This window comes from Zhouia amylolytica, assembly GCF_900116365.1.
In the GTDB taxonomy this organism is placed as follows: Bacteria; Bacteroidota; Bacteroidia; order Flavobacteriales; family Flavobacteriaceae; genus Zhouia; species Zhouia amylolytica.
This window is the reverse complement of sequence record NZ_FPAG01000005.1, coordinates 115,344-173,014: the sequence shown is the minus strand read 5'-3', so window position 1 is coordinate 173,014 and position 57,671 is coordinate 115,344. Positions and strand designations below refer to the sequence as shown.

Sequence of the window (57,671 nt, the reverse complement as noted above, 5' to 3'; positions counted from 1 at the left end):
AGGTGACCATGTATTATTATAAAAAAGTCTTGGCGGGTGATACCATGGTTGGTTAAACGGAATTCTAGCTTCATTTTCTCTAAAAACTGTTCTCTTACCAACACCTTGGAAAAATGCGCTAAAATCGAAACCTTTATACTTAGCATTTAAATTTACACCAAATGAATATTGAGGATCCATTGTACCTAAAATAACTAAATCTCCATTTTGTCTCTCATCACTATAAGCATCTATCCTACCATTTCCATCAACATCTCTATACATCGCATCTCCAATACCTATATTAGAAGGAACACCATCAAGTTGCCTATAGGCATCCAATGTCTCTTGATCTTGAATTATTCCATCAAAATCAAAACCGTAGTATAAATTAGATCTATACCCTTGTCGATATGAATTAAAGCCTGGTCCATAATTATCAAATCCCCCAAGGTTTGTTACTTTATTATCACTATTGCTCAACACTAGGTTCATTCCATATTGAAAATCATGGCTTTGATCATTCCAGCCGACATTGAGTTCCCAACCCCAAGAATCTAATTCTCCATTATTTGTATATGGAGGTGAAGCACCCAAGACTGATGGCAGGGTTACCCCTACTAACATATTTTTGTTTGTTTTCTTATAGTAATCAAAAGATAGGTTCAATCTACTATCGAATATACTGGCATCAATACCAATGTTTCTAGAGATAAGGGTTTCCCAGGTTCTATTAGTAGAGACCATTCCTGCTAAGGTTGCCGATTGTGCTCTCTGCGTATCACCAAATGGATATTGCCCACCAATATTAATATTTTGCACATAATCATAAAGCCCTATCCCAGATTGGTTTCCTAATTCTCCATATGATGCTCTTAGTTTTAAGTTGTCGAAGAAATTCAAAGACTTAATAAACCCTTCCTCAGAAATACGCCAAGCAGCTTGTAAGGAACTAAATAACTTCCAGCGCTGTGACTTTTCAAATCTAGAAGTTCCATCATATCGGAAATTAGCCTCCAACATATATTTACCTTTATAACTATAATTCAATCGAGAAATTAAAGACTGTAACGCCCAGTGGTATCCTCCACCACTATTTGACATATTTTCTTTATCTCCTAGATTTAGGGTAAATAATTCATCTGTAATAAACCTGTCACGATATGCACTGAACCAATCATTATCATATTCATCATGGGTTGCCCCCACCATCACACCAACGGTATGAACTTCGTTAAATGAATTATCATATTGTAATCGAGCTGAATAATTTCGTTGATTTGTTTTACTAAAGCCGTAGTTGGCATTATTTGGATAGGTTGCATACTCATTATACGCGAATTTATCATCCCAAAAGTAATAAGGAACAGGCGTGGTAATTCTTCTAGAGTCATAGCTCTCAAAAGTTAACCCTGCTTGACCTATAAATTGAATGTTTTTTGCAAATTCCCAATTAACTTTTAAATTAGGAATGAATCTATTTGTCCAACGTTCTAAGGGAGCTCCTTCTCTAGCCATAGCTACAGGGTTTGAATACCCCCATTGAGAAAAATAATTCTCTCCACTTTGAGTTTTAACAGGGAAAAATATTGGTGTTATTCGGACCGAGTTTATTACACGATCAAGCCAATATAATTCCTCTGTTTTTAATCTCTCAAACGCTAATTTTGTATCGATTCTGAATTTATCAGATAATTTGAATGAATAATTTGATCTAATATTAAATCGCTCAGCATTATCCGGTGCGCTCTCTAGCAATCCATCTGTCTTATTATAGCCTATTGAATAATAATAATTGGAATTATCTCCACCTCCGCTAACACTTAGGTTATAGTCTTGTTGTGTTCCAGTACCATACATTTCATCCACCCAATCTGTACTTTGAAAAAACTGGAATTCCGGGTATCCTTCAAATCGCACTGGTGGCGAACCTTGTTCAATTAAGTTAATTCTTTCATCATTCCAAAATGGTGCAACGCCGTTATTAATATCGGCTTCTCTATGCATTAAAGCATACTCCATCATATTGGGATATTCAATTTTATTTAGAACTGAGGACATACCTGTAAACGCAGTTAACCTAATTGAGGGTTTACCTTTTGCTCCTGATTTTGTTGTTATCAAAACAACTCCACCTGCAGCCCTAGATCCATAAATTGCGGCTGATGCATCTTTCAGGAAAGAGATATTCTCTATATCCTTTGGGTTAATGGTATTAAAATCATCAACTGGATTTCCATCAACAAGAATTAAAGGAGTGTTCCCTCCATTGACTGAAGATATACCTCTTAAATTTATATTGAAACCTTCTCTACCAGGTTGACCACTTGATCTAGTTATGGTAACACCGGGAACCAACCCCTGTAAAGTCGCTAAGATATTAGTTGCTGGTCTACTTTCAATATCCTTTGCAGTTACAACCTCTACCGCTCCTGTTAGAGATGCTTTAGTTTTAGATCCATATCCAACAACCACAACTTCATCGAGTTGACTTGTATCAGCCTCCAAAACTATATTAATGGTAGCCTGTCTCTCAATCTTTACTTCAGTGGACTTCATACCCACGTAAGAGAATACTAAAACATCGCCTGGTTTAGCCTTGAGGCTATATTCACCATCAAAATTAGTATTGGTACCTACAGAGGTTCCTTTTATCATAATATTCACACCTGATAAAGGGATATTATTAACATCGGTTACTTTTCCGGTAATAGTTTGTTGATCAATACTTTCAAGTAAAGTATTATCGTCTCCATGAAAATTAAATTCATTAGCAGCATTAAGCTGTATAAAACTTAATACTGTAAACAATAAGACCATGGTGTTATACGGTCTTTTGAATATTTGAGTTAAGCAAAGTTTTTTAATCATAATTTGATATTTAATGGTTGATTAAACATTAATTAATAACAAAAGTGAGTGGTGTATCACTTAGTGGTGGTGCATAAAAAATTTTAAAGTTTGTTTTTCATAAGCAATTGATATTCATGTTATTAAATTTGCTAATTCGATTTAGCAAAAAATGTAAAAAAATTTAGCTATTGAAATTCCGGCCTTACAAGGTTACTAAATCGATTTAGCTAATGTATTTATTTTTTTGTATTATACAAACTTAAAATGCTAAAAAATTAAAATCTGTTTTAAATTTTAGTATAATACTTGATGAATTCCTTAGTCTCACTCCTTATAGAGTTCCGAAAATATATCTTCTTAAAAAACTCATTTCATCTACTTTAAAATATTAGGAAAAATATCTAAAATGAACTTATCGGACTTTGTGGATAAAACATTTAGATTTTATCCACAAAGATCAAAGTATAATTAATTAACCATTGGAGTTCTATTCCCAATCCAGTTTGGCGAGAAACAATCCTTTTTTGTTCCATCCGGTAGTAGATATATACCATTCATCCTCATTGACTTTAATTATTTCTGAAGCATGAGTAGGAAGTTCGCAAACTAAATTTTCCTTTGGAAAGTTGGTAGGATCCTTAGAGTAGTACACGTGCGTTTGATCATATTCTGTCATTGCACGACAAACAAAAAGGTAGAAGATGCCATTTTTCTCTACTACGAAAGGACTCTCAGCATCACCTCCCCAGTCTACTTCAAAGGGCTGAATATGTACAATTTTAGGTCCACTCCAATGTTTCAAATCCGGACTGGTACGCACAGCTACACAAGAACGTAGATCGACTTCACTATAAGTTCGAGTATAGTAAAAATAATACACTCCATTACTTTTCAATATATAAGAATCCCTAGCATGACCTGGATCACTAAACAATGGATTAAGTTCATGACGTTTCCATTCAAACATATCTTTTGATTTTGCCATACAGAGTTGTCCCCAGCTTGCGTAATTTGGTGCATTCTCTTGAAGGTTACCAATATTATAAAACATATAGTTTTCACCATTCTCTTGATACACATGAGGAGCCCATAAGACGCGTTCGACTCCTTCCTTGGCAGTTAAAGCATAGTCATGATCTTCCCACTTCAATTGAGAAATACTATCGGCAGAAATATGAAAAAGTTTGTTTTCCCCTGTCCAAGGGTTTACTGGTTTATGACCAATAATACCATAGGCATGCCATTTACCATCATTACCTTTTGCAAAACAATGATCGTTGGTATACCAAGTGGTGTCAATTTCTGAGCGGGTATCATTAGGGTTAAAAATATGTTGCCATTCACTTATTATTACTGGCTTTTCAACATTATTCCTCTTGTTAACCTGCTTTATTTCTTTCTCATTTTTACAAGCTACCAATAATATAATAGCTATAAAAAAATACGATATATTAACTATTTTTAATTTCATAATTTATTTTTTGTTTAAATACTCTACATCTATATTTTGAGTTTACACTTGGAAACCTCAAGTTCAAAACCTTTCATTACAACATAAGATCAATATCTTGATATCATATTATTTCCAAGATTAACATTTAACTTAGATCTGATTTTTATTTATCATTGAAAAGTTGAGAAGGTAGCTTTCTAACACCTAGATTTCTATATATCTTATTAAACAATTAAGATTTGTATTGAATAACTAACTTCAGCTCATCGCCTTGTTTAAGGTTTTGTGGTTGAAACTTTATTGATAAAAACTCGTTTTGAACTTTTTTTGAAATTACATCTGTATTTTTTTTATCCAATGACAATTGAACTCTCTCTATTTTTTTCCCTTTAGGGACAGGAACTTTAAATTCATTTAATTTCAATTTCCCATAATTCAATTTAAGCTCAATTAGTTTTTCGGAATCATTTACTTTTTGAGAAAAACTTCCCCAGCCCTCTGCAGTAATAAATCCTGACTTGAAGTTATTTGTGTTGAATTTAGGGTTAAAACCAATAATACCTTTCGGGCCGTTATAGATAAATCCAGAAATAGAAATAAACGGAGCATAACCACTCATAGCCCTTGTATAGTGATTTCCATATTCAATTTCATTAAATGGGTTTCTCTTTATTGGGTCATATCGGTCATGTATTGCTCTTTCTATTTTCAACCCTTCCTCAAGGAGTCCTTCTGAAATCATTGTTGCTGCCAATTGATGCTCTTGTCCAGTCCAGATCTCACTAAAATAACCAACTACCAGTTTTTCCCATTCATTCTCTATAAGCCCCGGAGCTTTTGTGGCTCCTCCCTTAGGAAAAGTGCACATAATAATACCTTTCTCATCATCATCAGCATAATAACGACTAACCGGAATTTCAGCGCTTTGAAGATAACGCCCATAGTTATTAACAAAATTATACTCCATTATAGACTGAAGAGCCTTTTTAATTTCATTCTTTGGCAGTATATCACCCAATCCTGTTTGTGTAGTCCAGTATTGTCCTAATAATTGATCGGCATGACATCCTATATTTGAGTTGGGAGCTTCAGGGTGTTTAGGATCTGTTTTTTGGATAAAATATTCTCCATTAAATAGCTCTTTAGAAATATTTTTAAAAGATTTTTGAGATATTCTTTCACACTGTTTAGAGAACTTAATATCCCCCATTTCTCCAGCCATTTCAGCACCAGCTCTTAAACAAGCACCATACAATCCACTTATCCAAGATATTTTACCATACCAGGTTCTATCCAAAGTATTGTACTGCTTGCCCTCTATAATTCCATCTGCAATTCCGTTTACACCCTTATCTTGATTAATTAAAATCAGTATAGCCTTTTTTATTTTACTCCAATTGTCTGCCAAAAAAGATTTATCTGTAGACATCAAATACTCTCTGTAAATACGCATTATTGTCCCGGCATGACCATCTATGGCAAATCCCCGACCATCATGACGTCCTAAATTACTAAATTCACCCCTGTATTTAATGATTCCAGATTGATCAAAAGATAAACCTAAATCAGTTTGTTGACGGAGTTGTCGAGCCAAATTAGGAAAAACTCTTCCCATTGCCTGTTCATAATGAAAAACATGAGTGCAAGTTCCTTCACCAAGATAAACCCCTTCATAGGTGTAAAAACGTCCTTCACTATCAGGCCTATCCATTAAGTCATTAAATCGAACAGAAGCTGTTGTAGCAAGTGTGCTCACATTTATAAAAGTTCTATCCAAGAACCATTTAGGTAAGGTAGAATCATACCAGGTTTTGTTCCATTTTTTAGTAGTTTTAATAATCCATGGGTTATCTAACAAATAATCTGAAACTTCTAAAGAATTAGAGAACTTACTGGTATAGTAATGCCTTAAATTTTCTTTATTTTTCCAATGATGCGCTCCATCCCATAGATGAATATTTGGAAAGTACCAACTCAAGTGAAATTTAAAGGTTTTACTCTCACCTGGCTTTAAAATTGTTTTTCCTGACACGCTCCCCACTAATTTTTGTCCAAGTTCAATGGAAGCTTTACGGGCATTGTTCTCAGAATTATATACCGGAAGTCCTTTTAAATCTGGGGCCTTTGCTGTTCCCGTTCCCTTACCAACTAGTGTTAAACTCATAGAGCCCCAATCCGGCAATTGATCCTTTAATACATCGTCACTTTTACAAATTAAACGTGTATAATTATCAGTTGAAATTATTTCATTGGTATGGGCACCTTCCACTTTATTGGAGCTCCAATAACTTGACATGTTTTGTAACCAGCCACTTAATTCTACTTCTAGTTTTTTTGTATCATTATTTTTAACGGTGTATTCAAGAACTGTTACTGGCAGCCCTGAGTTTTCAGCATCTGTTGGGATAAATGGCGAAAAAGCATTAAGCTCTACACTGACAGGCAATCTATCATCATTATAAAAAACTTTCCCTATGGGATATTCACCTACAAAATTAATATTTGAGAATCCCTTGCTATTCAACGATCTTGAAATTACTTTTTTGCCTTGACGGATGGTTAATCCAAAACCATTTTCAAATTTTTTATCTTGAGTCAAAGGATTATTATAATATCGATGTCCCCCACCATTACCTGGATCTAACATGGAAACATTAAAAATATCCCAATACCACAATTGTCCATCGCCTCCTAGATAAACTTGGCCTGTACAAATGCCTCCAACTGGCATTCCAATATATTTTAATTCTTCGGTAGTTTTATAATTGGTTACATCTTGGGAAATACTCAAGCTAGTGTATAAACCTATTAAAAAATTTACCGATATTTTAAATACATTTCTATAAAATGAATTATTAATCATAATGTTTTCTTTTCAAAATCAATTATTTTAAACATTTTTTTCACTGATTTAACCAACCTAATTCAGCTATTGTTACACCATGAGAATTTAAGTAATGAGCATCCTCCGGACCACAAGAAGTGATATATTCCTTCCCTTTATACCTAAAAATTTCGGCTGCATGACCAAACATGGTTGTTAGCACATTTTCTTTATAATTAAAATGATCAGGATTATCTGAAACAACCACAATTGTTTCGGCATATCTTCGATGAGCGTAGGTAAAAAACAGATACCACATTCCATTTCTTTCAACAAGATAAGGTGACTCTATAAGAGTGGCCCAATTATTATCATCAATACCTAAGATTGTTTCAGGTTCATCAAAATTCACAAAATCCTTTGTACGAATTCTAAGAACTTGTGATTGATTCACTCCTTTATTACCGGTAGCAACCACATGAATCCAATACTTTCCATCTGAGCCTTTCATTATGTGAGGGTCTCTAGTTCCGATCCATAGTTTATTTGGCAGGATTGGATTTTTGGTTTCTTCCCAATTATATAAATCATCTGACCAATACACCTCCAACTGCCTATTCTCTCTCCATTGTTCGACGACCATAACCCATCTTCCTGACTCTTCATGTTTTACAATATATGGAGCCCCAATATATTCGGTTCCATTAATCTCATTTACCGCAAAATCTTCTCGCTTCCAGTTATCCTCTGGTGCATCCGTAGTGAGATGTCCAAGGTAAGGGTGATATCTATACAGTTGTTTTCCCTCAGGAGGAAAGGGATTGTTTATTCCAAACCAATGCAATATTCCTGATTCGTCCTCCACAAAACAATGATCATTTGTGAACCATTTATTATCATCAAAATCAGTGGATGGTTTAGGATTAAAGGCAAGCTTGCTCTCTCCTTTAATATATGGGATTTCAGCTTTCTCTAATAGGCTTCGGTTTGAGATATCTTGCTTAGAAACCTTACATGAGCATATACCTATAAAAATTAAAAAAAATATTTTTTTCATAAAAAATTAAAGTTATAACTATAAAGAATAGTGTTAAAACACTTTTTTAATAGCATTGATTGAAACATTTAACACTTTTCGACTTATTGAATCCAAAGCACCCTCACCTCCCTTGAAATGATATATGCGTTGTATGTGATTATAATCTTCACCAGGGTTTAGAGATAGTGCTGGTGAAGAACTCTCCAATTCATAAAAAGGTCCCATTTGGGATCCATCATCGAGAGGTCCATCATTATAAGAGTTCAAGGCGTCTCCCTCAAAAGGTTCCTTTTGATATTCCCAAGCTGAATTCACATAGGGATCATTTGAATTAGGCGGCTTAATTTGAAGTATCGTAAGTGTTTCATTAATTGCATCATAACTCCCCATAACCCCGGTTGCATTATCTGGAGACACGCCAATTTTACCACGATTGCTTCCATCAGCTTTAAAAAATATTGTATTTCCTATTACTTTAAGTCGAGCATCTTCAACTTTACCAAAGTAATTGTCATTTACTACATCTTCTTTTTTATTGGCATGATTATCTTTAACTGGGATAACTACCGTAACTTCAGGAGAGGGTGTCATCATGCTCAATAACCAAACTGATGGCATTCCTGTTTCTCTAGTCCACGGCTGATCACCAATATTTGTCAGTTGATTTTCAGTCTCATACCCCACTGCTTGGACATCAAGCCCCGGAAGGTCAATTCGCTGTAAAATTTCAGGGGTTTCTAATAATCCTATAGTCCTTTTAACCCCTATTTTAAATACATAGTCGGAAAAATTCACTAAGGTAAAATCCTTTTGAAATACAACTCTATCTGAAGTTTTGCCTGTCACTTCAAAAGGCTCGGTATCAATAGGACTAGGCACTTTCCAGTTTTCAAATGTGAAACTTTTTCCTTGTGGAAAATAATAGGCAAACTGACCACCTTCAGGTCCCAACCAAAAGCGTTCTTCCCCTCCAACGGGATTGAATTGCTCATTTAGTTTACCTGAGGAAATCAAATCATAATTTATCCATCCAAAGCTATAGCCTTTATTACCATTCAATGTACTTGTCATCACTCTACCCTGCAGTTCAGGTGAGATAATTATTTTTGCTTTTTCATCTTTTGTATTCAATACAATTAAGTCTTGGTAATATTTTTCCAAAAACTTTTCATCGTGTCCAAATGTTCCCTTTTCAAATTCCATTACACTATTTTTAGCTTTTTGATTTTGGTTAAATAGATTACATCCCGTGTTAAAAAGAAATACTACGATGATTGATAAATAGAAACTCCTCTGTCTTTTCATAGATCAATTTTTTTAATTATTTATCATTCTTGGTATAGTTAATCGCCTTATATCCATAAATCGCTACCACTATAAAACACACAAGTGGTAACACGAAAGAAAAATTAACCTCAGGAACACCTAGAATCCTAACATCATCATATCCGGGACCACCTATATCCATAATCATTCCCTGTAAAGAAGGTAAAATAGCTCCCCCTACAATAGCCATTACCAAAAAGGCTGATCCATATTTGGTGTCTTCTCCTAACCCTTCTAATGCAATACCATAAATGGTAGGAAACATTAAAGACATACAAAATGAAATCGCAATGAGACTATACAAACCAGTTATTCCTTGAATAAATATTGCACCTAGTGTACACCCCATCGCAGCCAAAGACAACCCTGATAATAAAAACCCCGAATTAAAAAAACGTAATAGAAATGTGCACAGCCATCTACCTAATAAAAATACCGCCAAAGCCAACATAGCGTAATAAACAGTGGTTTGATTATCTATCCCTAGTAGTTCAGCATATTGATATATATAAGTCCAACACATGATTTGTGCTCCTACATAAAAGGTTTGTGCTATGACCCCACCAACAAATCTCTTTTTTTGAAATAAGCGTTTAATCGAACTCCAAATATTGGTTTGTTTTTGCTCCACACTTTCTGGCATTTTCACCATTGAAATAACTCCGAACATTAAAAGCACAAAAACCCCTAAAGCAACATAAGGGTCTCTAATAACCATAAGATCTGTGGCTCTAATAGATTCTTTGGCAGTGATTGATAAGGATCCATAGTCAACATCATCAGATTGTAGGGCACCAAGTATAAAGGTCTGAGCTACAAAAAGGCCTGATAAAGCACCTATAGGGTTGAAGGCTTGTGCTAGGTTAAGACGTTGGGTCGCTGTACGTGTATCACCCATCGAAAGAATATATGGGTTGGCGGTTGTCTCCAAAAAAGCAAGCCCGAAGGTTAAAACATAAAGAGCTATTAAAAAATAGATGTATTCTTGATATACTGCAGCTGGATAAAACATCAATGCACCTATCGCATATAAGAGTAAACCTAGTAGGATTCCTTTTTTATAAGAATATTTTTTGATGTAAATAGCCGCAGGTAATGCCATAGTACCATAACCTCCATAAAATGCTAATTGAACCAGTGAAGCTTGGAAATTATCCAGTTCCAATATTTTCTTGAATGCAGAAACCATTGGATTTGTTATATCATTTGCAAAACCCCAAAGGGCAAATAGAGATGTAACTAATATAAAAGGTAATAAATGTTCTTTTGAAACAACTGGAATGGCATTGTTCAAATTCGTTTTGGTGGTATTTAAAGTTTTGGTGGTTTTCAAGTTCATAATTTTTAAGTATCAAAGTTATCTACATCCTACGGTATTTACCAGACATCCTATTGGATCAATAGTAATTAAAACTCGATCTTTTCGAATTAGGCCAAATTCCTGATCAGGTATGATACCTGTCCCAGTCATTAAAAAACATCCAAATGGAAACTCGCAAGAATTGAATAAATAAGAAATTAATTCTTCTGAGTTACGACACATATCTGAGGAACTAATAGTATTTTCAAAAATGACTTGATTATCCCTTTCTATTGTCATATTTATATTAAAGTCTAGTAAAGATGTACTTTCCGGAACATATAGACACGGGCCAATACTTGCACAACCTTCGTATGTTTTGGCTTGCGGAATATAAAGGGGATTGTCCCCCTCTATATCTCTTGCAGTCATATCATTGCCAATGGTATACCCTTCAATAGTACCATGAGAACTCAAAAAATAAGTAAGCTCAGGTTCAGCTACACTATTATTGGAATCTCTTCTTATATTAACCTGAGCATTATGTCCTACTGTCCTATTCTTACCCGATTTAAAAAATAGTTCAGGTCTTTGAGCCTTATAGATCAATTGATATAATTCAGCCCCTTTTGAAGTTTTTGACTCCTTCATTCTTGCCTTTTTACTTGGACTGTAGGTCACACCTGCACACCAAATTTCTTGTTTATCCATCGGAGGATCCCAGGAAACCAAACTCAATTCATCAATAGACATATGCGACGGAAAAAAACTTCCATTTTTTAAATCAATTAAAATCTCATTATACAGGTCAATTCTATTTATAAATGAGTTCCAATCACTCGAATATTTCTTATAAATCTGCCCCTTATATAGTATACATATAAGCGAGCCTTTTTTAAACACTTTCATTTTGACTAAATCGTTTTAGCAATTATTTATTATTCTTCACCTCATTAAATATCAACTTCAATTAATTCTTTATAGGCAATGTAATTATTTTGGGAGTGGTATGCTTATTTTCAATTTTATCCACTATCAAATCAACTGCAACTTTCCCAATTTCTTTGATAGGTTGCTCTCCATAGGATATAGGAAGGTCCAATAAATCCATAAATTCGTAACAATCAAAACTGGTAACCTTCACTTTGGATAAGAATTCTTTATCAGTCCTTAATAGATACTTCACTCCTAGCAACATTAACTGATTATTCGAAAAATAAATAGTATCTATGGTAGGAGAAATTGACAACAACTCCTTCATTGCTGTTTCTATTTCTTTATCCATATTACTAAAGTTTAAATTCTTCACCAACTTTTCTTCATACGGAATTCCTGCATCTTTTAAGGCTTGTTGATACCCTTTAAAACGATCTTGCATATTTACCAATTCCGCATTAAAGTTTAAAAAGGCAATCTTTTTACTTCCCTGTTCAATGGCTCTATTAATAATATCATAAGACCCTTGAAAATTATTCACTACTACAACATCAGATTGAATTTCAGGAAAATACCTATCCACAAGAACATAAGGTATCTTTTCTTTATTCAATTGTTTTATAATCTTTTGATCCCCGATACTGGGGCTAATTATAAGGCCATCAACATTTTTCTTCTTCAGCACCTCTATCAATTTAACTGAATTTCGAGTATCTTCATCAGTGCTACCATAAATTACATTGTATTTATGCTTTTGAGCATTATTTTCAATGCTTCTGGCCAACTTTGCAAAAAAGGTGTTCGAAATATCAGCTATAATTAATCCAATTGTATCAGATTTACCCGTCCTTAAAACTTTAGCGGCATAATTGGCCTCATAGCCCATTTCTTTGGCCTTTTTCAAAACTTTTTCAGCCATTTCATCACTGATTCTTTGTTCTTTGGCACGACCATTCATTACGAATGAGACTAAAGTTTTGGAAACTCCCAATTCTTTTGAAATATCTTCGAGGCTTACCTTTTTCATACTAATGTTTATTTGATCTGATGGTCTATTATTTCATACTAAAATAGTAGGTATGCAATATTATACATTTTTTTTATTTCAAAAATCACTCATGACATTCTTTAATTCCATTTTTCCCATATCCAATTAAAATTTTATTAAAAGATCTAAACTTTTAATGCTCCTAATTTTCTATACTTTTCATATAGAACATTATAGATTTCTATTTTCTCATCCTCTGGTTCAAAAGTGACATAATCGTGAACCGCTAGTTGATTTCTCGCCTGATCAACAGTATTATATTTACCGGAAACAACTGTTGCTAAAATTGCTGAGCCCAATGCACAAGATTCATCGGCTAAATACACTTTAATCGGCAAACCTAAAACGTTAGCCAATGTTTGAATTACATAAGGAGATTTTTTGGCCACTCCTCCAACAGCAATAATTTCCTCGATATATACTCCATAAGACTTTATTCTATCAATAATAGCTCTTGAACCATAAGCAGCTGCTTCGACCAAGGATTTAAAAACCATTGGAGGTGTTATCCCCAAATCAAGTCCGGTAATGGTTGCTTTTAATTCATGATTGGCATCTGGTGTTCGTCTTCCATTTAACCAATCTGTAGCTACCAAATCTCTCTCGGTTACATTAATAGACTGGGCCTCTCGTGATAACTCTAATAGCAAAGAATCTGAATCAAACTGCTCCATATTAATTACACCTTTACTTTTCTTAATTGGCCATAACAAAAGATCTTTGAACCATGCGAAAATATCTCCATAGGCACTTTGTCCGGCTTCAATACCTATGTAATCCGGTAAAACGGCTCCATCTACTTGACCACATACGCCTTGAATTAATTTATCGTTTAACTCTTCTTTAGAACTAATCAGGATATCACAAGTAGAGGTTCCCATCACCTTAACAAGTGTACCTTGTCTTATTCCACCGCCAATAGCTCCTGCATGGGCATCTAAAATCCCAACTCCAATTTTCACATGGGTTCCCAATCCCAATTTGTCGCTCCATTCTCTTGAGAGCTCCCCCATCTGACAATCACTTGTATAGGTATGTGGTAATAAGTTATTAGCTATTTCACCCAATACAGGATCCAGTTGTGAAAAGAATGCTGCTGGAGGAAAACCTCCCCACTCTTCATGCCACATTGCTTTATGACCGGCAGCACATCTACTTCTTTTAATCAATGAAGGATGCTGCTTTCCAGTTAATAATGCAGGCATCCAATCACAATGTTCTACAAAACTATATGCCCTTGACCTTACTTTCGAGTCTTTTCTCAATACATGAAGAAGCTTCGACCACACCCACTCAGTAGAATAAATACCACCTGAATATTTTAAATAGTCAACGGATGATTTTTCTGCTAGGTTATTTATGTCATTTGCCTCTTTTTTGGCGGTATGATCCTTCCATAAAATGAACATGGCATTAGGGTTATTTTCAAACTCAGGATGCATGGCTAGGGGTATACCATTTTCATCTACTACGGCTAAAGTACTTCCAGTGGTATCAAAAGAAATTGCTGAAATATTCTCTATTACCTCTTCATTACATGAACTTTTAATTTGACTTACCACATTGATTAAACTATCGATATAATCCTGAGGGTGTTGTCTATATTGGTTTATTTTAGGTACACAGTAGTCACCATTTGCCCATTTTTCATACCTGCTTTCCTTAATCCTTAAAACTTCACCGCTACTATCATCAACTAAAACGGCTCTAACTGCATCAGTTCCAAAATCAACTCCTAGAACATACTTGACTAAACTTTTCACAATCGATTAACTATATAATGGTTTATAATTTATACAGGCTCTATAATCTGCTCCCTCTGGATCCATACCAAAAGAGGCCCAAGCACTTGGTCTAAATATCATGTCTTCGGGCACATTGTGCATATTCACTGGGATTCTAAGCATTGAAGCTAGGGTTATCAAGTCCGCTCCGATATGACCGTATGCAAAAGCACCATGATTAGCTCCCCAGTTAGCCATTACGCTATAAACATCTTTAAAAGGACCTTTACCGGTAAGCCTTGGAACAAACCATGTTGTTGGCCAGGTTGGATTTGTTCTCTCATTTAATTGATTATGAACGTGATCGGGTAGATCAATTGTTTTCCCTTCCGCGATTTGAAGTACAGGACCGACACCCTTAACAATATTAATTCTTGATAAGGTAATTGGCATTTCTCCTTTAGTTTTAAAAGTTGATGAATAACCTCCACCCCTAAAATACTCTAACATTCCAGGTCCCCAAGTTGTTTTCTCAAGACATTTTTGGGCCTCGATCTCTGTGATTTCCCACCATGGTTTCATGGCTGGTTTATTATCAATACATTGCTCACCTGTACCATCCAAAGCCGATGCTCCAGAATTGATCAGATGTATGAATCCATCTGAGCTATCGCCTTCGAGTTGGTAACCCGTCACTCTTTTAACAGCCTTAGGGCTCCAATAAGTCCTAACATCACTAAAAATCTGCGCTGCTCCTGTTAAAAGATGTCCGAAAAGCATAGAAACACCATTGAGACTATCATTTTCAGTCGCCACCATAAAAGGCTGTCTTACACCATTCCAATCAAAGGAAGACGACAAAATAGCTTCCATAAAGTCTCCGTTCGGGTAATGATCTGTCCATTGTCTTTGCCCTTGAAAGCCTGAAATAATAGCATTTCTACCCAAAGCCTCTTCTCCATATCCTTTATCTTTTAATTTGGGATTACCTATCATTAAATCTTTACCTATCAATGCCATTTTAACAACAAAATTCCAATCTTCATCAAGTTCGGCACGAGATTTTTTAATGTTATCTGGGTTATAATCTTTACCCTCCTTACAATATTTCTGAACCCATTTAGATGCCTTTTCAAATTCCTCAACATCATATATTTCCTTCTCTATACGACGAGCAAATTCAGACATATCTATATATTCACATCGCATGCCTAAATATTCTTCAAAAAAATCATCTTTCACAATTGATCCAGCTATTCCCATGGAAACAGAGCCCATTGATAAATATGACTTTCCTTTCATTGTTGCTACGGCCAATCCAGCTTTTGCAAATTGTAATATTTTACCCTTTACATCATCGGGAATAGATTCATCTCCAATATCCTGAACATCTTTTCCATATATTCCGAATGCAGGAATTCCTTTTTGGTTGTGACCCGCCAAGGCAGCGGCCAAATAAACAGCACCAGGTCTTTCTGTCCCATTAAATCCCCAAATAGCCTTTGGCCAGGTTGGGTGCATGTCTATGGTTTCACTTCCATAACACCAACAGGGAGTAACTGTAAGGGAAACTCCAACTCCCTGCTTTTCGAATTTATCAGCTGCTTGTGCTGCTTCTGCAACTCCTCCAATACAAGTATCTGCTATTACACATTCTACATTACTTCCATCAGCATGCCTTAGGTTAGTTTCTATTAATTTTGCGGCGTTTACTGCCATTTTCATAGTTGTTTCTTCCAACGATTCTCTTACTCCTCCCAATCGTCCATCAATCACAGGTCTAATACCAATTTTAGGCATGGCTCCTATTAATCTATTATTGTTTTCCATTTTATATTAAATTTTTCCTTACTTAATTTAAATACTATAAGCATCAATTAATCTCACAATCACAATTTGAAGGTTTGCTAAATTGATTTAGCTAATTTATAAAAATTATTTAATCAAGCAATAAAAACATTATTTATATCATATATAATTATGATTAAATGTTCATATTCATCTCTTAAAATCAATTCCTTAACCATACCATAAAAAATTAATCATTGAAATAACCCCCTTATCTCCCTATGAATTTTTTCGAAAATTTCCTCCATTTCATCTTGAAGTTGATTCTTGGTATCAGGTAAAAACCTATCTATTAAAGGATTTTTAAATCTTACCTTTCTATCCTTCCCATCGGCAAAGACCACAAACTCCCCTTGCCTTAATTTATAAAACACCTCTGCTCTTCTTTTGGCTACTTCCCTTTCCCCTTTAGTTATTCGGGTTTGAAAGCTCATCCCGCTACTTTTACTAACGCTACGGGTCGGGGCTTTAACTCGTTCAAAAAAGCCTTCATAGTATTTAGCGGTATCCGGATCATTGGCTTTCCCGAAAAATTGATACGATAGATTTGAAAGAATAGCCCTGCTAGCCTTTTCTCCATACATCATGTCGTTTTGAATTTTATCCTGCAGGACATAAATCGTGGCGATGTCATAGCTTCTGAGCGTTGCCGGAATCCGATGCATATTTAATAGTTTTAAGGTAGAAGCCTCCTCCAAAAGCAAAAAAGAAGGCATCCGGTGCCGCTGACTCATCTGTTTGGTAATCGTATGAATGATCGTGGCTATAACTGGAGACAGCGAACTATCTTTTTTTGGATTGTTCACCACGCAGATTACTGCCGGGTTCTTAGGACTGTTAATATCCAATGGAACCTCATCTGCCGATAGGGTTATAAAAATCCTTTTGGTGGTAATTTTTTTAAAGGCATTGGCCAGCGTACTCTTAACACCTGCGGTCTGCTTATCAGAACCGATTCCGCTTATAAAAGCATCAGCCATCGCCCGAGAGGTCATATCAGCTCTTAAAAATTTTATAAGTCCTTTGGTACTTAGTTGTTGGTATAGTGCAATCAAATGAGGAATGGTACAATAATCCGGATAATCGGATTTTAATCGCCAGATCAGCCCGCTGACCAGACCTTCTACGGCATCTTTAAAAAACCGGGTGGTACTGTTATTATCGGCATCTTTAGATTCCATCAGGTTTTCCAAAAGCACCCTGGATACTTCATAGACACTTTCTTCATCAGGCAGGTATCTAGGTGCTATGGGATTCACCTTGTGGTGGATGGGATCAAATGAAATAATATAAAAAGGGATCTCACTTTCTTTAAACAGTGGATAGGCCATTTCGGTGATCTCAAAATCTTTGTAGTCATGAATGACCCCACATAATTGCTGCTGGTAAAAATTCTTTAAAAAACCGTAGATAATACTCTGGGTTTTACCACTACCGGCTGCAGCTATGATGGACACGCCTCGTCGGATATTCTCCAGGACCAATTTCCTTCCCATGGTCTTAAAGGTAACCCGGTAGGCCTTATTGAATTTCGAAGGTTTGGTTGAGGAATTCTCCAAACCATAACATACCGTTGCACAAAGAACCCATGGTATTATGAAAGTATAAAGACAAGAATAAAAAGCCTCCAGAGGCATTCGGTAAAATGATATCAAAGCGATCACCCCCAGACTTATCATCATCATCCCCAATCCATTTTTAAAATATTTTATAACCAAGAATGATATCAACCCACCAATGGCCAATACGATTAAAACCCCATATATTGAATTATAAATTTCCATAACTATTATATTCCAATGGATCCTGAGTCGATGGCCTTTCCAATGCTGCGCTTTAGTTTCATAAGGGTTTTATAGGCCAGTTGGGCCTGACTAACAGGAATCACAGGCAGCTTCACTCCAGTTGCGCGCAATAGTTTAAAAGCCGCTTGCCGCTCAGTAGTGGGCAACCCGGAAAGCGCCGTAAAAAACTGTTTCGGGTTTTTATCCAGCAGGTTTCTGGCATGGTAGCTCTCTACAAAGTTACGTCGATATCCAAAGGTGGTATCAAAGGTCTTCTCTGCAGCTTTATAGAACTGATTTCTGTTGAATCCCTGTTTTTGTTTTCTGCCATTGAGAATGGTCTGTGATGCCTTGTATTTAGAACCTGGTGAGAGGCTATGGGTGTTGGTGATGTCCTTTCGGCTTACGATGATATGCACATGGCTTTGATGGCCTTGTTTTTGCATCCCATGAACTATCATCTTACCATTTTGGTGGTGGGGTGCCTGGTGCTGTATTTTTGAGATTTGTCTACTTAGCTTTTGAATATTCCCTTTGGCCTCTCCCCTTTCAATCTCTCTGATCTTATTTTTAAGCTCCAGTATTTTATTCAAGTAGGGTTGGTTTTCTTTGATCTGTTTGTCTTTTTCCGAGTAGCTGCGCTCGTGCTCTATTTTAGCATAGTACTTTATATCATCCACTGTTACGGTTCGATCCCTATAAAAGGAAGCGGCGTAGGCTTTCATCAGCTCCCGGGTATACTGCCGTAGTTTTTCTGGGTTGTCTCCAATGTGTTTAAGTTCACGCTTCGAAGGACTCACTACAATGGAATAAAACTTAGGCTCTTTCTTTTTGAGTTTGGCGGTATTGTTATCGATTTGGGTGATCACGGTTTGTGGGTTGATGTCGTCCTTATGTTGATTGAAATAAAGCTCCTGCTCCTGGGGGGCCTTCTTCTGGTTTTCTTTTTCCAGATACTTTACAAAATCACCGACACTGCCTTTAAAGTTCCCTCCTTGGTATTGTGCGCTTATGGTAACATACATGGTTTATAGATTTTTAAGGGTTCGTTTATATGTTTCGATTTTTTCTTGGGTAAGGTTGACTTTGAGATAGGATTTGCCCAATGGTGGATGTACCTGCTGAATATTGGTAAGCACAAATTCAAAATCTCTTTGCAGGCTTAGAAGTTTTTCTTCCAATCGATCATATCGAATTTTAGGTATGGTCAGCTCCCCTATCTCAAAATCGGTGTCACTACCGCCTCCCGGTTCAGGTTCTAAAAAATCAAAATCCTCTTCTGACAAGGTAGCACCTTTTGGATCCTGCAGGTGCTGTTCAAACAGGGCCTGTAACATGGCTAGGGTGGGTTTGGTTTGTCCTTTTTCGATATCACGGATAATGGCAATAATGGCATTAAAGCGACGGGACATTTGACCTTTTAGACTGGTAATGGTTTGTCCCAATCGATCTTTGGGTGTCACTCCATTGCGATCAAAGAATTCCATCATATGGTCTAATGTGAGGGACTGAGAGGTTTTGTATTTTTTACAAAACCTTCGAAACCTTACAGCTACAGAGCGCTTAATTTTTAAGGTTATAAACCTTTCTTTTTTGTATCCTTTATCCATTTTTTAGTAAAAAATCTGTTGTATTTACTGGGCTCAGCGGCTTTTTTAGTAAAAAACCAGTTCGCTGATATTACCATACTTGCCTCTAAACCATTATAAACAGGGGCTTTGCAGGGAAAAGCTGGCAGAACGCGTCGCTTTAGCGCGCTACCCTCTTGCTTATCTTTTGGTGCGCAGAGCGGACCAAAACATCAGCCATGGATCACACAGATCCAGTATATTTTATATATGGAATTGGCAACTGGGAAAGTCAAATCAATTCCTGAAAAATCAGGATGAAGGGTTGCCAATTATTCGAGTCAAATCACCCATTCAAGGTACAAATAATAGGGGATGTAACATAAAAAAAGCCCATCATAATAGATGGGCGCTTTTGGTTGTATTTAGTGATTTATAAAATAAAGGCATCGGAGAAACTAAAGTAGTTTCCATTGGGCGCTAGTATCAGGTGATCTAATACAGCTACATCAAAAAACCCGGCGGCCTGTTTAATTTTATGGGTCAGCTCTTTGTCGGCTTGGCTGGCACAGAGATTCCCTGAGGGGTGATTATGCACCAATACAATGGCCACGGTCAGTGATTTAAGTATAATGGCGAACAAGATCCTTAAATCCACCAAGGTTCCTGTTATGCTTCCTTTTGATATCTCATACACCCCTTTAACCCTATTGGCGTTATTAAGTAGTACTACTTTAAAACACTCCTGGCATCCAATGGTTTTTTTATCCCAATGGTTATAAAGTAATTCTGCGGCGGCTTTTGATCCTGTGATCTTCGGCATCTGATGAACATCTAATTGCTCTTTATAGCTGATCTGTATTTCATTTACGATAAATTTCATAGCTTTACATTTAGCGGTTAAAGAATAAAAAGAGGACACACTATAGGGATATAAAATGCCCTCTTTTTTGTTTTACTTACTACCTAGCAAAAGAATTTCACTGGCTGTAATTTCGGTTACATAGCGTTTCACGCCATCTTTATCCTCATAGGATCTTGAGGTAAGTTTTCCGGTTATGGCCAGTTCTTTGCTTTTAGCCACGTACTTTTCAATAATTTCTGCGGCCTTCCCCCAAGCCACCACGTTGTGCCACGTTGTTGACCATTTTGCCCTAATTCCAAAGAAGATAGCGGAGCTATCTGTTTTAGCCTAAAACTAATGGTTTGCCCATCAAATATAATTTCGTTGGTAATGGATTCTACTACGTATCGCTTTTCTCCTCGGTCTAGATTCTCCCAATTGTTATAAAAATCTAAAGACTTGTTAGCAATAATATCAAAAGAAGATTTAGCTTCTTCTAATTTTTTAAGTTCAAGTTTTAAGTTATTGATATTAGCTTCTAGATTTTCTTTTCTTACATAAACTGGCTCGTAATGTTTTTTAAATCCTTTGGTTGGAATTTCTCCATTTAAATTTAAATCAATAAGTTTTTCTAATTTCTTTTCTAGCTTCTCTAATTGTGTTTCGGAAAATTCTATCTCATCAATTTTTAACTGTAATTCTTGTTGGTTAGATTGATTGTAATTCGCTAGTTCTTCATCAGAAATTAAAAACTTTTTTAATCGTGATAAAAACACCTCTTCTAAATCATCTTTGTTAATACTTAACTTACACGCTTTACATCGGTAATTAGAACTCTTTGTTATCACACTTAATTTATGTCCTTTATCACACTTGAGATAACCTGTAAACAAATGAACACGTTTATTAAGTGGTTGCTTGTTTTTGCTATTTTTTTCTTGGTCTTTAATAATTGCATTTACCTCATCCCATTTTTCTTGAGATATTAACGCAGGACAGGGAAGATATTGCCATTCAGATTGTGGCTTTAGTCCAGTAGGATTATCATCAGTTAATTGACCTCTATAATTACATCGTCTTACCCCTTTTGCATCTGTATTTTTTAAAAGTCTTCGTATGGTTGTGTCAGACCATGGTTTTCCTTTTCGTGTAACATATCCTCTATTGTTTAATTCGCGTGCAACGGATGACATTCTTTGATGTTCTAAAAACAAATCATATATCAATCTTCTTACAGGAGCTTCTTCTTCATTAATTACTACTTCTGCATCAACAATTTTGTACCCATAACTTACCATCCCACCAGTAAATTTACCTTGCTTTCTACGGTAATTTAAACTGGCTATCTGTCGTTCGTAGGTTATCTCTCGTTCATACGTGGAGAGGGCAGATAAAAGCGTATAAAAGAATTTTCCACCACTTGTTGAAGTATCCAAAGATTCATTAATAGAAATTAGAGAAGCATTATGTTCCTCAAAAAATTTACTATACTCCAATAATTCTGAAGTATTTCTAGCAAGTCTACTCAAGGAACTTATGATTACGGCTTCAATTTTTCCAGAAATGATATCATCAAACATTTTACTTGTTTGTTGGTGATTAATTGTACTCTTTCCAGAAACACCAGCGAGGTTATAAATTTCAACTACATTCCACTCTCTAGATTGTGCGTATAATTTACCACGTTCAATGTGTGTCTCAACAGAATCCGTATTGTTCGCTTGGTCTAAAGTACTTACTCGAATAAAAAGTCCAACATTCATATTTACAGTGTTTTGTATCTAAAATAATTGCTTTAAAAAAGAGTTCAAAAACAATACAGAACTTTATTTTTTTCGCTTAAATACTCTTGCAATTCGTGATTTAAGATTCTTAATTTTAGTACTCTCTACGTCATCAAATTCAGTTACTATTCTGTACCCTTTAACTACTTCTTCTTTTCTACTAGGTTCAAGAATAAATTGGTCAAGGAAGTTTGGTATTTCATCAGGCTGTAAATACTGTATTAACTCCTTGTCCTTATCACTTAACTCTTTATCTGCCAGTTTCTTAACACTCATTAAGTGATGTTTACTTTTTGAAACCATTACAACTGGAATACACCCTGCTTTTAAACATTTTTTAATGTTCTTAACTTCGTAAGCAGGTTTATTGGTTTCCGATATCTCAAATGCTATTTTCAAACCATTTTTTTCTAATACCATATCGATACGCCCACCATCTTTTGTAGGATATTCTTTGGTGGCTTTATAGTTTCGATCTTGTCCCAGTTTTTTAATGATTGATTGTAGATAGGTATGGGCTCTAACTTCTAAAGATTCGTTTTCTTCCTTTACCAGTTGTTCTCTTTGAGTGTCAGAAATATGATTATTTTCTATAGTTTCTTCTGTATCTTCAATAACCTCTACTTCTTCTTTTGAGTCAATAATCTCAATAACTTCCTCCTGTTTTTTAAGAATTACTTTCTCTTTAGGTTCTTTTTTAAATTGAGTTCGCTTCGGTAATAATGATATTAAGAGTTTATCAAGTTCTACTTTGGGTTTTGCATAACTATTTCTCGTATTGGTAAGAATAATTTTCCGATTTATTTCTGCATCAATTTCAGCTTTAGGTAATGGAAATGTTGAAATATTAAAATCATCATTTGAAGAACCAACTCGCATAATGGCTTGTCCAATTCCTAAACTTTGTAAATCTGATTGTTCAAAATAGGAAAACCCAGACTCCAGTCGTTTTGCATCAGAATCTCCCAACCTAAAACATATTCGTGTGTACGGATTTGAAATAACAGAATTCAGAATTTTAGCATCATCAATTTGTCCTAATTCTTGATGTGCCAACACTAATCCTAGACCATATTTTCTTGCGCCAGAAAGTATCCTAGTAATACTTGGCGTTATAAAATTCTGAAATTCATCAAGATATATGTAATAAGGATGACGCTGATGCTTTGGTAATGATTGTCGTCCTTGTGCTACTTGGTTAAATTTTGAAAGGAAAATTGAACCTAATAAAAAGCTATTCTCTTCACCTATTAAACCTTGTGAAAGCTTGATTAAAACAATCTTTTTTTCTTCAATACATTTTTTGAAATCAACACCTCCAGTTTGAGCCAACATATATCGGATAACTTTAGGACGTAAAAAGGTATCTATTCTCGTTAGTAATGGAGCAATTCTTTTACTTACCATCGCATATTCATTATTCCAGTAATAATGAATAGATGGGTCTTGAACCGAAGTTAAAAACTCTTTTCTAAATGAATCTTCTAATAAAAAACGTTTTAACTCAATGAGTGTTCCATCTCTACTGCTTTCTAAAAAAGTATTAATAGCGTTGGAGAGAACTGCGGACATATTATCGCCCCATGCTGTTGCGTGACGTTTGAAGGATGACACTAAATCTGAACTCAAAACTATTTTTTCTGAATCAGTTGTTGCCCCCAATAAATTAAACCCGATAGAGTAGTTCGTATCAGATGGATCAATTACAATAACATCATTTTTACGATGTTGTGGAATACGAAGTAAAACATCTTCTACAATATCTCCATGTGGGTCAAACAAAGCACAGCCATTTCCTGTATTCATATCTTCAATCATCATGTTAGTAATCAATGTACTTTTACCAACTCCTGTTGCTCCGATTATGTGTTTATGACGTAAGCGCATTTCGTCATTCAACATTACTTTACTTTCTACTCCATTATGTTCGTTTATACCAAGTAGATATTTTTGATTGGTAATAGTTGTCGGAACTTGTTTTGTTTTCCCACCTTGTAATCCAAGTTTTTTGGAGACTATTGTTTTGTTTGGATAATGAAGAAAAGTATTAAGCTCTTTGGAATTCAATACAAATCCCAACCTATTACTTAATCGATGGTGCAGATTATATTTGTGAAAATTATAATCATATCCTTCATTAGATAATGGAATTAGCTTGTTATATTCCGAAGTTGAAATAGCTGAAATACTTCGTGCCAATTCTTGTGCTAGATACTGACTTCTAATATTATTTTCTCCTTGGGTAGCAATTCGCATAACCACCGAAAACAATGGGTTTGTAATTTTATCTTTCGCACAATTTGGCATTTCAGGAGCATCGGCAAAGAATGAACCGCCAACACCATCAGAAACCGAATAGGTTATATCTTTTGCGAGCGGAGAGGCAATTCCTTTAAACAGTATTTGAAATACTACAATATCATTTTGTTGTAGTGATTCCATTATTGCAACAACAGAAGTTAATGGGTCTATGATAAATGAATTAGTAGTTGCAATACTTCTCATGTATTCATCATTCAAACCAAAATCTGCAATTGCAATATCATTTTCAGAATCAAAACCAAAATCATCTATTTCTATTGCACGAATAATTGCGGTTGGAAAATAGGCTTGTAAATGCGATGTTACTCTTCCTTTATCATATTCACTACAAACAAACTGGATAGTAATACTCTCTGAAGTTCCAATTATTTCAAATGAAAGTAGGTTCTCCGTAAACGACAGCATATTAAGAAATTCAATATTTCTATTAGACGGTATTTCGGTTCCTTTTGGAAATGAGAATGAAACTCCGACAAGATTCGGCTTACTATCGAAAGCTAAAAATCGAGGTTCTATTTCTGCTACTTCTTCGGTTGATTCTTCTTTTTCTTTAGATGGAGTAAGTAATTTAGTTATTTGTTTAAAGAGTGATGGAGCACGTCCATCATCTTCTATGGATTCATGCTGATACGTTTTATGACGAAAGGGAATATATGGAACCTCTATATCAACAGGGGTGTCAAAATGGTAGTAACCACGATGACGATACTCCCATTGATAGAAGTTAAGTGTTGCTTGTTCGCTAGCATTCATCCAAACTAACGAATAAATATGTTATTCAATACTGGCTTCTTTTCAGCTTCGGTTAATGCACGGACTCCTTTGTCATTTGTAATGTCTTCGATAACTTTTAGCACTGATGATTGAGCGTAAGACATAAACATAGATGCAGTATCTATTCGGTAATAAGTTACTGGGTATAATCTTCTTGCAAGCCAACCACCTACAAATGGTATTTTAGAGATTAATATTTTGCCTATTGAATCTTTATACAATAGCCACCACGACACGAAAAATCCATGACCAAATTTTGCTCCACAAATATCATATTGATAATCTTTCCACGTTGCACGCAGGTATAATCGTGAATGAGACATCATACCACCTTCTTTATGCATTGTTTCTTTAATACTGATTTTTGTTACTCCGTGAGATTCTAATTCTGTTTTTAGGCGTTGATAAAATTCCTTTGGCGAGTACTCAAAGTTATCAATAAGAGTGTTCCAATTTGAGTGATAGTTTTTTAAAGTTTTGCTGAAAATAAACTTCAACACAAGAAAAACTATAATTCCATATACAGCATACATGCCATATCTCATTAAATAAAAGGTAAATTCATTCATAATTAGCGTTTTTAATGGTTAGTAATTATGTAATGAAAGTATCTGAAATCGTTATTTTGAAATATTTAAAATGAAAATATTATTATTTTTAATGAAAATTAAGTGAAATAAAATGAAAATTTATTTCCTGTCATTTTTTACAGAAATCATTGAATGTTAAAATTTTAACATTTATATTTACTCATCCGACACATGAATATCTGGAGACTCTATTGATATTACTTTAATACCAAAAAGTGTTCTTTTCATTTTAAAAATAATTTGAGTGTTGGGGCTAAGTTCTTTTTTATTTATAGCTAAAGGATCTAGGCTATATGGTTCTGACACTTCTTTTAATGAATATAGGGCATGAACAATAAATAAAGACCTACCTTTTTCAAACATAATTGTATCAATTGATTTATAGTTAAATATTTTTCCAACAACCGAAAAACTATTAGGGGTTTCAGACAACAATAGACTTTTAATAGTATCATTAAGACTTAAATCATAAATATAATTTTTAGTTTTAGCAATAGAACTAGAGTCAAGTTTAAAAAAATTGCTATCTATCATTGGAGTTAACCTAACATCAATTAGGTTTTTTGATGGATTCTTTGGGTATTTTAATTGCGAAAATAATTGCGAATACTTACCCTTTTTTAAAAGACTATCAACATTTTTAGATAAATCATTATTTGTACAAGCAGTAAAAATTAATAAAAAAATTAACATCAAAATTTCACGAAAAACTAACTTAACCATGCGAATTACCTTACTTATTTTTTTGTTAACAGTTTTTAATTCTCAATCTCAAAACATTAAAAGTCAAGATACAACTGTAAATTGTCAACGTTTTTTAACTATCGCTGAAAAACAGCAAAGAGAATCTAAACTTTCTAAAGCTATTGAAAATTATATAAAAGTAAAAGAGTGTGTAGGAAATAAAAAATATTCTCCTCTTTTTGTTCAATCTTGTATCGGTTTAGGTAATGTTTATAATGAAATATATGACACATACGAAGCAGTAAATCAATTTAAAGAAGGTATAAACCATCAATTACTTTTTAAAAAAATTGAACCTATCCCTCAAATGTATTTAAGGGATGGTATTGGGAGAGCTTTAATAAATGAAGGTAAATATAAAGATGCTATTTTATTAACAACCCTTTCTGTTAATATGGCTAAACTTAGTAAAGATAAATTATTTGAAATAGAAACTTTAAACAATTTAATTTACCTACTTTCTTTACAAGGGAATGTTAAAGAAGTCGAAAAACATATTAAAAATTTAAATACTTTAATTGAAAACACCGAGCTTTCTAAAAAAACATCTTCTTTAATTGAAATATCTAAACTTGCATATAAGTTTGCTAAAAAATCAGACATAAAAAGCATCTATAGTTTTAAAAACAAATACCTTAAAAGTGAATTTTCAATTGTAAGAGAACGTTTTTTAAGGCTACTACATCAAATAGATTTGAAAGAACGTAAATCAGACCAAATCTTAAAATCATATGTTAAGTGGGATAATTTAAGAGATAGTGTACAACATAATTTTTATAAAAATTTTAAAGATTCTTTATTAGTTAGATCACAAAAGAGAGTTATTGACGATGAATTATTTAGGTTAAAAACTCAAGAGCAATTAAGTCAAAATGAAATAGAGTATAAAAATGCAAATATCACCTATCTAACTTTACTTTTTATAATTTCAATTACTTCATTATTTCTAGTTTATTATTTCTTTAAAAAGATTAAAAAACAAAAAAACATGGTAGAGACCTTGCAAAAGGAGTTGCACCATCGTATGAAAAACAATCTTTCATTTATTGATTTGTTTATAAACCTTGCCAAAGGAAGATTTGAAGATGAAGCCTATCAAACCAAACTCAATGAACTCCAAAACAGAATGCGTAGTATGTTTGAAGTTAATAAACAACTCTTTAAGAAAGACGATATAACCTCTGTAAAAGCCAAAAATTATATAGATACACTTGTTAAAAATGTACAAGAAGCTTATGCAAAAGAAAATATTAGCATTTTAAATAAAACAAAAAATGAGGAAACCATTCTTGCAGACACGTCTTTTCCTGTAGGACTTATAGTTAACGAATTTGTTACCAATTCTTACAAGTATGCTTTTAATGATACTGAAAAAGGTATTATAGATATTAACTTAAGTTCAAACAGTAAATCTTACACATTATCATTGAAGGACAATGGTAAAGGCTTACCAAAAGATTTTGATATCGATAGTTTAGATTCTTTTGGACTTGAAACAATTCAGCTTTTAACTCAAGAATATGGAGGTACTTTTAACATAGATGGCTCTAGTGGTGTTGCCATGAACATAACATTACCTAAAACTGCTGCATAAAATGAAAAATAAAGCTCATATACTTGTTGTAGAAGACAAGTCGCTTATATATAAGCGACTTAAAATGATTCTCAAAGACCATCATTATTCAGTAGGTTCCTACTCACCTAGCGTCGAAAAAGCAATTGGTAACATCAATAAAGAAAGACCTGATTTAGTATTATTAGATATTGATTTGCAAGGAGACCATAATGGTATTTATCTCGGTAACTTGTTAAGAAAAGAATATAACATTCCTTTTATATATGTAACTGATTTAGATGACGACCAAACCTTTTATGAAGGTTTAAAAACGAAACAGGGTGATTTTATTTCGAAAAAAGATATCAATCTAACTGAGGAAGATCCAATAGTAATTCAAACAAAACCTCATTTGGATGAAAAACGTTTAATTCGCTCTATACAAACAGTGCTTGAATTATATAAATCACCTCCTAAACCTCTCATAAAAGAGGATATTTTGGTATATGTTGACTATGTTCAAAACACCAAAGACTTAGACAACAAAACCATCTCACAAGTTGGTATTCCATTTAAAGAAATAGCATACTTCACAACAAATACAGAAGAAATAGATGAGCAAAAGACAGAAGAACGAAAAAAAACTATGTATAAAAAATTAGAACGAAATAATGCACGTGCTTATACTTGGATGAAAAAATCATATATCGTTCCAAACAACTTATCTGTAATACTTAAAAAGGTGCCGCCATATTTTGTTCGTATTAGTGACGATTATATTGTTAATATAGACAATGAATTCTCTTTACAAGGAAGAATTAATGGAAAGCGAATTAAAATTGCTGACCAAGTATTAGAAATTTCAGACAGATACAAGGCGGAAGTAGAAAAACGTTTTGAAAGCTTATATGAAAGAATGAAATAAAATTTTGCTAAACCTACATTTTCATTCAAAAACCAGATGTTTTCATTCTGGTTTTTTTGTGTTTTAAATTCATTTCATTTTTACATCAATCTTATAAACCATGTAAAAATGAAAAAATTATTCACTCTCTTAGCCTTAGGGTTTTTAATGATGTCTTGCGGAAGCGTAAAACAAGTTGCTCCGTCAAAGTACAATCCTAAGTTTGGCTACACACCAGAACAACGCAATCAAATCTCCGAAAATAGCTTAACAGTTGCTATCATCGACCCTGTTTTCTCTGATGGAGACAACAACAACCTTGTTGAGCCATATGCATCTTTTGTACGAAATATGGCTGATGATTTTGAAGAAACACTAAATGCAAACGGATTCAAAATCAAGGGGCCATATAAAACAAGAGATGAAATGGTATATGGTGATAAATTAAATAGCGATTTTGCCATTGAAATTGAAGTTGAAATACTAACTGAACAGGGAAGTTTTGGTAAAAGAACACCAAACTTTAGCACTCAAATGTTATGCAAAACTTGTTATAAATTAGGAGGTACTTTTTACCATAAGGGTAGAATTATCCTTACGGCAACAGATCCTATAGACGGTGAAAAATTTTGGAAAAAAACTGTTGACCTTGACCGTAAACCAGTAAACGCTAATGGTAACCTAACATTTGATGGCTCTAAAGGAAAAGTGTCTGATAAAGTTATTTTAAGCGATACAGGTATATATAACCCTGTTGCTAAGGTGTTAGAATCTTACTATGCTGACGCAATGTCTAATTTATCTCGCCACATAGACCCACGAGAAATGGAGCAAATTGCGAAACAAATAAAAGCTAAACGTAAACGTGTAGGACAATAAATTATGGAACTTAAAAAAGCAACAGGATTAGCTCTTTTAGGAGTTATATTAATAACACTTATTCAATTAGTGTATTTTTTAAATAGTATTCTAGGATTTTATTTACCCTATACAATTATAAACATCATCTATTTTGTTGGATGTGTGTTATTAGCAACATTCTTTATTACTCTTTATACTAAACAAATTAAAGAAGATAGATGATGGAAAAATCTGTTTCAGAATTACTAGAAATATCTAAAAAAGATAACAATAAAAAAGAGACCTTAAAAAACGAAACTATAACTATAAAAAAATTACTTATGAGTAAAAAAATAAAATTTACAGGGGGCTTTGGAGAATATTTCATTATGTCTTTAGGTTTAATGCTATTATCCATCATTACATTTGGTTTAGCTACACCTTATTGGATGTATTGGTCTTTAAAATACTTTTTCACTCGTTTAGAGATTGTAGAGTAATTTCTAATTAAATATTCTCTTCAAAAAGGTTCGGTAATATGTTTTACCGAACCTTTTTATTACTTCTTATTACTTCAAATTATTGACTTCATTATTTTAAGGTGTATAAATAAATAATGACACCTATTGAACAAATCGTAAAAATTATTCTAGAATTTCCAGCCAATACACTTAACTTTTGGTGGGGTATTATAAACCCAATTATTATTGAAAATTGGTATATTATAGCTATTATAGCTATTATCATGTTAAATATCGCTGTGCTTAAGTTCATTATTACAGGTAAATGGGGAGCTTTAGGGAGCGTATTATATAACATTTTTTATATAGGTATTATCTATTTAATAATCTATTTCTTTGGCCCAGAGATTATTCTTAAAAAATATTTTAATTCAATCTCTTTTTTGGTATACGTTTGTGGTTTTTTCTTAACTCGCCTTATTTTACAAATGATTAATATTAAAAACCTACCTTCATTTCATTATAAATAAAGAGCAAAGATTATATTTTTAACAAGTCTATTCTTAAGAGAATTTTATCTACTTCTATCTTTGTAGGAGTTTTTATTTTTCCTACATTTATATCGCTATTTTCTCCTTATAAAATTATATTAATAAAAATATTCAGAAGGCAAAACATGCCCTCTGACAAAACCTGTATATTTGGTAAAATATAAAGTATCACCCCTATCTATGGCTAAACGAAAAACAACAACCAAAAAACAAAAAACCATTGAAGAAACTCTTTGGGATTCAGCAAATAAACTTCGTGGAACAGTAGAGTCTTCTGAATACAAACACGTAGTATTAAGTTTAATTTTCTTAAAGTTTGCCAGCGATAAATTTGAGGAACGCAGACAAGAATTGATAGAAGAAGGGAAAGAAAAATATCTTGAAATGAAGGAGTTCTACAATATGAAGAACGTCTTCTTTTTACCTGAAGCATCCCGCTGGAGTTATCTTATTGAAAATGCCAAACAAGATGATATTGCTTTAAAAATAGATACTGCCTTACATACCGTAGAAAAAAATAATCCCGCATTAAAAGGTGCGTTGCCTGATAACTATTTTTCACGCCTTAATATGGATGTGAGTAAATTGTCTGCACTACTCGATACCATTAATAATATTGATACACTTAAAGATAAGGAGCAAGATATTGTTGGCCGTGTGTATGAGTATTTTTTAAGCAAGTTTGCATTAGCTGAAGGAAAAGGAAAGGGAGAATTCTACACACCAAAAAGTATTGTAAATCTTATTGCTGAAATGATAGAACCATACAAAGGAATTATCTACGATCCTGCCTGTGGTTCTGGTGGTATGTTTGTGCAGTCCATTAAGTTTATTGAAGCGCATAATGGGGACAAAAAAGAAGTCTCTATTTACGGACAAGAATATACTTCTACTACTTATAAACTTGCAAAGATGAACTTGGCTATTCGAGGTATTGCAGCCAATTTAGGGGATGTACCTGCCGATACCTTTGCCAAAGACCAACATAAAGACCTAAAAGCCGACTTTATTATGGCTAATCCACCATTTAACCAAAAGGACTGGAGAGCTGATAATGAGTTACTAGATGACCCTCGTTGGAAAGGTTACGATGTACCACCAAAAAGCAACGCCAATTATGGGTGGATTTTAAATATGGTCTCTAAACTCTCTCAAAATGGTGTAGCTGGATTTATCTTGGCAAACGGAGCGCTTTCTGGTGGTGGTGAAGAGTATAAAATACGTAAAAAACTTATTGAAAACAACTTGGTAGAAGCGATTGTTATTTTGCCTCAAAACATGTTTTATACTACCAATATTTCTGTAACAATTTGGATTTTAAATAACAACAAAAAAGAACGTGTGGTAAAACTTCCTGACGCCACTCGTAATTATAGGAATAGAGAAGATGAAATATTGTTTATGGATTTAAGAGAAATTGGAGAACCTTTTGAGAAAAAGTTTATTCAATTCTCACCTGACCATATAAAACAAATAGCTGAAACTTACCACAACTGGCAACAAAAGGATTCAGGTTACGAAGATGTGCCTGAATATTGCTATTCTGCAAATCTTGAAGAGGTAAAAGCTAAAGACTACTCTTTAGTGCCAAGTAAATACATTGAGTTTGTAAACAGAGACGAGAACATCAATTTTGAGGACAAGATGAAAACTATACAAGCTGAAATGACAGATTTACTCAAACAAGAAGCACAATCTAAAGAGGATTTATTAAACGTTTTTAAAGAGCTTGGTTATGACATCGAATTATAGAAAAATAGGCGATTTCATAGAGTTAGTTGACGAACGTAACAAAGACCTTTCTATTAATCTTTTGTTAGGCTTGAGCATTTCAAAAGAGTTTATCCCATCTGTTGCCAATACGGTTGGCACTAATATGAAAAACTATAAGATTATTAGGAAAGGGCAATTTGCTTGTAGTGTTATGCAGGTTAGACGTGATAAAAAAATGCCTGTTGCTTTATTACAAGATTTTGACGAAGCTATTATCTCACAAGCATATCCTGTTTTTCAAATTATAAATGAATCTCAATTATTACCTGAATATTTAATGATGTGGTTCACTCGTTCAGAATTTGATAGAGAAGCATGCTTTCATGCCGTAGGTGGTGTAAGAGGAAGTTTGGAATGGGAAGATTTTTTGAACATGAAGTTACCAGTTCCTTCCATTGAAAAACAACTAGAAATCGTAAAAGAATACAATACAGTAGTAAATCGCATTAAACTAAACGAGCAACTCAACCAAAAACTAGAAGAAACAGCTCAAACACTATACAAACATTGGTTTGTAGATTTTGAGTTCCCAAATGAAGAAGGTAAACCTTATAAATCCTCTGGTGGTGTAATGGTTTATAATGAAGAATTAGATATGGAAATTCCTGTTGGTTGGAAATTAGAAGTCTTAAGCACTATTACTAAAGACATTTTTAGTGGAGGAACGCCTAGCACAAATGAAGAAACATATTGGGGAAATGAGTTTTTCTGGCTTTCCTCTGGTGAAACTAGAGAGACAGTAATTATTGACTCTGAAAGAATGATAACCAAAGAAGGTGTTAAAAATTCATCTACTAAGTTAGCAAAGATTGGAGACTCAATAATGGCAACTGCTGGACAAGGAAAAACAAGAGGACAAACATCATTTTGTAAAATAGATTCTTATATAAATCAATCTGTATTGTGTATTAGACCTTTAGAGGAAAAATATCAAGCTTTCATTTTCTTTAATCTTTATTCAAGATACCATGAGTTAAGAAACGAATCTGATGGTCAAAGTATTCGAGGTAGTTTAAACAAAGGGAATTTAAGTGACTTACCCATTATAATCCCTCAAGCAGATATAATAGAATCTTTTCAAGAAATTGGCATGACTTTACTCGATAAAATTCATTCAAATCGTCAATTATCAAAGCAATTAAACGAAATAAAATCATTACTTCTGTCTAGGATGACCTCATATAAGGTTGAAAGGGAGTTAGCAAATTAGAAAAAACAATATGCATTTATCAACATTAAAATTATGGAACTTTAGAAAATATGGTCGACCTGACTTTGATTTAGAAACTCCACATTTAGTTGTGCCTTTTAAAAATGGTTTAAACGTATTAATTGGTGAAAATGATTCAGGTAAGACTGCGATATTAGATGCTATTAAGCTAGTACTAAAGACCCATGCATACGAATGGATTAAGGTTGAAAAAGAAGATTTTTTTGAAGGTGAATCAAAATTGAGAATTGAATTGTTTTTTAAGGGATTATCATCCGAAGAGGCTAAGAATTTTATTGAATGGTTAGGTTGGGAAGGGGAAGGTGAAAAAGCCTCCCCAGTTTTAAGATTAATTTATGAGGTTGAAATAAGGGACAATCGAATAATTCCTACTGACATTAAAGCGGGAATGGATGATGTTGGCTACCCATTAAACGCTGAAGCGAGGAGCTATCTTAAAACGACATATTTAAAGGCACTTAGAGATGCTGACACAGAATTGATTGCAAAGAAAAATTCTAGAGTCTCTCAAATTCTTCAAGGTCACAGCTTGTTTAAAGAAGACGTGGGAAATCCTCATCCATTTACTAATTGGTTTTCTGGAGTAAATGAGCAGATCAAAGATTGGTTTGAAGATGATAATCACGAAGATGGTCAACAAAGCAATAAAGCACAAATAAAAGATGTAATTGATAAATTTTTACAAGATTTCATTTCAGAAGCTATAGGTTCAAAGTTAAATCTTACCAATCCTGATATCAAATCAATTTTAGAAAAGGTATCTATAGGTATAGAAGGTTCAAAAAACCTAGGGCTTGGAACGATGAATCGCCTTTTTATGGCAACTGAATTATTACACTTGAAAAGGGATTGGAACGGATTAAAGCTTTGTCTCATTGAAGAATTAGAAGCTCACTTACACCCACAAGCCCAAATGAAGGTTGTTGAATCAATTCAAAGAGAGACAGAAAATGTTCAGTTTATTTTAACAACTCATAGTCCTAATCTTGCTTCTAAAGTACCTATTGAGAATTTAATTATCTGTAAAGAAGATAAAGTCTTTTCACTTGATAAAGGAATGACAAAACTTGATGAAAAAAACCTTAAATACTTAAAACGTTTTTTGGATGTCACGAAATCTAATTTGTTCTTTTCAAAAGGTGTCATTATTGTAGAAGGATGGGCAGAGGAAATAATTATTCCTGAATTAGCAAAAAAGCTCGGGTACGATTTAACAAAGTATGAGGTTTCGATAGTAAATGTAGGCTCTACTGCCTATTTACCTTTTGCGAAAATATTCCTTCGCGCAGACGATACTATTATGAATATTCCTGTGGCTATTGTTACAGATTTAGACGTCAGGCCTAAAAGTGATGGGACTTTTGATGATGTAGAGCAAGCTAATAAGGAAGCTAGAATAAGGGCTAATCTAGGGGATATAGCCAATACTAAGCTTATTTTAAATATTGCAAAAGAATGGACTCTCGAATGGTGCTTATTTAAATCTGACAGTGTTTCAGAGCTCTTTAAACAAGCTGTCAGTAGAGTTCATAGTAGAACAAAATCCTTTAAATATTCTGAAGATGATGGTTGGCATCTAGGCTTTGAACAAACATTAATAACTAAATTATCAAAGGCTAAAGGAAATTTAGATAAGGTAGCAGTAGCTAATGAATTTGCAGAACTGATTAGCTCTAATGATTTTGTTTTAGATAAAAACGACGAATACATAAGTTATTTAATTGATGCAATAAGGCACACCTGTAGAATTGAGCATGAAGATTAAAGATGAACATATAAAAGAAGCTGAAAATCTTTTAATAGATGGTAATGAATTTGATTTAGAGGAACGAGTACCTTTCATCAAGGATCTTAACACTTGTGATTTATTAGCTGTACCAGGTAGTGGAAAGACAACTGCTTTATTAGCTAAACTTTATTGTCTCTCAAAAAATCTTCCATTTAAAGATGGTTCTGGAATACTTATTCTCTCACATACAAATGCAGCTGTTGAAGAAATTGAAAAAAACTTGAAATCTTATTGCCCAAGTCTTTTTGAATATCCCAATTTTGTTGGTACTGTCCAATCATTTGTGAACACATTTTTAGCAAATCAGGCTTGCCAAGTAAAATATGGTTCTTATATAAGACAAAATGATGATGAACTTTATAATTTTGAGGTAAACGATTTTTTCTACTCTCTTAAGTGGTCAAAGCGTGGTCAAGAACCCAAAAATTTAATTAATAAATTGTTTGGATTAGTAAATGCTGGCAGAAGAGTTGAATTCCAAGAAGGTAAAGAAAAAATACTAGATTTTCTTAAACGGTTTTATTTCGATATTAGTGAAAGGAAGTTAATATACTATAACAGAACAATACTCAAACACGATAGTCCTAATCAACCCTATTATATTGAACTAGAGAATTGGAAGGAAAATCTATTTCGAAAGGGGCTGTTAAACTATAGAGATTCATTCAATTTAGCTGATTGGTATTTAAATAATTATTCAGAAGTTAAGCTATTACTCCAAAACAGATTTAGATATGTTTTTATAGATGAAACCCAAGATTTAGAGTCTTTTCAAATTGAATTAATAGAAAAAATTTTTAATACTGATAATTCAAATACTAAAATCCAAAGAATTGGAGATATAAACCAGTCTATTTATAATTCTGGTAAAAGCGTAAAAACAAATGCTGATTGGGAGCCTAGAAATCAAAGATTTTTAAATGGATCGAAACGTTTAACCAAAGAAGTATCAGAACTAGTTAACTGCTTTACTTTAGACAGACAAAAAGACGATAATGGTGATGCAAGGTTTGTTGTTAATGGTTTAAGAGAGTTACAAAAACCCATTAAACCGCATCTTGTCTTATTTAATAAAGAATCAATTGGTAAACTTGAAGAAACCTTTAAAGAACTTATAAAAGAGAACAAACTTGAAGAAACGATAGAGTCTGAAAAATATGGTTTCAAAATAATAGGTTGGAGCGCTAAATGGGATGACAATGGAAGTAATAATGATAAGCTTCGTTTGGAAAATATATTTTCCAATTACAATAAGGAGTCTAAAAGTAAAAAAGAAACTTTTGACACACTTTCAAAATATTTACAATATTTCAATAAAGATAAATCAAGCTTAGAACCCGCTAGGAAAACAATTTTAAATGCATTAATCGCTGTTTTAAAACTAGAGAATAAAACCTATAAAATTAAAATTAGGGGTCAAGAAATTGAACGATATTATACTAAATCCGAATTAATTAAGGATATTAAAAATCAACCTGATAATGATGTCTATGAAAATTTCAAAAGTCTTCTGTATCAATGGTCTTTTGAGATAATGGTTGCTAATAAAGCTTCTCAAACTTACAATTCTATCAAGAATTTCATTCAAAATGAATTTAAGGAATGGTTCAATTTAGAAATAAACGATGGTGTTAAAACATTTTTAGACGAAGAATACAATGAACTTGTTAATATTGTTAATCTAACAGAAGATGTCCCTTTAAATAAAGAAGAGATTCCTGTCGAAATAGGAACTGTGCATTCCGTTAAGGGACAGACGCATTGTGCAACAATGTATGTAGAAACCTCATATATCAATTATGAATCAGAAAAGTTGAATATAATAGCAAAAAAAGCAACTAAAACTAAACCAGAGATAATTTTACCCAACCCATTATTATATGAGGAACATGAGTACAGAACTAATAAGGATTCAAGAGCAAAAGAAACTTTAAAAATGATGTATGTTGGTTTTTCGAGACCCACCCATTTATTATGCTTCGCCATGTTGAAAGAGAATTTAGTTGAACATGTAGAAAAGTATAAGAATAGTGGCTGGGAAATAATTGATTTAACTGATTAAACTGTGTTAGATGAAAGCCAATTTAAATAATATAAAACAAAACTTCCTCATAGAAGAAATTTGGTTGCTCACTTTTGGTGGTGCGTTTCAGCATAGTGGTATTTATAAAGCAAATACTAAAGAAAAAGAGCGTAGCTATTTTAGAAACATGCTTAAAGGCTATCTAGAGCAAATTGTTTTAAAAAAATATAAACAGCCTGTTTCAGATGAAGATCATATAGAAAACATTATTCGTATCTCTAATTACACAGCATCCTTTAAAGAAGTACTCAAAGCACCTATAAATATTGGCATTAGCCAAAAACTGCTCAATCTAGCTTTAAAATACTATTGGTGTTTAGGGTTGTTGCCAGAGCCACCTCATTTTCCTGTAGATAGAATTATTCAGCAAAAAATATATAAGCAACCGTTAGTTAATTGGACGCAGTTGAATACTATAGACATGTATATGCAAATAATTAACGATGCTAGGGTTTTGGCAAAGCAAAACAATTTGAGTTTGGCGCAATGGGAATTAGAAAATTTTCTTAGACGATAAAACAATACTACTTCTCATTTAAAACATGATAAAATAAAAAGAGTAAAATGAAATTCACAGAATACCAATTAGAAAAAGCATTTATAGATATTTTAAAAACGGAAGACATTCCTCATGTTAACGGTGGCACTATCTCTCGTGATTTTCAAGAGGTCATTTTTGAAGATGACTTAAAAACGTTTCTACTTACTCAATATAAAAATGAAAAACTAACACCAAGCGAAGCAGACCAAATTATAAAACGTTTAAAAACCTATTCTGCTTCAGATTTATACGAAAGTAACAAGTCTATTATGAAGTTGGTAGCTGATGGATTTTCATTTAAACGTGAAGACCGTTCTCAAAAGGATATTTGGATTTACCTTATAGATTATTCTGAAACCAATAATAATACATACAAATTCGTTAATCAGTTAGAAATAATTGGTTACGAAAAACGAATCCCTGATGGCATTCTATACATCAATGGCTTACCATTGGTGGTTTTTGAGTTTAAAAGTGCCATTAGAGAAGAAACAACAATTCATGATGCCTATGTTCAATTAACCATTCGTTACAGGCGAGATATTCCAGAACTATTTAAGTACAATGCCTTTTGTATTATTAGCGATGGAGTTAATACAAAAGCAGGATCATTTTTTGCGCCTTATGAGTTCTTTTATGCATGGCGAAGAGTATCTGGACTTAACAAAGATGTAGATGGTATTGATGCCATGTACACACTTGTTCACGGTATGTTTAACCATGAGGATTTGCGTAATATTATTCGCAATTTCATATATATACCTGACAGTTCTAAAAAGGATGAAAAAATTGTATGTCGCTACCCTCAATATTATGCGGCTACCAAGCTATATGAAAATATAAAAGAACACCAAAAACCACTAGGTGATGGTAAGGGTGGTACTTACTTTGGTGCAACAGGATGTGGTAAAAGTTTTACTATGCTGTTTTTAACACGCTTGTTAATGAAGAGCGTACACTTTAGTAGTCCTACAATCGTTTTAATTACAGATAGAACCGATTTAGATGACCAACTATCAGGGCAATTTACCAATGCTAAAGGTTATATAGGTGACAATAATATTATTAGTGTTGAAAGTAGAGACCATTTACGCAAACTATTACAAGGTAGACAAAGTGGTGGTGTGTTTTTAACGACTATTCATAAGTTTACTGAAGATACCGAGCTACTTACCGACAGAACTAATGTGATTTGTATTTCAGATGAAGCGCACCGAAGCCAAACCAACCTAGACCAAAAAATAACGGTAACCAAAGAAGGAGTTACCAAGTCTTATGGTTTTGCTAAATACTTACACGACTCTTTACCTAATGCTACTTATGTAGGATTTACAGGAACACCAATTGATGCAACTTTAGATGTATTTGGAGAAATTGTGGATGCCTATACCATGACAGAATCGGTTAAAGATGAGATTACGGTTCGCATCGTGTACGAAGGAAGAGCCGCAAAAGTTTTACTGCAAAATGAGAAACTAAAAGAAATAGAATCTTATTATGACCAATGTGCAGAAGATGGTGCTAACGAATACCAAATAGAAGAAAGTAAAAAGACGACTGCAAAAATGAATGTCATCATTGGCGATCCTGACCGCATAAAAGCAGTAGCACAAGATTTTGTAAATCATTATGAAAACAGGGTTAATGAAGGCGCTACGGTAAAAGGAAAAGCGATGTTCGTAGCAAGTAGCCGACAAATTGCTTACAACCTATACCAAGAAGTAATTGCATTACGACCAGAATGGGCTGAAATAAAAACCCACGAAGAGGGAAGTGAACTTACAGATAAAGAGAAAAAAGAAATCAAACCGATGGAACGTATTAAAATGATAATGACCAGAGGTAAAGACGATCCTAAAGAACTTTACGATATGTTAGGTACAAAAGAGTATCGTAAAGAATTAGATAGACAGTTTAAAAATGCAAAATCTAATTTTAAAATCGCCATTGTTGTTGATATGTGGCTTACAGGTTTTGATGTACCATTTTTAGATACGATTTATATTGATAAACCGATACAACGTCATAATCTCATTCAAACCATTTCTCGTGTTAACAGGAAATATGTTGGAAAGAATAAGGGACTCGTAGTAGATTACATTGGTATTAAAAAACAAATGAATTTGGCGTTAGCCGAATTTGGAAAGATAGATGGACAGAATATCGAAGAGATTGAAAAATCAATTACCGTAGTAAAAGACCATTTAGATTTATTACATAAAATTTTCTATAAGTTTAATTCAGAACCTTATTTCAAAGGTACTACCTTAGAACAGCTTCAAACATTAAATAAAGCAGCAGAGTTCGTTCAAATAACCCAAGAATTAGAACGACGATTTATGGACTTGGTCAAACGTCTAAAAGCAGCTTATGACATATGTGCAGGAAGCACAGAAGCTTTTACAGAAGAAGAACGAGATTATATCCATTTCTATTTAGCGATTCGTTCTATAGTCTTTAAACTAACTAAAGGGAATGCTCCTGATACCGCTCAAATGAATGCAAGAGTCCGTGAAATGATTAAAGATGCATTGCAAAGCGATGGTGTTGAGGAAATTTTTAAACTAGGTGAAGACAATCAAAAAGAAGTAGACATATTTGATGACGATTATTTGGCTAAAATTGAAAAAATAAAACTACCAAATACTAAAATAAAACTACTACAACAATTGCTAGCAAAGGCTATTGGAGAACTTAAAAAAGTTAATAAAGTAAAAGGAATTGACTTCTCTAAAAAAATGCAAATTTTAGTTGAGAAATACAATGAAAGAAAAGAAAGCGATGTGCTTCGAAGCGAAGTTTTAGAAGATTTTACAGATGAAATTATTGACCTTTTCTACGAACTTAAAAAAGAAAAAGATTCATTTAAAAATCTAGGAATTGATTTTGAAGAAAAAGCTTTTTATGACATTTTAAAAACATTAGCTCATAAATACGATTTTGAATATCCAGAAGATAAATTGGTTCACCTTGCAAAAGCAGTAAAAACTGTGGTTGATGATAAGGCAAAATATGCCGACTGGAGTAAGCGTGCAGACCTAAAAGCTGAACTAAAAGTAGATTTAATCATTTTATTAGCCGAAAATGATTATCCTCCTGTTGATCGTGATGAGGTCTATAAAGAAATCTTTGAACAGGCTGAAAATTTTAAGAAGTATAATTCGTAACATGCACCAATTAACCAAAACAGACTTTATTCAATATCTCAATTGCCCAGAATCTCTATGGCTTTTGAAAAACAAACCTGAAGACTTTCCGAAAGGTGAGTTTTCTTTGTTTTTAGAAAAATTGATTAAAGAAGGTTATGAGGTTGAAGAATATGCACAAAAACTATTTCCTAATGCTATTAAACTTCCTGATTTTGGATCGGCAGAATTAACTAAACAAGAAATCGACAAAGGGAATACACAATTCTTTCAAGCCACTTTTGTAACTGAAAAAGGTGTTTTTGCTCGTATTGATATCCTAGAAAAGAAAGAAGACGATACTTGGCATATTTACGAGGTAAAATCATCAACCAGCATAAAAAAAGACAAAAAGCATAACCATCTAAAGGATGCTTGTTTTCAAAAATATGCAATGTTAGAAAATGGTTATAAGGTGTCTCAAGTTTCCATCATTCATCTTAACAAAGATTATGTAAAGCAAGGGGAAATACAACCAGAACAATTACTGGAGGTGGTTAATGTAACAGAGGAAGTTAATAGTATTTATTCAACCGTTGTTAATGAGATAAATGGAGCTATAAATTACATAAATAAAGAAACTATTAATTTACAAATATGCTCATGTAAAGAAAAGACACGCTCCAATCATTGTGATAGTTTTAAGTATTTCAATGAAGACATTCCTGAATACAGCATTTATGAAATTGGCAGAATTTCAGCAAAAAAAATCATTGAGCTTGTTGACCAAGATGTTTTCGCTATTGCAGATATTCCTAGTGATTATAAACTAAACGATAAGCAACGGTTACAAGTCGAATCTGTAAGACAAAACCAACCAATCATTGATAGCAAGGAAATTGAAAATAAATTATCTTCATTAGAATTTCCACTTCATTTTATTGATTATGAAACCTACGCCAGTGCAATTCCTAGAATTGATGGTGTTAGACCACATCAGCATATTCCATTCCAAGTTTCCATTCATACAATGCAACAAGATGGCTCAATTGAACACTACGAGTTTTTAGCAGATGAACTAGAACTACCTGCTAAACTAATAGAATTTATGGAAGCCTCAACAGGGAAGTCGGGTACTTTTATTTCTTGGCACGCTAGTTTTGAAATGAGTCGAAATAAAGATATGTTAGAAATGCTTCCTCAATACGAGAATTATCTAGCATACATGAATAATAATATGTTTGACCTTGAAGACATATTTAAAACAGATTATGTAGATTATAAATTCCACGGATCAACCTCTATTAAAAAAGTATTACCCGTTCTTCTACCAGAATTGAGTTATGATGCACTTGAAGTTCAAAACGGAACTATGGCGTTAGATGTTTGGGGACGACTAGTACTAGATGATGACTTTGATGGAGACAAGGAAGAAGTTCGAAAAAACCTTTTATCCTATTGTGAATTGGATACTTTGGCAATGGTTGAGTTGTATAAATATCTTATTCAAGATGAATAAAATTCGCAAAGCTACATTTAGTTTTTTTTGACTCTATAACTAACAATGAGTAGATATTTACCATTACTCTTTTTTTGATATAATGGTTACTATGAAAAAAGAAAAACCATTTTTAGATACAGATTCCAAAAAGCTCTTAATAATAATTTCTATAGTAGCATTTCTATACATAGGTTGGTCTTTTATAAATCACAATAATTGGTGTCAAAAAAACGCAAAGTTACGTACAATAGGTTCCAGCATAACAAAAAAAGAATATTATGCTACTGACATCATGGGTAAAAAAGGGAAATATGAAACATATGATGATGCGGTAACTAGCTGTAAGGCGAGATGGTCTGAATTTATCTTTAAAAAACACTCAAGCTAATGAGTGTTTTTTATATTTAAATTTCATCGAGCCAAATTTCTCTAGCTCTATCAAAACCACACCAACGATGGTTTTTATCATACCCGCGAGAAGCCAGTTCATGACGTATGAGCTTATCTAACGGTATTTTATTTTCTAAAATGAAGCGTAAAATTTCTCCATCCGCAGTTGAAACCAAACCGACTAATGCACTCCAAAAGGGAAGTGGTTCTTTATCCTGCCTAATGACATCCAATTGCTTATAACTAATCGAAGAATAATCTATTGGCAGAATATCCAAAAACGTCATTTCCATCTCGCTAGCAGTAGCTTGTTCACATACTGCCCAGTTATCTTCCGGTCCGTGAATGACACCAAAGACAATACCTGCAATGCGATATTTAAAGTTTAACCAGATTGCATGGTCTATTGCCTTTTGTTGGTCATCAAACACGTCTAAAAAATCATCTTTTTTCATAACTTATTTAGAAGAAGGTTCCACTCTACCATTTAGAGAAATCACATCATCTCTTGAAGACTTTGGATCTTTGCCTTTTTTACGAAGCAAACGTTGCGTATTAAACAGGGAACGACATTTTATGTTGAACTCTGTATAACTTAAAAGCTCATTTTCATTTTTTACGGTTTTAGAATAAGCATCGTACAATTCAGCATTGGTAAGCTGATTGTCTTTTGCTTTCACAATAGTGTCTAAAACCAAACTGGCTACAGGGTTTAATCCGTTTTCAGTTTCAGAAAAATCAAATCCTAATTCTTCAATTTGTTTTCTACGTTCTTCATCAGCATACTTAAGTAAAACAGATACATCTTTACGATAATCTTTTAAGCGTGCAACGACTTCACGTTTCTCGTCTTTAGCTTTTTCAATTTGCACTTCAGTTTGTTCTAAAAGTGCTTGGTCTGTTTTGATATTTTCTATCAAAACATCCACGATACTTGCATCTTTCATTGTATTGAATTTTAAAGGTTAAAAAATAATTATTGCAGTAACCATAGTTTATGAATGACCAATTCTTCTTTTGAAAATTGTCCTTCAGATACTATGTTTTCAATTTCTGCTTCTGCTTCTTCTTTGGTATCAAAAAAGTAGGAAGGTTTTGTTGTAACAGCGTATACATCTTCTGCCAGTACATCACTAGTGAAAATGCCAAACACTTTTTTAGTAGTTCCTGTTTTCAGCAAAAGGGAACGATAGTTTGAAACATCATAACTATCCCACTCCTCGACGGGTTTACTGGCTAAATAGTGAATTTCATTTTGAGTTCTTTGAAAAAAACCATCCACTTCTTCCTGCTCTAATTTTGGGTAGGCAACAATAGACTGTTCCAATTTATCTATAAGGTAAAGCAGTACGTTTAAGTCGTTTCCTATAATATCCAATAACTCTTCGTCGGTTTTAAAGGATAGGACTTCTAGTGACCAAGATTCTGGGAAGAGCCACATCACTAAATCATTAAGTTCTTCACGAGTGAAATACTTAATTAAATTTGGTGTAATACTTTGCTTCTTATCTTGTTGAAATCGTTCTGCGAGTAACTCTAAAAAGATAAGTATGCGACGTTTTTCTCTTAACTTCATGATTCCTCATCTTTAGGTTTGCAATGATTTTCTATAGTTGCTAAAAGGTGGTTATAATCGCCACTCTTTGCTTCTGCCAAAACCATTTCAATTTCAGAAGTACTCCAGCCTTCTTTTTTTGCTTGTCTTTGGAATACACCCATAATCATAAAGGCATTTCCGTTTACGCCAACCAAATCGAGGTTAACGGTTTTATCGATTACTCGTTTCATATGTAATTGTGTTATGCATCTATTGGATGCGGATTAATAATTGATTTATTTTAAAGGGTAGTTTGCAGTAAGAACTTCTGTTTTTTTACTGTCTCTAGGTTTTCCAGCAATAGCTTTTTTTGCTGTAAGAGGTTTTGAAAACTGTTTGGTGTACCAACCATTTTTTTGGATATAAGCATCCAAAATTTTTGAGGGATAACTACTCAACAGAAATTTTCCTTTGATATTGGAAAGAGTATCTAACAGCTTTTCAAAATCTGCTTCGGTGTAACCACCATAGTGTCCTTGATTGGAATTGATATAAGGTGGGTCAATATAATGGAAGGCATCATTAGTATTATAAAGTTCTAATACTTTACAAGCGTTAGTATGCTCAATTTGAACATTGGATAAGCGTCTGAAGATTGTTCCATCAAACTGCAATTTCTTGTTCTGAAATGCTTTTACTCGTTTACTATATTTATCAAATCCCCAAGACCCAATCCTACACCCAAATCCCATATTGGTAGCTACATAAAACGCCCAAGCTTGTTGTAATTTGTTAAACAAGTGTGGCATTCTGTATATAGTCCATGCAACTGAATACGTGGCTCTTGAAAAGATGGTTGCTTCAATTTTTGTTTTAAGATTTTCAAAGTCAGTTTTACAGACTTCATAAAAATTGATGACCATTGCATTGGTATCATTTATGATTTCTGAATCTGCTTTTTCTTTTGCAAAAAAGACTGCACCACCTCCAAAAAAAGTCTCCGTATAAATTTTATGTTCAGGGATATTGGGAAGGATATGTTGAAGCATATTCAACTTACCTCCATAGTAGGTTATGGGTGTTTTGGTCATAATGGGGAAGTGATAAATAAAGGGTTGATAAAGTAGGTTAGCTAGAGCTCACGCTCATAAGCAAAGGACAAAAAGGATTCTGAAGTAATGATGAGATGATCTAACAAGGTTATCTCCATCTTATCGGCCAATAGTTTTAGCTTTTGTGTTTCTTTTTTATCACTTTCAGAAATTTTTAATTTTCCTGATGGGTGATTATGAGCAACAATAATAGCTACAGCATTTGTTTTTAAAGCTATTTGAAAAATAAGTTTTGGACTTATTTGTACACCTTTGGTTGTTCCTGTAGTAATTTCAGAAACACCAATCAATCTGTTTGAATTTGTTAATGTTAGTAACCAGAATACTTCCTTTAAATCCAAAGTATTTGGATTGATAAATTGTCTTAAGGTTTTAACAGCATCTTCTGGTTTTGTAATAGAAACCATAGAATCAAACAAAGGTCTTTTGTAATGCAATTCTATTTCTGCACAACTCAATAATTGAGTTGCAAGCTGTTTTGTTTTCATTTAAATAAGGGTGTAAAATTAGAGAATGGTATCTGCACTAAATGGGCTTGATGGTTTTCCATCAATCATTAGGCGTAAGTAAATAGAATAGTTGGCTAACGAAATAAAGTCTTCAGCTTTAAAAATTGGATAGAATTCCTTTTCCATTAACTTGGCATCGGTAATTCCTAATCTAAAACAGACTATGGTTCCAACATTACCTAAAACAGCATTTTTCACTTCTGTAGAAAGTTGATGAAGGAATTGATTTGAGATTACTAATGCTAGTTTAAATTTTCTACTTTGAGCCAACAACTCTCCTATAAGTTCATTACCAGCGAGAACCTGAAACTCATCCACATAAAGGAAATGGGGAATACGTAGTTGTTCATGAGTGTCAATTCTTGAAAAAGCAGCAGATGAGATGGATGTTAGAAGAAGTCCTCCAAGTAAATTAGAAACATCGGTTCCTATAGAACCTTTAGCTAGATTGATAATTAAAACCTGTTTATTGTCCATGATTTTTCTAAAGGACAATTGTCTTTTATTCTCAATTAAAATCCGTTTTACTACATTATGAGAAAGTAATGCTCCTACCTTATTCATAATGGGTAAGAGGTCGTTCGACTTGTATTTTGGAAATTCTTTTTGCCAGAACGTTTTTATCTCATCACTTTGAATATACCTTTGGCATGAATCCCTAAATCCTTTGTCATGAAGTAACTTTAAAATATCTGAAAGATTTGCATTGGGCTGATCTAAAAGAGTGAGTAATATCATTCTTAAGATATGTTCCATTTTCATTCCCCAAGCCGATTTCCAGTTACGCTGAAAGATTTCTAAAATATTTGAGGCTACCAGTGAACGTTTTGAAGGACTCACTTTTCTTAACGGATTGTAAGCCAAATCTATTTCTGAATCAGTAGTATCAAAATAAATTAAATCTGTTGAAGGGTATTTCAAGAAAATATCTTGAACTATTTCTTTAGAAGCATCTCCGTGGACGTCAATAAAAGTAAACCCTCTTGAAGCAAATAAATCTTCTTTCATAAGTGTTTTAAGTAGGGTCGTTTTACCTGAACCGCTTTTACCAACACAATAAAAATGAAAAAGTCTATCGCTTTGTTTTATTCCAAAAAGCTTTTTGTTATTTCTGAAATTTGTTCGTGCAAAATAACTAACCTCATAGGGATTAAAATTTCGCATACTAAAAAGGGAAGGGTTAAATTTTAAATATTCATTTGTGGAAAAAGAACTGTTTCTGTATGAGGAGTTATGATACGCTTAAATAACTATCTGGTTAGAAAAAATATCTATTCTTAACTCAATTATACCATTACTGAAAAGAAACTACCAGTAGTACTCATTGGTAGGGTAACAACATAAACCTTGCCTACAATTTTATTATGATATACACTTATAGTGGTAACTTAAATATAAAGAAACCCCAACATTGCCCGAAAGGGTCGCTTGCACTTTAAAATGCAAGCTAAAGCAACAATGTGGTGTAATCATTAGCCTGGTCTTTTTTGATTTAGGTTATATGAAAGACCCACTAGATTGCTTTTGGTGGGTCTTTTATGTTTTAATATGACAATAGACAAAGCAATACAGATTTATTTAGATTGGAAAAAATCTCACACAACCGTAGCATACTCTCGGTACAAAGTAAGACTTGAACACTTTATTAGTTTTATAATGCCTAAATCATGTTTATGTGATATTTCAGGTGATGATGTGGTAGCTTACCATAAAAGCATGGAGCCTCACTACAGTCCAGCAACCATAGCTTACTCCGCTAGAATTTTAAGAAATTTCTTTTATTTCTGGCATGGAAGAAGAGAAACTAACTTTAATCCTAAAGAAATAATCCCAGTACGATTTATTAATCCCGATAAGGACATTGTAACAAGAGAAGATTTTGAAGATATGAATGATCTTCTAGATGAAAATTATTTAAGCGATTTACAGAAAAAGCTAGTACTCAATTTACTTTGGGATACTGGAATGAGAATAAGCGAATTGATAGATATAAAACTATCATCCATCAGTTCTCAAAGTACAGATGGTTTAAGAACCGCCAAGGTTAGAAGCAGAAAAAGTATGCGCTATAATTTAGTAGTTTGGGGATATGACACCAATGAACTATTAAATAAATATTTAGGCATAAGACTATGTATGGAAACTACTGCCGAAGAATTATTTATCAATCGAAAAACAGGAAAACCTTTTAACGTTAGAAGTTTACAAAGATGGATAAAAGAATTATCGGAGTTAGCTTCAATAGAAAAAAACATCACGCCTCACTCCTTTAGGCATGGAAAAGCAAATTATATACTTGACCAAGGGGGAAGTGTGCGTGATGTTTCGGCGATACTAAGACACGTTAAGCCCGAGTCTAGTTTTCATTATATGCAACTATCTAGTGAGCGATATAAAAGTGTCGCCAGCAGATATCTTAAAACAGCATAGATAAAAAAGCAATCTACAATTGATTGCTTTTTTTATAAAACCAGAATATAATTATATCAGTACTTTCAACTATGAATATTGTTATCGATAAGGTGCTTTATTATAAAGTAAATACTTTATATTTAAGTTACCACCAATTATCAGAGTAATGCCAGCAACCCAGAATAGGGTTGCATAAAAAATATTAGTAACGTCGCACAACACCTCTTGTCTGACATACCTGTCGCAAAACTCTCTTAATCTACAAGCAACTTAGAAATAACAATATTGGGTTTTCCCTAAGGTTGTAGTACATAAATTAAATATTAAACATGACAAAATTTTATAATGTGTGTACTCGTAAAACTATTACTTCTGTAAATGGTGAAAAGAAACTTTATCATAAGGTTGGAGTAATTAAGGTAACAGAAAAAGGTGGTTGGTTTTTGCAATTATATCATCAACCAGAAACAGATTTTCTAATATTTCCTAGTCATAAAGACGAGTTGCCAGTTATTAATTTTGATAGCAATGAAGCTTAATAAAACAACGCCTGTTCCAAATGATTTTTTTGATTCAATAATGGCTGATATATCATCTTCAGCAGTGAGAGTCTATTTAAAAATTGTTAGAAACACCTATGGGTGGCGTGATGAAAATGGATATCCTAAAAAAAGAGATTGGATTTCTCATTCTCAATTTTCAAAAGTAGGGCTGTCCAACCGTAGTGTTACAAATGCTTTGGATGAATTAATAGAGAAAAACCTCATCTACCTTACTGACTACAGAGGGATTCCATTAAGTACTCCTAAGCAACGTAAACAAGCTCAACGTATATTTTATTCGATAGTAAATAACTCTGAAAATAATACATATCCCAACGCAAAAAACGACAAAACAAAGGCGCAAATTTTGCGCCCTACAAAAGAAATTTCAATACCAAAGTACAACGCAAACGAGCGCATGCCAGATAACATAAGAATGCAACAAATAATTCAAGAAGAAGCTCAAAAACAGACTAGACGAGATAATTGGTTATAATTCCTCTTTATTAATTTCTTATTTTAAAGCACCCAAAAGGGTGCTTTTGTAATTAATTTATAAAGTCATCATATTTTTTAGCATTGCTGTTAATACCTATTACTTTATAAGTTTCAGGCTCAATAATACGACCACATTTTTGACAAGAATATAAACCTTCCCAAGACGAATCTGGTTCTTTACAATCCCCTTTGTTATCACATGGGAAGAAACCTATGTCCATAGTGTCATTTCCACATAAACATTCCCAATGGTCTTCATTAACTTTTATAAATTCCTGTGTTTTATTCATAATTGGTTTAACCAAAAATAGACATCAGAATAAAGATTTAAGAGTTGAACATAAATCATCTGATGCCTATTTTTAGTCTTAAATCTTAATAATTAATTGTTCAACAGATTAATTATATCATTTAAGAAAAATAATGAAAGAGTTATATTTATTTTCCTAGCATTAGTAACTCATTAACAACGACTTCGGTTACATAATGCTTTTTCCCTTCATTGTCATCCCAAGAGCGATTTGTTAATTTACCTTCAATAGCAATTTCTTTTCCTTTGGTAATGTAATTTTCAACAACTTTCACAAGACCATTTTTTACTACTACTGGATGCCAGTAGGTACGCTCTATCTTGTTTCCTTGTTTGTCTTTATAGCTGTCATCTGTTGCCAAATTAAATCTTGCTATTTTACCACCATCTTCAAAAGTGATAATTTCTGGATCTTGTCCTAATCTACCTATAAGTTGTACTTTATTTTTAAGTGAGTTCATAATTTTCAATTTTTAAAGGATTATGAATTCGTGGGTCATAGCCCATAAATTCGATTATTTTTTTAATGTTGTTTGGAGTGGGTTTGGTTTTGCCATACTCCCATTTGTATATAGTTGATTCATAAACATCGAGCTCTAAAGACAATTCAAAAGCAGAATAGCAATGTGCCATTCGGTACTGCCTTATGTAGTCTCCAAAAGAGGCTGGATTTACGGGATAGCCCTTAGGCAGTGGCTTTTGGGCGGTTAATTCGATGTCGCAAATGGTCAACGACGTGGTGCCATTGGGTATCGGTTACTTTTTCTCCTTTGGAATTGGTGTAATGTTCATTGGTGGCCAGTGAAACCTTCGCCACTTTTTTACCACTTTCAAGGGTGGTAATTACAGGATCCTGTCCTACATTTCCAATTAACTGCACTTTGTTTCTTAATGTACTCATGATTAAAAATTTTAAAAGATTAATACTGCCCCAGACCTACAAAAACCAGTAGATTTTAAGGGGTGTTTGTTTGTCCTTTTGCATGCGTAGCATTATAAAATCAGTGGGTTTTGTCAAGACTTTAAGCGGGCAATCAGGAGTTTCTGCAACGCAGGTTTTTACCAAAGGGCTAAAAACAAGGCCGTAGAAACCTTATTGGCCGGTAAAACTTTGTATAGTCTTGACGGGTTCCATAGGGTATTAGGAATTCTTTCTGATCCCAGGGCGCTAGAGTGTACGGAAAGTTAAACGAGAAAAGCCATGGGCATCATAAGTAGAATCCCTTATAGCCTACCTTGTTTTTTGTGGTCCCAAAAAACTACAAAAGGCTTCTTTTATTATAAACCCCTTAAAATTGATAAGAATAAACCTTTAAATGTTCAGGCCTTCGATGCGCAAATACCCAAGAAGTATTTGCCCAGAAAGGCGATCAGATATATTAAGGTTGATTAAAAAGCAAAACTGTTAAAAATGATATTTAATTTCATTTAGTTAGGAATCCTAACTATATTTGTACACATCTTTATTATTAACCAATAAATATTAAAACAATGCCAAAATCAATTTTTTATCACGCAGGATGTCCGGTATGTATCAGTGCCGAGAATGATCTTATTGAGCTTATTGGAAAAGATCAACTAGACATTATTCATTTGGGAGAGCAAACCGCTAAAATTCCAGAGGCTGAAAAAGCCGGAGTTAAATCAGTTCCGGCAGTACTTACTCCCAATGGTCATGTGCTTCACATTAACTTTGGGGCTAGTTTAGAAGATCTTAAAAACTAATTTTTTCAACCCTATATGTTAGGATTCCTAACATATAATTTAGTAATTTTACCTGCCGGATCTTTTTTCGGCAGGTTAATTATGAAGCATAAAAACATCTTCGATCCCGAGTATCAAGACCAAAGTATTTCAGGTAAAGTAGTCATAGGACTAGAACGTATCTCTGAAGTATTTAAAACCCTTTTGTGGGATAAGGCTAAGGTATTAGGCATAAGTCCCATACAAATTCAGTTACTGGTATTTATACACAATCATAAGGAGTCCTTGTGTAATGTGAGTCATTTAGCCAAAGAATTCAACATTACCAAGCCTACGGTAAGTGATGCAGTTAGGGCTTTGGATAAAAAAGGATATCTTATTAAAGATTATTCCTCTTCAGATAACAGGAGTTATTCAATTCAATTATCTCAAAGCGGAAAGCAACTTGTTGAAGAAGCTGCGGACTTTATCACACCCCTGCAAGGCCAGATTGAATATTTAGATAAAAAGCAACTGGAAGCTTTATTTGAAACCCTCAGCACCTTAATCTACAAACTAAATAGATCGGGGATATTACAAGTACAACGTACCTGCTATGGTTGCAAATTCTACCAAAAAGAAAAACAGGGTCACTATTGTAATTTAATGGAGAAACCCCTGTCCACATCAGAAATTCGATTGGATTGTCCGGAGTTTGAAAAACCATAACGCCTTTGGACATCCAAAAAGGACAACCATTAAAAATCTTTAGAATTTCAATTCGTAATAGGTGCTTCTACCTGCCCCTTTTAGAATAAACACCCCTTTATCCACCAAGTCCTGTAAATCCCGGGTTGCAGTGGCTTTGGAAGTTTTAGCGATGGAAATATATTTTTTTGCTGTCATTCCGCCCTTAAAACCGTCAAGTCCTTTGTCCAGTATTTTAAGGATCACCTTACGTTGTCGCTCATTTAAAACTTGACTATGAGCATCTAAAAATGTAGCCTTACGAAGGGTAAAGCGAATCAACTTTTTAGCATGGTTTTGAGCCATTAAAATGGTTTGTGTGAAATAAAGTATCCATGGGGTTAGATCAAGAGTTCTCTGTGCTTGTTTTAATGCATCATAATATGTTTTCTTATCATGCTCTATGACTGTTGACAGACTCATAACAATGGGTCTTCCTAAGGCTTCAGAAAGACACTTCTCAGCAATGGCTCTACCTATTCTACCATTTCCATCTTCGAAGGGGTGTATCGATTCGAAATAAAGATGCGCGATGGCTGTTTTTATTAGCGCGCTTTTTAAGTCTTTAGAGCGAATCTTAAAATTCTCGTACCAATCGACAAATCTTTTCATTTCAGAAGGAACCTTGGTCGAAGGAGGGGCCTGATAGTGAATTTCTTCCTTTCCGTATCGTCCTGAGACGATGACCATGGGTTCGTCTCCAGTTCTGTATTGACCTTTATTTATAAACCTGTCATTATCAAATAGAATAGTATGCCAGGATTTAATAAGCTTTGCAGATAGCGGTTTTGCGAAATCCTGTTGTACCTCCACCATTAACTCTCCTATACCCCTGGCATTCTTATCCTTGATAAATTTATGCTCTACCTGCAACCCCAATCTATTTTTTATGGAGGACATCACATCATGTCTGCTATAATATTCCCCTTCTATTTCAGAGGTTTTCATCGCCTCATCAATCATAAACTGGAGTACAGCCTCCTGTTTAAAATTATCAGGAAGTCCTTCCATAATGCCTTTTACCTCTCCTGATTCAGATGCAAACTCAATAACAAGTTGATCAATAACCGAGGGGTTATAATTAAATTCTGGCCAGTTTTTATGTTCCCAATTGTATTTCATGAGCCGATTACACCTAATTTTCGGCTCAAATATAACAATTATTTGAGCCGATTAAAAACATTAATCGGCTCAAACAACAAAAACAATCAAAAGCCTCTCAATTAAGGAAGCCAACCTTTAGATCGGTGTATTGTTTTATATTAGGATGAATATGGCCAATACTTTGGTTAAAATTCTTAATTTTTCAAAATCCGTTGGCGGTAAATTAAAAGTCCGATAAAAGTCAGTGTGCAAACTATTGCCAAATCGTGAAATGTTTTTATTGCTCGACACAAGTTATTTCCAGAAACCAGCGAAATGCAATCAGTTAATTCACGTGTTTCGTATTTCAAACTAACCATTGAGTTGAAAGCCATAAATTCAAATAATGGAATTCCAATTATTAATAAAATTAAAGCTACTATGTAAGTGGTTTTTCTCAATGATTTTTTGTTTTCAGCTAGTTGCCAACGGTCTTGGCTATGAGTAGTTGTGTGGTTTAGCACTTAACTTTAATCGGTTTTATTTTCATAAATATTTCCATCTTTCATTATGAATTCAACCTTTTCCATTGTAGAAATAAAATCATTAATAATATCTCCTTTTACAGCTATAATATCCGCATTAGCTTGAGGTTGTATATAGCCAATTTCATTTTCTTTATTTAGATAAAAAGCTGAAATGTAGGTACTAGATTGTAGTATATCAAATGGTTTCATTCCTGCTTGGAAATAATACCGAAACATGTCTGTTGATGATTCTCCTCTAGATACTTTTATGTCTGTATAATTATCAGAGCCAGCTACAACTGGTACACCTTTGTCAATTGCCCTGTTTAGCCTATCCTTCATTATTTTCAGATAATTATCAATCCACCCAGTTTCTTCATAACCGGAAAGTTTAACATATGTATTCATGTAATCTTTACTGTTTTCTGTGGGTACCAGATAAATTCGTTTTTCTGCCATTTTAGTTAGTGTGCTATCAGCTAAATTAAACCCATGTTCAATACCATCAACACCAGCTTCAATTGCATTCCATGCTGATTGGTTTGTAACACAATGAGCTGTTACCTTTAAGTTGTATGAGTGTGCTGTCTGAACAACAGCTTTCATTTCATCTAAGGTTAAAAATGTTTTATTTGGAAGATTATCAGCACATATTTTAATTAAATCAACATTTTGATTCACATGTTCGCGCACAGCATTTTTTGCATCTTCAGGACTCGTTATTATTCGATATTCTGAATCTATTATATTCTGATGTTTAGGAAGCACCCCATAAATTTGTCCTCCATTTGCAGCCAAAATAGGTCCCGAAGCAAAAATACGTGGCCCTTCAATCGTTCCTTCGTTAATGGCATTTCGAAGGGCTACATCAAGATATAAGCCTGAATTTCCTAAATCTTTAATACTGGTTATTCCTTGGTCTAAATAACTTTTGGCTCTTTTAGCACCCCGAAGGACTCTTAATGCATCACTTTCCATAGTTAAAGATTTTATACTATGCTCTGAAAAATCTTCGTCAGCATCTTGAGAAAAAAGAACATGTGTATGCGCATCTATTAATCCTGGAAGAACAGTGTACTGGGTTAAATCAATGACTTGGCTATTTTTAGGCAAAGATTCAAATCCCCCAACGGATATAATTTTCGTCCCTTGAACATGTATAAGCTTGTTTTTTAGCAACTTATTCTCTTTACTATCATACAACAAGCCAGCCTTGATATAAATACTATTTTCCTGCCCCATTAATCGCTCTTTTGAGGAAATAAGAATTATAATTAAAAACATTAGGATTCTAAACATGCGATTTTATTTTTTTAAATGTATGTCCAATGGTTTAGTATTACGTTTGGTTGCGGAGAAAAGGATTTGTATTTATCCGCTGCATCGTAAATATAGAAAATAAGTGTGATTTTTCCTGTATAAACCAACACCTAACACTTACTAGTATTATTGTAAAATCTTGAGCCGATTAAAAACATTAATCGGCTCAAACAACAAAAAACAACCAAAAAACCACCAATTAAGGAGCCCAATGCGTTAATACTTTTCTATTGCCATTTCGCTCTCTGACTTCAATGCATAATTTTTCATAATCCCCCAACACAAATTTTGGAAGCACATATACCAACCTGTAGGTCCACCCATTTAAAATCCGATCGGGAACCTTATATTTATAAATAGGTTTTATAGCAACCCTTTGATAAGATGATTTTCGTTTCTTATTTCCTTGAACACGAAATACCTTTAAATACTTTACGTCAAAAGTGATTCCAGAGGTGTTGGTGAGTTCCATTACTAAATACGTTTGTACACCATAGTATACAACTTTCTGCAACTGAAGCCTTATCCCTTTTCTGGATTTAGAAGCCATTGTTTTGGGCTTTCTCTTTAAAAGATAGGTGCAGAATTTTTTATAATACGCCTCCTGCCTCTCCATACTATCCAGATCTACTTTATTGATGTCCAAAGGCGTTTGAGGGATCATGCTCCCTATGCTTTGGTCTCCAGAAACAAAATAATTCAATTGAGGTAGCGATTCCTTATACTTTAGGATATAACTAAAAACCTTATGATCGGCAGTCACCACCAAAAGGTTACTCTCTTTACCAGGTCGGGCTTGTAAAAGCCCTAAATGCTGCGGTTGTTCTTTGTTATAAGAAAACACAAAATTTGGAGCTCCGGTAATTCCCTGCCCTATGGACTTTGGAAAGAACAATGCTACATTCTTATGCTCATTGGCATATATGGTATCCAGTGGTTGTTGGGCCAACACCACAAAACAACAAAACATCATTAGATAGGTAATAGACTTTTTCATTTTTCAGGTTTTAAAATAAGTTGATATTGATCTAAAATGGTCACCTTGACATTTCGGTTATCTCTATGAAAGATGCTTTTCAGCCCTTGAACTTGGGGTACTCCAGCAATACTTATATCATCCACGATATCTCCTGCCAGTTGTTGCCTGGTCTGAGCGCGAATACTATTTTTAATATAAATCCCTTCTGCTCCATCCTGTAGGTCAAAAGCTTTTAGCTTTACCCTGTGATGACTTATAGCACTTACCTTGAGCTGTACCCGATTGGGTTGCATACTTACAAAACCATAGATGGGTGTATGCTTAGGAAATACAACTCCATTGATCATGGCCTTTGACAAAAGGCGCATTCGCAATCTATGACCTTTTTTCACTGTTTGCATCCCATCTACAGTCACATAAATAAATGGATCGGTACTAGCAGTTGGTTCAACATCCAGAGCATAGTCATCAAAAAAACTTAGATGGTTCAGTGCGATCTCCTTGCTTTGTACTTTGGATTCATTCACTGGCTCAAAAGTTGTTGCCTTATCGATTTTGGTGTTATTCCCAACGGACTTGGCCTGCTGCTGTTTAACTTGCTCCAACCCTTGTAGCGACTGATACCTTTGCTGCCCCAGTGTATACACACTATCGATCATTCTTTTTTTATTCAGGCTATCCAATTGTGGTTGGTAATATCCCAAAGAATCCAGTAAGTGATCATCATAAATACTCGGGGCGTTGGTTGCCTTTTTTTCTTTCAGCTCATCTACCGCTTCCAGTCTTGAACTATAAGTCTTCTGCCCATCATCTTCCAGTTTAGGTACCGGGGGTTGACTATTTTCAATGCTTTCTGGTTCTTTTTTTCCAAAAGCCTGAAGTCCGTAGGTGAATATAAAAGCAAGCACGCAAAAGATCACTAAAGCAA

At 33.8% G+C, this 57,671-nt stretch carries 50 protein-coding genes and 2 pseudogenes (2 of these 52 cut by a window edge); 18 read left to right on the top strand and 34 right to left on the bottom strand.

Annotation, left to right across the window (positions count from 1 at the left end):
• From BM361_RS09480 to BM361_RS09385, 19 genes and pseudogenes are all read right to left on the bottom strand, one after another.
• Window positions 1–2,850, bottom strand: partial view of a SusC/RagA family TonB-linked outer membrane protein gene (locus BM361_RS09480; protein ID WP_083425908.1) — the 5' portion only. The gene continues 309 nt to the left of window position 1, outside the view; the window shows 2,850 of its 3,159 coding nt (coding positions 1–2,850); the start codon lies at window positions 2,848–2,850; its stop codon lies off the left edge, out of view.
• 469 nt (window positions 2,851–3,319) lie between these two features.
• Window positions 3,320–4,303, bottom strand: a complete 984-nt coding sequence (locus BM361_RS09475) for a glycoside hydrolase family protein (protein ID WP_074978463.1) — start codon at window positions 4,301–4,303, stop codon at window positions 3,320–3,322.
• A 214-nt stretch (window positions 4,304–4,517) separates the two neighbouring features.
• Window positions 4,518–7,148, bottom strand: coding sequence for a GH116 family glycosyl hydrolase (locus tag BM361_RS09470; RefSeq protein ID WP_074978461.1), 2,631 nt, complete (start codon window positions 7,146–7,148; stop codon window positions 4,518–4,520).
• Window positions 7,149–7,188: 40 nt separating this feature from the next.
• Entirely contained in the window at window positions 7,189–8,166 is a 978-nt protein-coding gene (locus BM361_RS09465) for a glycoside hydrolase family protein (protein ID WP_074978460.1), read from the bottom strand.
• A 33-nt stretch (window positions 8,167–8,199) separates the two neighbouring features.
• On the bottom strand, window positions 8,200–9,453 hold the full coding sequence (locus tag BM361_RS09460; protein WP_139226684.1) for a DUF6786 family protein: 1,254 nt from the start codon (window positions 9,451–9,453) through the stop codon (window positions 8,200–8,202).
• A 16-nt stretch (window positions 9,454–9,469) separates the two neighbouring features.
• Entirely contained in the window at window positions 9,470–10,807 is a 1,338-nt protein-coding gene (fucP, locus tag BM361_RS09455; protein WP_254785784.1) for an L-fucose:H+ symporter permease, read from the bottom strand.
• Window positions 10,808–10,831: 24 nt separating this feature from the next.
• Window positions 10,832–11,683, bottom strand: a complete 852-nt coding sequence (locus BM361_RS09450) for a fumarylacetoacetate hydrolase family protein (RefSeq protein ID WP_074978455.1) — start codon at window positions 11,681–11,683, stop codon at window positions 10,832–10,834.
• A gap of 61 nt (window positions 11,684–11,744) precedes the next feature.
• Window positions 11,745–12,737: a LacI family DNA-binding transcriptional regulator gene (locus tag BM361_RS09445; protein WP_074978454.1), complete on the bottom strand. Its 993-nt coding sequence runs from the start codon at window positions 12,735–12,737 to the stop codon at window positions 11,745–11,747.
• Between the two features lie 146 nt (window positions 12,738–12,883).
• The gene (locus tag BM361_RS09440; protein ID WP_074978452.1) at window positions 12,884–14,521 is read right to left on the bottom strand and encodes a ribulokinase; all 1,638 of its coding nucleotides are present in this window, start codon (window positions 14,519–14,521) and stop codon (window positions 12,884–12,886) included.
• Window positions 14,522–14,527: 6 nt separating this feature from the next.
• Window positions 14,528–16,312: an L-fucose isomerase gene (locus BM361_RS09435; RefSeq protein ID WP_074978450.1), complete on the bottom strand. Its 1,785-nt coding sequence runs from the start codon at window positions 16,310–16,312 to the stop codon at window positions 14,528–14,530.
• Window positions 16,313–16,524: 212 nt separating this feature from the next.
• A complete protein-coding gene (locus BM361_RS09430; protein WP_139226682.1) occupies window positions 16,525–18,114 on the bottom strand; it encodes a type IV secretory system conjugative DNA transfer family protein in 1,590 nt (529 codons plus the stop codon).
• Window positions 18,115–18,119: 5 nt separating this feature from the next.
• The gene (gene mobB, locus BM361_RS09425) at window positions 18,120–19,139 is read right to left on the bottom strand and encodes a MobB family relaxase (RefSeq protein ID WP_074978449.1); all 1,020 of its coding nucleotides are present in this window, start codon (window positions 19,137–19,139) and stop codon (window positions 18,120–18,122) included.
• Between the two features lie 3 nt (window positions 19,140–19,142).
• Window positions 19,143–19,724, bottom strand: coding sequence for a BfmA/BtgA family mobilization protein (locus BM361_RS09420; RefSeq protein ID WP_074978447.1), 582 nt, complete (start codon window positions 19,722–19,724; stop codon window positions 19,143–19,145).
• A 391-nt stretch (window positions 19,725–20,115) separates the two neighbouring features.
• On the bottom strand, window positions 20,116–20,565 hold the full coding sequence (locus BM361_RS09410) for a JAB domain-containing protein (protein WP_074978444.1): 450 nt from the start codon (window positions 20,563–20,565) through the stop codon (window positions 20,116–20,118).
• Between the two features lie 72 nt (window positions 20,566–20,637).
• A pseudogene (locus BM361_RS16985) lies at window positions 20,638–20,823 on the bottom strand (single-stranded DNA-binding protein); the annotation flags it as partial.
• A complete protein-coding gene (locus tag BM361_RS09400; protein WP_074978442.1) occupies window positions 20,739–22,289 on the bottom strand; it encodes a recombinase family protein in 1,551 nt (516 codons plus the stop codon). The pseudogene BM361_RS16985 and the gene BM361_RS09400, both read right to left, overlap by 85 nt.
• Before the next feature lie 63 nt (window positions 22,290–22,352).
• A complete protein-coding gene (locus BM361_RS09395; protein ID WP_074978441.1) occupies window positions 22,353–25,385 on the bottom strand; it encodes a type IV secretory system conjugative DNA transfer family protein in 3,033 nt (1,010 codons plus the stop codon).
• Window positions 25,386–25,390: 5 nt separating this feature from the next.
• Complete coding sequence (locus tag BM361_RS09390) at window positions 25,391–25,975, bottom strand: hypothetical protein (RefSeq protein ID WP_139226680.1); 585 nt, start codon at window positions 25,973–25,975, stop codon at window positions 25,391–25,393.
• Window positions 25,976–26,152: 177 nt separating this feature from the next.
• Window positions 26,153–26,719, bottom strand: coding sequence for a hypothetical protein (locus BM361_RS09385; RefSeq protein WP_074978438.1), 567 nt, complete (start codon window positions 26,717–26,719; stop codon window positions 26,153–26,155).
• On the opposite strand from BM361_RS09385, the gene BM361_RS09380 reads away from it, so the two are divergent.
• The 13 genes from BM361_RS09380 (at window position 26,718) to BM361_RS09320 (ending at window position 43,482) form a co-directional block, all read left to right on the top strand.
• On the top strand, window positions 26,718–28,334 hold the full coding sequence (locus BM361_RS09380; protein ID WP_074978437.1) for a histidine kinase dimerization/phosphoacceptor domain -containing protein: 1,617 nt from the start codon (window positions 26,718–26,720) through the stop codon (window positions 28,332–28,334). The two genes, BM361_RS09385 and BM361_RS09380, sit on opposite strands and share 2 nt — an antisense overlap.
• A gap of 1 nt (window position 28,335) precedes the next feature.
• Window positions 28,336–29,220, top strand: coding sequence for a response regulator transcription factor (locus BM361_RS09375; protein ID WP_074978435.1), 885 nt, complete (start codon window positions 28,336–28,338; stop codon window positions 29,218–29,220).
• Between the two features lie 108 nt (window positions 29,221–29,328).
• Window positions 29,329–30,078, top strand: a complete 750-nt coding sequence (locus BM361_RS09370; RefSeq protein WP_139226678.1) for a hypothetical protein — start codon at window positions 29,329–29,331, stop codon at window positions 30,076–30,078.
• Between the two features lie 200 nt (window positions 30,079–30,278).
• On the top strand, window positions 30,279–30,539 hold the full coding sequence (locus BM361_RS09365; protein ID WP_074978432.1) for a hypothetical protein: 261 nt from the start codon (window positions 30,279–30,281) through the stop codon (window positions 30,537–30,539).
• Between the two features lie 116 nt (window positions 30,540–30,655).
• Window positions 30,656–31,030, top strand: coding sequence for a hypothetical protein (locus BM361_RS09360; RefSeq protein WP_074978431.1), 375 nt, complete (start codon window positions 30,656–30,658; stop codon window positions 31,028–31,030).
• 201 nt (window positions 31,031–31,231) lie between these two features.
• A complete protein-coding gene (locus BM361_RS09355) occupies window positions 31,232–32,803 on the top strand; it encodes a type I restriction-modification system subunit M (protein ID WP_074978429.1) in 1,572 nt (523 codons plus the stop codon).
• Entirely contained in the window at window positions 32,787–34,034 is a 1,248-nt protein-coding gene (locus tag BM361_RS09350; protein ID WP_074978427.1) for a restriction endonuclease subunit S, read from the top strand. Before BM361_RS09355 ends, BM361_RS09350 begins: the two co-directional genes overlap by 17 nt.
• Before the next feature lie 10 nt (window positions 34,035–34,044).
• On the top strand, window positions 34,045–35,820 hold the full coding sequence (locus BM361_RS09345) for an ATP-dependent nuclease (protein WP_074978426.1): 1,776 nt from the start codon (window positions 34,045–34,047) through the stop codon (window positions 35,818–35,820).
• Window positions 35,810–37,906 (top strand): UvrD-helicase domain-containing protein, encoded by a 2,097-nt coding sequence (locus tag BM361_RS09340; RefSeq protein WP_074978424.1) that lies wholly within the window; start codon window positions 35,810–35,812, stop codon window positions 37,904–37,906. Before BM361_RS09345 ends, BM361_RS09340 begins: the two co-directional genes overlap by 11 nt.
• Before the next feature lie 10 nt (window positions 37,907–37,916).
• Window positions 37,917–38,444, top strand: a complete 528-nt coding sequence (locus tag BM361_RS09335) for a hypothetical protein (RefSeq protein ID WP_074978422.1) — start codon at window positions 37,917–37,919, stop codon at window positions 38,442–38,444.
• Window positions 38,445–38,491: 47 nt separating this feature from the next.
• Window positions 38,492–41,635 carry a type I restriction endonuclease subunit R gene (locus BM361_RS09330; RefSeq protein WP_074978420.1) on the top strand — a complete coding sequence of 1,048 codons (3,144 nt, stop codon included), beginning with the start codon at window positions 38,492–38,494 and terminating at the stop codon, window positions 41,633–41,635.
• Between the two features lies 1 nt (window position 41,636).
• Window positions 41,637–43,112 (top strand): DUF2779 domain-containing protein, encoded by a 1,476-nt coding sequence (locus BM361_RS09325; protein WP_074978419.1) that lies wholly within the window; start codon window positions 41,637–41,639, stop codon window positions 43,110–43,112.
• Window positions 43,113–43,203: 91 nt separating this feature from the next.
• Complete coding sequence (locus BM361_RS09320) at window positions 43,204–43,482, top strand: hypothetical protein (protein ID WP_139226676.1); 279 nt, start codon at window positions 43,204–43,206, stop codon at window positions 43,480–43,482.
• A gap of 16 nt (window positions 43,483–43,498) precedes the next feature.
• Here BM361_RS09320 and BM361_RS09315 read toward each other — a convergent pair whose 3' ends face one another.
• Genes BM361_RS09315 through BM361_RS09285 form a run of 7 tightly spaced genes read right to left on the bottom strand, consistent with a single transcriptional unit; the run spans window position 43,499 to window position 47,806 of the window.
• The gene (locus BM361_RS09315) at window positions 43,499–43,939 is read right to left on the bottom strand and encodes a hypothetical protein (RefSeq protein ID WP_074978416.1); all 441 of its coding nucleotides are present in this window, start codon (window positions 43,937–43,939) and stop codon (window positions 43,499–43,501) included.
• 3 nt (window positions 43,940–43,942) lie between these two features.
• The gene (locus BM361_RS09310; RefSeq protein WP_074978414.1) at window positions 43,943–44,431 is read right to left on the bottom strand and encodes a hypothetical protein; all 489 of its coding nucleotides are present in this window, start codon (window positions 44,429–44,431) and stop codon (window positions 43,943–43,945) included.
• 29 nt (window positions 44,432–44,460) lie between these two features.
• Window positions 44,461–45,060 carry a hypothetical protein gene (locus BM361_RS09305; protein WP_074978413.1) on the bottom strand — a complete coding sequence of 200 codons (600 nt, stop codon included), beginning with the start codon at window positions 45,058–45,060 and terminating at the stop codon, window positions 44,461–44,463.
• On the bottom strand, window positions 45,057–45,272 hold the full coding sequence (locus BM361_RS09300) for a hypothetical protein (RefSeq protein WP_074978411.1): 216 nt from the start codon (window positions 45,270–45,272) through the stop codon (window positions 45,057–45,059). The genes BM361_RS09305 and BM361_RS09300 overlap by 4 nt, the downstream gene beginning before the upstream one ends.
• A gap of 45 nt (window positions 45,273–45,317) precedes the next feature.
• Window positions 45,318–46,112: a DNA adenine methylase gene (locus tag BM361_RS09295; protein ID WP_074978409.1), complete on the bottom strand. Its 795-nt coding sequence runs from the start codon at window positions 46,110–46,112 to the stop codon at window positions 45,318–45,320.
• A 41-nt stretch (window positions 46,113–46,153) separates the two neighbouring features.
• Window positions 46,154–46,621 carry a JAB domain-containing protein gene (locus BM361_RS09290; protein WP_074978408.1) on the bottom strand — a complete coding sequence of 156 codons (468 nt, stop codon included), beginning with the start codon at window positions 46,619–46,621 and terminating at the stop codon, window positions 46,154–46,156.
• 18 nt (window positions 46,622–46,639) lie between these two features.
• Window positions 46,640–47,806 carry a type IV secretory system conjugative DNA transfer family protein gene (locus BM361_RS09285; RefSeq protein ID WP_074978406.1) on the bottom strand — a complete coding sequence of 389 codons (1,167 nt, stop codon included), beginning with the start codon at window positions 47,804–47,806 and terminating at the stop codon, window positions 46,640–46,642.
• Between the two features lie 384 nt (window positions 47,807–48,190).
• Here BM361_RS09285 and BM361_RS09280 point away from each other — a divergent pair, with 384 nt between their 5' ends.
• From BM361_RS09280 to BM361_RS09270, 3 genes are all read left to right on the top strand, one after another.
• A complete protein-coding gene (locus BM361_RS09280) occupies window positions 48,191–49,072 on the top strand; it encodes a tyrosine-type recombinase/integrase (protein WP_074978405.1) in 882 nt (293 codons plus the stop codon).
• A 311-nt stretch (window positions 49,073–49,383) separates the two neighbouring features.
• The gene (locus tag BM361_RS09275; RefSeq protein WP_074978403.1) at window positions 49,384–49,593 is read left to right on the top strand and encodes a hypothetical protein; all 210 of its coding nucleotides are present in this window, start codon (window positions 49,384–49,386) and stop codon (window positions 49,591–49,593) included.
• Window positions 49,583–50,092: a replication protein gene (locus tag BM361_RS09270; protein ID WP_074978402.1), complete on the top strand. Its 510-nt coding sequence runs from the start codon at window positions 49,583–49,585 to the stop codon at window positions 50,090–50,092. Before BM361_RS09275 ends, BM361_RS09270 begins: the two co-directional genes overlap by 11 nt.
• A 52-nt stretch (window positions 50,093–50,144) precedes the next feature.
• On the opposite strand, the gene BM361_RS09265 is transcribed toward BM361_RS09270, so the two are convergent.
• From BM361_RS09265 to BM361_RS09250, 4 genes and pseudogenes are all read right to left on the bottom strand, one after another.
• A complete protein-coding gene (locus BM361_RS09265; protein ID WP_074978400.1) occupies window positions 50,145–50,384 on the bottom strand; it encodes a hypothetical protein in 240 nt (79 codons plus the stop codon).
• A 148-nt stretch (window positions 50,385–50,532) separates the two neighbouring features.
• Complete coding sequence (locus BM361_RS09260; RefSeq protein ID WP_074978398.1) at window positions 50,533–50,865, bottom strand: single-stranded DNA-binding protein; 333 nt, start codon at window positions 50,863–50,865, stop codon at window positions 50,533–50,535.
• Entirely contained in the window at window positions 50,852–51,136 is a 285-nt protein-coding gene (locus BM361_RS09255; RefSeq protein ID WP_262508055.1) for a helix-turn-helix domain-containing protein, read from the bottom strand. The genes BM361_RS09260 and BM361_RS09255 overlap by 14 nt, the downstream gene beginning before the upstream one ends.
• Window positions 51,135–51,305: pseudogene (locus tag BM361_RS09250) on the bottom strand (single-stranded DNA-binding protein); the annotation flags it as partial. The gene BM361_RS09255 and the pseudogene BM361_RS09250, both read right to left, overlap by 2 nt.
• Before the next feature lie 590 nt (window positions 51,306–51,895).
• Between BM361_RS09250 and BM361_RS09245 the strand changes: the two are divergent.
• Both BM361_RS09245 and BM361_RS09240 read left to right on the top strand, forming a co-directional pair.
• A complete protein-coding gene (locus BM361_RS09245; protein ID WP_074978395.1) occupies window positions 51,896–52,129 on the top strand; it encodes a thioredoxin family protein in 234 nt (77 codons plus the stop codon).
• Between the two features lie 81 nt (window positions 52,130–52,210).
• A complete protein-coding gene (locus tag BM361_RS09240; protein WP_074978624.1) occupies window positions 52,211–52,816 on the top strand; it encodes a MarR family winged helix-turn-helix transcriptional regulator in 606 nt (201 codons plus the stop codon).
• Between the two features lie 39 nt (window positions 52,817–52,855).
• On the opposite strand, the gene BM361_RS09235 is transcribed toward BM361_RS09240, so the two are convergent.
• From BM361_RS09235 to traM, 4 genes are all read right to left on the bottom strand, one after another.
• On the bottom strand, window positions 52,856–53,956 hold the full coding sequence (locus tag BM361_RS09235) for a Fic family protein (protein WP_074978393.1): 1,101 nt from the start codon (window positions 53,954–53,956) through the stop codon (window positions 52,856–52,858).
• Between the two features lie 491 nt (window positions 53,957–54,447).
• On the bottom strand, window positions 54,448–55,743 hold the full coding sequence (locus BM361_RS09230; RefSeq protein WP_074978391.1) for an amidohydrolase family protein: 1,296 nt from the start codon (window positions 55,741–55,743) through the stop codon (window positions 54,448–54,450).
• Between the two features lie 220 nt (window positions 55,744–55,963).
• Window positions 55,964–56,761 carry a DUF4138 domain-containing protein gene (locus BM361_RS09225; protein WP_074978389.1) on the bottom strand — a complete coding sequence of 266 codons (798 nt, stop codon included), beginning with the start codon at window positions 56,759–56,761 and terminating at the stop codon, window positions 55,964–55,966.
• Window positions 56,758–57,671, bottom strand: partial view of a conjugative transposon protein TraM gene (gene traM, locus BM361_RS09220; protein ID WP_074978387.1) — the 3' portion only. 28 nt of this gene lie beyond the right edge of the window; only the last 914 of its 942 coding nucleotides appear in the window; its start codon lies off the right edge, out of view — the gene reads right to left on this strand; it ends in the stop codon at window positions 56,758–56,760. Before traM ends, BM361_RS09225 begins: the two co-directional genes overlap by 4 nt.

Coding starts and splice junctions, on each gene's coding strand:
- BM361_RS09330 (WP_074978420.1), top strand. CDS start 38,492: ATGAAATTCACAGAATACCAATTAGAAAAAGCATTTATAGATATTTTA.
- BM361_RS09420 (WP_074978447.1), bottom strand. CDS start 19,724: ATGGATAAAGGATACAAAAAAGAAAGGTTTATAACCTTAAAAATTAAG.
- BM361_RS09320 (WP_139226676.1), top strand. CDS start 43,204: ATGAAAAAAGAAAAACCATTTTTAGATACAGATTCCAAAAAGCTCTTA.
- BM361_RS09290 (WP_074978408.1), bottom strand. CDS start 46,621: ATGAAAACAAAACAGCTTGCAACTCAATTATTGAGTTGTGCAGAAATA.
- BM361_RS09310 (WP_074978414.1), bottom strand. CDS start 44,431: ATGAAAGATGCAAGTATCGTGGATGTTTTGATAGAAAATATCAAAACA.
- BM361_RS09295 (WP_074978409.1), bottom strand. CDS start 46,112: ATGACCAAAACACCCATAACCTACTATGGAGGTAAGTTGAATATGCTT.
- mobB (WP_074978449.1), bottom strand. CDS start 19,139: ATGTATGTTACCATAAGCGCACAATACCAAGGAGGGAACTTTAAAGGC.
- BM361_RS09400 (WP_074978442.1), bottom strand. CDS start 22,289: ATGAATGTTGGACTTTTTATTCGAGTAAGTACTTTAGACCAAGCGAAC.
- BM361_RS09385 (WP_074978438.1), bottom strand. CDS start 26,719: ATGGTTAAGTTAGTTTTTCGTGAAATTTTGATGTTAATTTTTTTATTA.
- BM361_RS09305 (WP_074978413.1), bottom strand. CDS start 45,060: ATGAAGTTAAGAGAAAAACGTCGCATACTTATCTTTTTAGAGTTACTC.
- BM361_RS09410 (WP_074978444.1), bottom strand. CDS start 20,565: ATGAAATTTATCGTAAATGAAATACAGATCAGCTATAAAGAGCAATTA.
- BM361_RS09260 (WP_074978398.1), bottom strand. CDS start 50,865: ATGAACTCACTTAAAAATAAAGTACAACTTATAGGTAGATTAGGACAA.
- BM361_RS09380 (WP_074978437.1), top strand. CDS start 26,718: ATGCGAATTACCTTACTTATTTTTTTGTTAACAGTTTTTAATTCTCAA.
- BM361_RS09465 (WP_074978460.1), bottom strand. CDS start 8,166: ATGAAAAAAATATTTTTTTTAATTTTTATAGGTATATGCTCATGTAAG.
- BM361_RS09265 (WP_074978400.1), bottom strand. CDS start 50,384: ATGAATAAAACACAGGAATTTATAAAAGTTAATGAAGACCATTGGGAA.
- BM361_RS09395 (WP_074978441.1), bottom strand. CDS start 25,385: ATGAATGCTAGCGAACAAGCAACACTTAACTTCTATCAATGGGAGTAT.
- BM361_RS09275 (WP_074978403.1), top strand. CDS start 49,384: ATGACAAAATTTTATAATGTGTGTACTCGTAAAACTATTACTTCTGTA.
- BM361_RS09340 (WP_074978424.1), top strand. CDS start 35,810: ATGAAGATTAAAGATGAACATATAAAAGAAGCTGAAAATCTTTTAATA.
- BM361_RS09280 (WP_074978405.1), top strand. CDS start 48,191: ATGACAATAGACAAAGCAATACAGATTTATTTAGATTGGAAAAAATCT.
- BM361_RS09285 (WP_074978406.1), bottom strand. CDS start 47,806: ATGCGAAATTTTAATCCCTATGAGGTTAGTTATTTTGCACGAACAAAT.
- BM361_RS09370 (WP_139226678.1), top strand. CDS start 29,329: ATGAAAAAATTATTCACTCTCTTAGCCTTAGGGTTTTTAATGATGTCT.
- BM361_RS09325 (WP_074978419.1), top strand. CDS start 41,637: ATGCACCAATTAACCAAAACAGACTTTATTCAATATCTCAATTGCCCA.
- BM361_RS09335 (WP_074978422.1), top strand. CDS start 37,917: ATGAAAGCCAATTTAAATAATATAAAACAAAACTTCCTCATAGAAGAA.
- BM361_RS09365 (WP_074978432.1), top strand. CDS start 30,279: ATGATGGAAAAATCTGTTTCAGAATTACTAGAAATATCTAAAAAAGAT.
- BM361_RS09430 (WP_139226682.1), bottom strand. CDS start 18,114: ATGGAAATTTATAATTCAATATATGGGGTTTTAATCGTATTGGCCATT.
- BM361_RS09360 (WP_074978431.1), top strand. CDS start 30,656: ATGACACCTATTGAACAAATCGTAAAAATTATTCTAGAATTTCCAGCC.
- BM361_RS09470 (WP_074978461.1), bottom strand. CDS start 7,148: ATGATTAATAATTCATTTTATAGAAATGTATTTAAAATATCGGTAAAT.
- BM361_RS09245 (WP_074978395.1), top strand. CDS start 51,896: ATGCCAAAATCAATTTTTTATCACGCAGGATGTCCGGTATGTATCAGT.
- BM361_RS09355 (WP_074978429.1), top strand. CDS start 31,232: ATGGCTAAACGAAAAACAACAACCAAAAAACAAAAAACCATTGAAGAA.
- BM361_RS09315 (WP_074978416.1), bottom strand. CDS start 43,939: ATGAAAAAAGATGATTTTTTAGACGTGTTTGATGACCAACAAAAGGCA.
- BM361_RS09235 (WP_074978393.1), bottom strand. CDS start 53,956: ATGAAATACAATTGGGAACATAAAAACTGGCCAGAATTTAATTATAAC.
- BM361_RS09345 (WP_074978426.1), top strand. CDS start 34,045: ATGCATTTATCAACATTAAAATTATGGAACTTTAGAAAATATGGTCGA.
- BM361_RS09435 (WP_074978450.1), bottom strand. CDS start 16,312: ATGGAAAACAATAATAGATTAATAGGAGCCATGCCTAAAATTGGTATT.
- BM361_RS09450 (WP_074978455.1), bottom strand. CDS start 11,683: ATGAAAGTGTTTAAAAAAGGCTCGCTTATATGTATACTATATAAGGGG.
- BM361_RS09475 (WP_074978463.1), bottom strand. CDS start 4,303: ATGAAATTAAAAATAGTTAATATATCGTATTTTTTTATAGCTATTATA.
- BM361_RS09350 (WP_074978427.1), top strand. CDS start 32,787: ATGACATCGAATTATAGAAAAATAGGCGATTTCATAGAGTTAGTTGAC.
- BM361_RS09375 (WP_074978435.1), top strand. CDS start 28,336: ATGAAAAATAAAGCTCATATACTTGTTGTAGAAGACAAGTCGCTTATA.
- BM361_RS09230 (WP_074978391.1), bottom strand. CDS start 55,743: ATGTTTAGAATCCTAATGTTTTTAATTATAATTCTTATTTCCTCAAAA.
- BM361_RS09240 (WP_074978624.1), top strand. CDS start 52,211: ATGAAGCATAAAAACATCTTCGATCCCGAGTATCAAGACCAAAGTATT.
- BM361_RS09270 (WP_074978402.1), top strand. CDS start 49,583: ATGAAGCTTAATAAAACAACGCCTGTTCCAAATGATTTTTTTGATTCA.
- BM361_RS09445 (WP_074978454.1), bottom strand. CDS start 12,737: ATGAAAAAGGTAAGCCTCGAAGATATTTCAAAAGAATTGGGAGTTTCC.
- BM361_RS09390 (WP_139226680.1), bottom strand. CDS start 25,975: ATGAATGAATTTACCTTTTATTTAATGAGATATGGCATGTATGCTGTA.
- BM361_RS09460 (WP_139226684.1), bottom strand. CDS start 9,453: ATGAAAAGACAGAGGAGTTTCTATTTATCAATCATCGTAGTATTTCTT.
- BM361_RS09300 (WP_074978411.1), bottom strand. CDS start 45,272: ATGAAACGAGTAATCGATAAAACCGTTAACCTCGATTTGGTTGGCGTA.
- BM361_RS09225 (WP_074978389.1), bottom strand. CDS start 56,761: ATGAAAAAGTCTATTACCTATCTAATGATGTTTTGTTGTTTTGTGGTG.